This is a genomic window from Pseudorhodoferax sp. Leaf265 (genome assembly GCF_001422365.1).
In the GTDB taxonomy this organism is placed as follows: domain Bacteria; phylum Pseudomonadota; class Gammaproteobacteria; order Burkholderiales; family Burkholderiaceae_C; genus Pseudorhodoferax.
Window position 1 is genome coordinate 1 of the sequence record NZ_LMMT01000018.1, and the last position, 53,416, is coordinate 53,416.

General features: G+C 69.3%; 59 protein-coding genes, 1 tRNA gene and 1 pseudogene (1 of these 61 cut by a window edge). 29 read left to right on the plus strand and 32 right to left on the minus strand.

Annotated elements, in window-relative coordinates; translation table 11 throughout:
• Window positions 1-361: 361 nt before the first annotated feature.
• Window positions 362-514, plus strand: a pseudogene (locus tag ASF45_RS36515) (twin-arginine translocation pathway signal protein); the annotation flags it as partial.
• A gap of 568 nt (window positions 515-1,082) precedes the next feature.
• Here the strand turns inward: ASF45_RS36515 and ASF45_RS16975 are convergent.
• The 4 genes from ASF45_RS16975 to ASF45_RS16990 are packed head-to-tail and all read right to left on the minus strand — an operon-like array spanning window position 1,083 to window position 4,177.
• Window positions 1,083-1,997 (minus strand): LysR family transcriptional regulator, encoded by a 915-nt coding sequence (locus ASF45_RS16975; protein ID WP_056665007.1) that lies wholly within the window; start codon window positions 1,995-1,997, stop codon window positions 1,083-1,085.
• A 15-nt stretch (window positions 1,998-2,012) separates the two neighbouring features.
• On the minus strand, window positions 2,013-2,333 hold the full coding sequence (locus tag ASF45_RS16980) for a heavy metal-binding domain-containing protein (RefSeq protein ID WP_056665011.1): 321 nt from the start codon (window positions 2,331-2,333) through the stop codon (window positions 2,013-2,015).
• Between the two features lie 12 nt (window positions 2,334-2,345).
• Window positions 2,346-3,164, minus strand: coding sequence for an amidohydrolase (locus ASF45_RS16985; protein ID WP_056665014.1), 819 nt, complete (start codon window positions 3,162-3,164; stop codon window positions 2,346-2,348).
• The gene (locus ASF45_RS16990) at window positions 3,161-4,177 is read right to left on the minus strand and encodes an aldo/keto reductase (RefSeq protein WP_056665017.1); all 1,017 of its coding nucleotides are present in this window, start codon (window positions 4,175-4,177) and stop codon (window positions 3,161-3,163) included. Before ASF45_RS16990 ends, ASF45_RS16985 begins: the two co-directional genes overlap by 4 nt.
• 113 nt (window positions 4,178-4,290) lie before the next feature.
• Here ASF45_RS16990 and ASF45_RS16995 point away from each other — a divergent pair, with 113 nt between their 5' ends.
• The 7 genes from ASF45_RS16995 to ASF45_RS17025 all read left to right on the plus strand — a co-directional run bounded on the left by ASF45_RS16995 (window position 4,291) and on the right by ASF45_RS17025 (window position 10,590).
• Window positions 4,291-4,713, plus strand: a complete 423-nt coding sequence (locus ASF45_RS16995) for an RbsD/FucU family protein (protein WP_056665020.1) — start codon at window positions 4,291-4,293, stop codon at window positions 4,711-4,713.
• Complete coding sequence (locus tag ASF45_RS17000) at window positions 4,710-5,435, plus strand: GntR family transcriptional regulator (protein ID WP_235580946.1); 726 nt, start codon at window positions 4,710-4,712, stop codon at window positions 5,433-5,435. Before ASF45_RS16995 ends, ASF45_RS17000 begins: the two co-directional genes overlap by 4 nt.
• Window positions 5,435-6,349, plus strand: coding sequence for a dihydrodipicolinate synthase family protein (locus ASF45_RS17005; protein WP_056665023.1), 915 nt, complete (start codon window positions 5,435-5,437; stop codon window positions 6,347-6,349). Before ASF45_RS17000 ends, ASF45_RS17005 begins: the two co-directional genes overlap by 1 nt.
• Before the next feature lie 21 nt (window positions 6,350-6,370).
• The gene (locus ASF45_RS17010; RefSeq protein WP_056665025.1) at window positions 6,371-7,690 is read left to right on the plus strand and encodes a sugar ABC transporter substrate-binding protein; all 1,320 of its coding nucleotides are present in this window, start codon (window positions 6,371-6,373) and stop codon (window positions 7,688-7,690) included.
• Window positions 7,690-8,556, plus strand: a complete 867-nt coding sequence (locus ASF45_RS17015; RefSeq protein WP_056665028.1) for a carbohydrate ABC transporter permease — start codon at window positions 7,690-7,692, stop codon at window positions 8,554-8,556. The genes ASF45_RS17010 and ASF45_RS17015 overlap by 1 nt, the downstream gene beginning before the upstream one ends.
• Complete coding sequence (locus tag ASF45_RS17020) at window positions 8,546-9,361, plus strand: carbohydrate ABC transporter permease (RefSeq protein ID WP_056665031.1); 816 nt, start codon at window positions 8,546-8,548, stop codon at window positions 9,359-9,361. The genes ASF45_RS17015 and ASF45_RS17020 overlap by 11 nt, the downstream gene beginning before the upstream one ends.
• A gap of 170 nt (window positions 9,362-9,531) precedes the next feature.
• Window positions 9,532-10,590: an ABC transporter ATP-binding protein gene (locus tag ASF45_RS17025; protein WP_056665034.1), complete on the plus strand. Its 1,059-nt coding sequence runs from the start codon at window positions 9,532-9,534 to the stop codon at window positions 10,588-10,590.
• 1 nt (window position 10,591) lies between these two features.
• On the opposite strand, the gene ASF45_RS17030 is transcribed toward ASF45_RS17025, so the two are convergent.
• Complete coding sequence (locus ASF45_RS17030) at window positions 10,592-10,849, minus strand: DUF2798 domain-containing protein (protein WP_056665036.1); 258 nt, start codon at window positions 10,847-10,849, stop codon at window positions 10,592-10,594.
• A 149-nt stretch (window positions 10,850-10,998) separates the two neighbouring features.
• Between ASF45_RS17030 and ASF45_RS17035 the strand changes: the two genes are divergently transcribed.
• A complete protein-coding gene (locus ASF45_RS17035) occupies window positions 10,999-11,940 on the plus strand; it encodes a LysR family transcriptional regulator (protein ID WP_056665039.1) in 942 nt (313 codons plus the stop codon).
• Between the two features lie 42 nt (window positions 11,941-11,982).
• On the opposite strand, the gene ASF45_RS17040 is transcribed toward ASF45_RS17035, so the two are convergent.
• On the minus strand, window positions 11,983-12,198 hold the full coding sequence (locus ASF45_RS17040; RefSeq protein ID WP_235580947.1) for a hypothetical protein: 216 nt from the start codon (window positions 12,196-12,198) through the stop codon (window positions 11,983-11,985).
• 217 nt (window positions 12,199-12,415) lie between these two features.
• On the opposite strand from ASF45_RS17040, the gene ASF45_RS17045 reads away from it, so the two are divergent.
• The gene (locus ASF45_RS17045) at window positions 12,416-13,468 is read left to right on the plus strand and encodes a PHB depolymerase family esterase (protein ID WP_063887706.1); all 1,053 of its coding nucleotides are present in this window, start codon (window positions 12,416-12,418) and stop codon (window positions 13,466-13,468) included.
• 10 nt (window positions 13,469-13,478) lie between these two features.
• Here the strand turns inward: ASF45_RS17045 and ASF45_RS17050 are convergent, their stop codons facing one another.
• The 7 genes from ASF45_RS17050 to ASF45_RS17080 form a co-directional block, all read right to left on the minus strand.
• On the minus strand, window positions 13,479-13,856 hold the full coding sequence (locus tag ASF45_RS17050) for a response regulator (protein ID WP_056665042.1): 378 nt from the start codon (window positions 13,854-13,856) through the stop codon (window positions 13,479-13,481).
• An 88-nt stretch (window positions 13,857-13,944) separates the two neighbouring features.
• The gene (locus ASF45_RS17055) at window positions 13,945-15,474 is read right to left on the minus strand and encodes a PAS domain-containing sensor histidine kinase (RefSeq protein WP_056665046.1); all 1,530 of its coding nucleotides are present in this window, start codon (window positions 15,472-15,474) and stop codon (window positions 13,945-13,947) included.
• A 126-nt stretch (window positions 15,475-15,600) separates the two neighbouring features.
• Window positions 15,601-16,545, minus strand: coding sequence for a glyoxylate/hydroxypyruvate reductase A (locus ASF45_RS17060; protein WP_056665049.1), 945 nt, complete (start codon window positions 16,543-16,545; stop codon window positions 15,601-15,603).
• 2 nt (window positions 16,546-16,547) lie between these two features.
• The gene (locus tag ASF45_RS17065; RefSeq protein WP_056665052.1) at window positions 16,548-17,021 is read right to left on the minus strand and encodes a type II 3-dehydroquinate dehydratase; all 474 of its coding nucleotides are present in this window, start codon (window positions 17,019-17,021) and stop codon (window positions 16,548-16,550) included.
• 8 nt (window positions 17,022-17,029) lie between these two features.
• The gene (locus ASF45_RS17070; protein WP_056665056.1) at window positions 17,030-17,644 is read right to left on the minus strand and encodes a glutathione S-transferase; all 615 of its coding nucleotides are present in this window, start codon (window positions 17,642-17,644) and stop codon (window positions 17,030-17,032) included.
• 2 nt (window positions 17,645-17,646) lie between these two features.
• Window positions 17,647-18,657 (minus strand): NAD(P)H-quinone oxidoreductase, encoded by a 1,011-nt coding sequence (locus ASF45_RS17075; RefSeq protein ID WP_235580948.1) that lies wholly within the window; start codon window positions 18,655-18,657, stop codon window positions 17,647-17,649.
• A complete protein-coding gene (locus tag ASF45_RS17080; RefSeq protein ID WP_056665226.1) occupies window positions 18,654-19,784 on the minus strand; it encodes an ABC transporter ATP-binding protein in 1,131 nt (376 codons plus the stop codon). Before ASF45_RS17080 ends, ASF45_RS17075 begins: the two co-directional genes overlap by 4 nt.
• Before the next feature lie 265 nt (window positions 19,785-20,049).
• On the opposite strand from ASF45_RS17080, the gene ASF45_RS17085 reads away from it, so the two are divergent.
• Window positions 20,050-21,300, plus strand: a complete 1,251-nt coding sequence (locus ASF45_RS17085) for an NAD(P)/FAD-dependent oxidoreductase (RefSeq protein ID WP_056665059.1) — start codon at window positions 20,050-20,052, stop codon at window positions 21,298-21,300.
• Between the two features lie 81 nt (window positions 21,301-21,381).
• Window positions 21,382-22,524, plus strand: a complete 1,143-nt coding sequence (locus ASF45_RS17090) for an alpha-hydroxy acid oxidase (protein ID WP_056665062.1) — start codon at window positions 21,382-21,384, stop codon at window positions 22,522-22,524.
• Here the strand turns inward: ASF45_RS17090 and argE are convergent, their stop codons facing one another.
• The 4 genes from argE to ASF45_RS17110 form a co-directional block, all read right to left on the minus strand.
• On the minus strand, window positions 22,525-23,697 hold the full coding sequence (gene argE, locus ASF45_RS17095) for an acetylornithine deacetylase (protein ID WP_056665065.1): 1,173 nt from the start codon (window positions 23,695-23,697) through the stop codon (window positions 22,525-22,527).
• Window positions 23,694-24,668: a LysR substrate-binding domain-containing protein gene (locus ASF45_RS17100; RefSeq protein WP_056665068.1), complete on the minus strand. Its 975-nt coding sequence runs from the start codon at window positions 24,666-24,668 to the stop codon at window positions 23,694-23,696. Before ASF45_RS17100 ends, argE begins: the two co-directional genes overlap by 4 nt.
• A gap of 65 nt (window positions 24,669-24,733) precedes the next feature.
• On the minus strand, window positions 24,734-25,405 hold the full coding sequence (locus tag ASF45_RS17105) for a DUF1028 domain-containing protein (RefSeq protein ID WP_056665072.1): 672 nt from the start codon (window positions 25,403-25,405) through the stop codon (window positions 24,734-24,736).
• Window positions 25,406-25,410: 5 nt separating this feature from the next.
• Complete coding sequence (locus ASF45_RS17110; RefSeq protein WP_056665074.1) at window positions 25,411-25,824, minus strand: RidA family protein; 414 nt, start codon at window positions 25,822-25,824, stop codon at window positions 25,411-25,413.
• 283 nt (window positions 25,825-26,107) lie between these two features.
• Here ASF45_RS17110 and ASF45_RS17115 point away from each other — a divergent pair, with 283 nt between their 5' ends.
• From ASF45_RS17115 to ASF45_RS17135, 5 genes are read left to right on the plus strand one after another with little or no spacing between them, the layout of a single operon-like run.
• A complete protein-coding gene (locus ASF45_RS17115) occupies window positions 26,108-27,136 on the plus strand; it encodes a PotD/PotF family extracellular solute-binding protein (protein ID WP_056665077.1) in 1,029 nt (342 codons plus the stop codon).
• A 43-nt stretch (window positions 27,137-27,179) separates the two neighbouring features.
• Entirely contained in the window at window positions 27,180-28,028 is an 849-nt protein-coding gene (locus tag ASF45_RS17120) for an ABC transporter permease (protein ID WP_056665080.1), read from the plus strand.
• Window positions 28,029-28,032: 4 nt separating this feature from the next.
• Window positions 28,033-28,851, plus strand: coding sequence for an ABC transporter permease (locus ASF45_RS17125; protein ID WP_056665083.1), 819 nt, complete (start codon window positions 28,033-28,035; stop codon window positions 28,849-28,851).
• Between the two features lie 24 nt (window positions 28,852-28,875).
• Window positions 28,876-29,661, plus strand: a complete 786-nt coding sequence (locus ASF45_RS17130; protein WP_056665086.1) for an Asp/Glu racemase — start codon at window positions 28,876-28,878, stop codon at window positions 29,659-29,661.
• Between the two features lie 37 nt (window positions 29,662-29,698).
• Entirely contained in the window at window positions 29,699-30,484 is a 786-nt protein-coding gene (locus ASF45_RS17135; RefSeq protein ID WP_056665088.1) for a transporter substrate-binding domain-containing protein, read from the plus strand.
• Window positions 30,485-30,499: 15 nt separating this feature from the next.
• Here the strand turns inward: ASF45_RS17135 and ASF45_RS17140 are convergent, their stop codons facing one another.
• The 3 genes from ASF45_RS17140 to ASF45_RS17150 all read right to left on the minus strand — a co-directional run bounded on the left by ASF45_RS17140 (window position 30,500) and on the right by ASF45_RS17150 (window position 33,074).
• On the minus strand, window positions 30,500-30,916 hold the full coding sequence (locus tag ASF45_RS17140) for a hypothetical protein (RefSeq protein WP_056665091.1): 417 nt from the start codon (window positions 30,914-30,916) through the stop codon (window positions 30,500-30,502).
• A 4-nt stretch (window positions 30,917-30,920) separates the two neighbouring features.
• Window positions 30,921-31,937 carry a 1-aminocyclopropane-1-carboxylate deaminase gene (locus ASF45_RS17145; protein ID WP_056665094.1) on the minus strand — a complete coding sequence of 339 codons (1,017 nt, stop codon included), beginning with the start codon at window positions 31,935-31,937 and terminating at the stop codon, window positions 30,921-30,923.
• 174 nt (window positions 31,938-32,111) lie between these two features.
• A complete protein-coding gene (locus tag ASF45_RS17150; RefSeq protein WP_056665097.1) occupies window positions 32,112-33,074 on the minus strand; it encodes a LysR family transcriptional regulator in 963 nt (320 codons plus the stop codon).
• 143 nt (window positions 33,075-33,217) lie between these two features.
• On the opposite strand from ASF45_RS17150, the gene ASF45_RS17155 reads away from it, so the two are divergent.
• The 3 genes from ASF45_RS17155 (at window position 33,218) to ASF45_RS17165 (ending at window position 36,301) form a co-directional block, all read left to right on the plus strand.
• Complete coding sequence (locus ASF45_RS17155) at window positions 33,218-34,642, plus strand: M20 family metallopeptidase (RefSeq protein WP_056665100.1); 1,425 nt, start codon at window positions 33,218-33,220, stop codon at window positions 34,640-34,642.
• Window positions 34,639-35,151, plus strand: a complete 513-nt coding sequence (locus ASF45_RS17160; RefSeq protein ID WP_056665103.1) for an Lrp/AsnC family transcriptional regulator — start codon at window positions 34,639-34,641, stop codon at window positions 35,149-35,151. Before ASF45_RS17155 ends, ASF45_RS17160 begins: the two co-directional genes overlap by 4 nt.
• 175 nt (window positions 35,152-35,326) lie before the next feature.
• Window positions 35,327-36,301 (plus strand): tripartite tricarboxylate transporter substrate binding protein, encoded by a 975-nt coding sequence (locus ASF45_RS17165; RefSeq protein WP_056665106.1) that lies wholly within the window; start codon window positions 35,327-35,329, stop codon window positions 36,299-36,301.
• A gap of 193 nt (window positions 36,302-36,494) precedes the next feature.
• Here ASF45_RS17165 and ASF45_RS17170 read toward each other — a convergent pair whose 3' ends face one another.
• Entirely contained in the window at window positions 36,495-36,806 is a 312-nt protein-coding gene (locus ASF45_RS17170; RefSeq protein ID WP_056665109.1) for a DUF4148 domain-containing protein, read from the minus strand.
• Between the two features lie 304 nt (window positions 36,807-37,110).
• Between ASF45_RS17170 and ASF45_RS17175 the strand changes: the two genes are divergently transcribed.
• Entirely contained in the window at window positions 37,111-37,569 is a 459-nt protein-coding gene (locus ASF45_RS17175; protein WP_056665228.1) for a hypothetical protein, read from the plus strand.
• Between the two features lie 52 nt (window positions 37,570-37,621).
• On the opposite strand, the gene ASF45_RS17180 is transcribed toward ASF45_RS17175, so the two are convergent.
• The 4 genes from ASF45_RS17180 to ASF45_RS17195 form a co-directional block, all read right to left on the minus strand.
• Entirely contained in the window at window positions 37,622-37,846 is a 225-nt protein-coding gene (locus ASF45_RS17180) for a DUF3606 domain-containing protein (RefSeq protein WP_056665112.1), read from the minus strand.
• 11 nt (window positions 37,847-37,857) lie between these two features.
• Window positions 37,858-38,091 (minus strand): hypothetical protein, encoded by a 234-nt coding sequence (locus ASF45_RS17185; protein WP_056665114.1) that lies wholly within the window; start codon window positions 38,089-38,091, stop codon window positions 37,858-37,860.
• Between the two features lie 123 nt (window positions 38,092-38,214).
• Window positions 38,215-38,616, minus strand: a complete 402-nt coding sequence (locus tag ASF45_RS17190) for a hypothetical protein (RefSeq protein ID WP_056665117.1) — start codon at window positions 38,614-38,616, stop codon at window positions 38,215-38,217.
• 431 nt (window positions 38,617-39,047) lie between these two features.
• A tRNA-Ala gene (locus ASF45_RS17195) sits at window positions 39,048-39,123 on the minus strand.
• Between the two features lie 62 nt (window positions 39,124-39,185).
• Between ASF45_RS17195 and ASF45_RS17200 the strand changes: the two genes are divergently transcribed.
• Complete coding sequence (locus tag ASF45_RS17200) at window positions 39,186-39,404, plus strand: SlyX family protein (RefSeq protein ID WP_056665119.1); 219 nt, start codon at window positions 39,186-39,188, stop codon at window positions 39,402-39,404.
• Here the strand turns inward: ASF45_RS17200 and ASF45_RS17205 are convergent.
• Window positions 39,398-40,330: a LysR family transcriptional regulator gene (locus ASF45_RS17205; protein ID WP_056665120.1), complete on the minus strand. Its 933-nt coding sequence runs from the start codon at window positions 40,328-40,330 to the stop codon at window positions 39,398-39,400. The two genes, ASF45_RS17200 and ASF45_RS17205, sit on opposite strands and share 7 nt — an antisense overlap.
• 90 nt (window positions 40,331-40,420) lie before the next feature.
• Here ASF45_RS17205 and ASF45_RS17210 point away from each other — a divergent pair, with 90 nt between their 5' ends.
• A complete protein-coding gene (locus ASF45_RS17210; RefSeq protein WP_056665123.1) occupies window positions 40,421-41,770 on the plus strand; it encodes an aspartate aminotransferase family protein in 1,350 nt (449 codons plus the stop codon).
• Between the two features lie 50 nt (window positions 41,771-41,820).
• Here ASF45_RS17210 and metW read toward each other — a convergent pair whose 3' ends face one another.
• The 4 genes from metW to ASF45_RS17230 all read right to left on the minus strand — a co-directional run bounded on the left by metW (window position 41,821) and on the right by ASF45_RS17230 (window position 45,330).
• Entirely contained in the window at window positions 41,821-42,405 is a 585-nt protein-coding gene (metW, locus tag ASF45_RS17215) for a methionine biosynthesis protein MetW (protein WP_056665125.1), read from the minus strand.
• Window positions 42,402-43,535, minus strand: a complete 1,134-nt coding sequence (locus ASF45_RS17220; RefSeq protein ID WP_056665128.1) for a homoserine O-acetyltransferase — start codon at window positions 43,533-43,535, stop codon at window positions 42,402-42,404. The genes metW and ASF45_RS17220 overlap by 4 nt, the downstream gene beginning before the upstream one ends.
• A gap of 183 nt (window positions 43,536-43,718) precedes the next feature.
• On the minus strand, window positions 43,719-44,546 hold the full coding sequence (locus ASF45_RS17225; protein WP_056665230.1) for an SDR family oxidoreductase: 828 nt from the start codon (window positions 44,544-44,546) through the stop codon (window positions 43,719-43,721).
• Window positions 44,547-44,580: 34 nt separating this feature from the next.
• The gene (locus ASF45_RS17230; protein WP_082551078.1) at window positions 44,581-45,330 is read right to left on the minus strand and encodes a GntR family transcriptional regulator; all 750 of its coding nucleotides are present in this window, start codon (window positions 45,328-45,330) and stop codon (window positions 44,581-44,583) included.
• 281 nt (window positions 45,331-45,611) lie between these two features.
• On the opposite strand from ASF45_RS17230, the gene ASF45_RS17235 reads away from it, so the two are divergent.
• The 6 genes from ASF45_RS17235 (at window position 45,612) to ASF45_RS17260 (ending at window position 51,868) form a co-directional block, all read left to right on the plus strand.
• Window positions 45,612-46,769, plus strand: a complete 1,158-nt coding sequence (locus tag ASF45_RS17235) for a pyridoxal phosphate-dependent aminotransferase (protein ID WP_056665131.1) — start codon at window positions 45,612-45,614, stop codon at window positions 46,767-46,769.
• A gap of 10 nt (window positions 46,770-46,779) precedes the next feature.
• Window positions 46,780-47,661 (plus strand): alpha/beta fold hydrolase, encoded by an 882-nt coding sequence (locus ASF45_RS17240; RefSeq protein WP_056665135.1) that lies wholly within the window; start codon window positions 46,780-46,782, stop codon window positions 47,659-47,661.
• Window positions 47,661-48,902: a M20 family metallo-hydrolase gene (locus tag ASF45_RS17245; protein ID WP_056665138.1), complete on the plus strand. Its 1,242-nt coding sequence runs from the start codon at window positions 47,661-47,663 to the stop codon at window positions 48,900-48,902. Before ASF45_RS17240 ends, ASF45_RS17245 begins: the two co-directional genes overlap by 1 nt.
• Window positions 48,895-49,674: a class II aldolase/adducin family protein gene (locus tag ASF45_RS17250; protein WP_056665142.1), complete on the plus strand. Its 780-nt coding sequence runs from the start codon at window positions 48,895-48,897 to the stop codon at window positions 49,672-49,674. Before ASF45_RS17245 ends, ASF45_RS17250 begins: the two co-directional genes overlap by 8 nt.
• 53 nt (window positions 49,675-49,727) lie before the next feature.
• Entirely contained in the window at window positions 49,728-50,741 is a 1,014-nt protein-coding gene (locus tag ASF45_RS17255; RefSeq protein ID WP_056665144.1) for an ABC transporter substrate-binding protein, read from the plus strand.
• A gap of 194 nt (window positions 50,742-50,935) precedes the next feature.
• Window positions 50,936-51,868, plus strand: a complete 933-nt coding sequence (locus ASF45_RS17260; RefSeq protein ID WP_056665147.1) for a cupin domain-containing protein — start codon at window positions 50,936-50,938, stop codon at window positions 51,866-51,868.
• A 40-nt stretch (window positions 51,869-51,908) separates the two neighbouring features.
• On the opposite strand, the gene ASF45_RS17265 is transcribed toward ASF45_RS17260, so the two are convergent.
• Together ASF45_RS17265 and ASF45_RS17270 are read right to left on the minus strand one after the other, a co-directional pair.
• Window positions 51,909-53,195 carry an LLM class flavin-dependent oxidoreductase gene (locus ASF45_RS17265; RefSeq protein ID WP_235580949.1) on the minus strand — a complete coding sequence of 429 codons (1,287 nt, stop codon included), beginning with the start codon at window positions 53,193-53,195 and terminating at the stop codon, window positions 51,909-51,911.
• Between the two features lie 11 nt (window positions 53,196-53,206).
• On the minus strand, window positions 53,207-53,416 hold the end of the coding sequence (locus ASF45_RS17270; RefSeq protein WP_056665154.1) for an ABC transporter permease. The gene runs 531 nt beyond the window's last position; the window shows 210 of its 741 coding nt (coding positions 532-741); its start codon lies off the right edge, out of view — the gene reads right to left on this strand; it ends in the stop codon at window positions 53,207-53,209.

Consider the following 53,416-nt stretch of genomic DNA (forward strand, 5'->3'; position numbering starts at 1 on the left):
CCTCTACTGACTCCGTATGCCTAGTCATATGCACTGTCCTGTTCCTATCTCCAAAGATAAGCGACAGGACGGGGCCGGGGAATCAGGGGGCTATCTCACTGGGGCCTGCAGTGGCGGCGCTGTTCGTACAACCGCAAGCTCCCTCGTCCCTAGGCCGGCGTGCCGCACTGTGCGGCACGCCGCGCGACGTTCATCCGGCAATTCGAAGGAGCGTTCGGTCGCTCGGCGAGCGATCTGCTGATCGAGATCCGCATGACAATTGGGGAACACAAGCTCAGCGCCACGCGGGCGTCGACAGCCGAGATTGGCGAGTCGTTGCCAGCGTGCGCGCCAGCAGGTTCACCGCGTTGTCGGCCACATACACTCGTACCGGCTGCGCGGTGCGGCCGAAGAGCCCATCAGCGCCGGCAGCAAAGGGAACACAACGCTGGGCATGCCGGTCGAGCACCCCACCATTCCCTCGTTGCTGCCCGACGCGGGCCACAGCAACGCGCTAGTCGGCAAATGGCAGCTCCGCTAGGTTCTGCAGCCGGAAGACCTGATCACCGTCTTTGGTGCCGCTCGCTGCTTGCCAAGGAATCAACTGGCGACTGCTTTGGGGACCAGCCAAGAGCCGTGACCGTCGCTTCGGGGCGCAAAGCGGTAATGGCCGAGAAGCGCAGCGGCCATGATCCACCCACCACAGGACATCAAAACATCGGCTGCAAGCGGACTGCCTTGCCGCGCAGAAGAATCTGCGCCGCCTTCTCGACAACTCTCCAGCCAGAGATTCCCCGTGCGCGGCTGACTGCTCCCTCTGCCCGCGCTTGCAGCCCGCCGCTTTCGTCATTTCTTCTTGTTCCCTTGGTCGTAGTGCCACTTGATGGAGAAGAACATGCACGTGCCGAAGACCAGCACCTTGAATGCAATGAAAGCGATGGGGACCCAATCCATGATGCTGCGTCGTTCCTGGTGATGTTTTGTCTGCTGCAGAACATTGCCAGCCTCCCGCAGCCGGCACCCGACGCAGTCCGCTGGAAAAACTACGGATCAGATGGCCTCGTGCGCCGGAGCCAGGCAACACGCGCGCACCACCCACCGCCTCACCGCAGCGACGACTTCAACATCCGGCACACCGCCAGCAGCGCCAGCAGGTTCGGATCGCGCTCGCGCGAGCGCAGGAAGTTCAACGCAATGGTCTGCCGCACGCGAAAGCGCGACTGCAGCGGCACCAGCCGCACATTGGCCGGCAGCACGCTGCGCACGCGCCCGGGCAGCAGCGTGCAGCCCACGCGCCCGTCCACGAGGTTCATGAGCGAGTAGATGTCGCCCGTGTGCATGGCGATCTGCGGCGCGAAGCCGGCGATGCGGAAGGCCTCGACGAAGCTGTCGTGCGTGGCGAAGCCGGCGCCCAGGCTCACGAAGCGCTCCTCCACGCAAGCGCCCAGGTCGACCTCGTCCATCGCAGCGTAGGCCGACTGCGCGGGCGCGGCGAAGAAGGTCTCGTCCTCGAACAGCGGCTCGGACTCCACGTCGGCCGCGCCGGCCGGCACGGCCATCAGCGCGGCGTCGATGGCGCCCTCGCGCAGCTTGGCCAGCAGGTCGGCGTTGGAGCCCAGCATGAGCTCGGTCTGCACCTCGGGCTTGCGCTGCTTCATGCCCAGCACCAGGGCCGGCACGGCGCGGCTGGTCAGCGAGTACATGGAGCCCATGCGCAGGCGGTCGGCCGCATAGCCGGCGATCTCGCGCGTGGCACGCACGCCGTCGGCCAGCAGCCGGTCCATGTCGCGCGCCATCTCGGCCAGGCGCTGGGCCGCGGCGGTGGGCACCAGGTTGCGGCCCTCCTGGCGGAACAGCATGCAGCGCAACGCCTCCTCCAGCGCGTGCAACGCGCGGTGCACGCTGACGGCGCTGGTCTGCAGCCGCTCGGCCGCGCGCGCGAGGCTGCCGGTTTCCATGAAGGCCAGCAGCACCTGCAGCTGGCGCAGCGTGATGGCCTCGTCGTCGAAGGCGGGCATGGGCGCGCGGGCGCCCTACTCGACGACCACGGCCGTGCCGCTGGCCGAGACCATCAGCATGCCGTTGTCGCGGCCCAGCACCTCGTAGTCCAGGTCCACGCCGACGACGGCGTTGGCGCCGGCTTCCTGCGCACGCTCCTGCAGTTCGCGCATGGCGATGTCGCGGGCGCGCTGCAGCTCGCGCTCGTAGGTGGCCGAGCGGCCGCCGACCAGGTCGCGGATGCCGGCGAACATGTCCTTGAAGACATTGGCGCCGAGGATGGCCTCGCCTGCGACCACGCCGCAGTAGCGGGTGATGCGCTTGCCTTCGATGGAGGGGGTGGTGGTGATCAGCATGCGGGGTTCCTTTCAGAGGCCGTAGGCCAGCCGCGCCGTGGCGTCGAACACGGCGGCCTGGTCGGGTGGCGCAACCCATTGCCGCGCCGCGGCCAGCCACGCATCGTAGCGGCCCGCCAGTTCCAGCACGGGCCAGTCGCTGCCCCACAGGCAGCGCTGCGGGCCGAAGCACTGCAGCAGCCAGCGCGCGTGGCGCTCCAGCACATCGACCGGCGCGCCCGTGGTGGCCTCGGTCCACAGGCCGGAGAGCTTGCAGAAGGCGGCCGTCTCGTCCGCGAGCGCCTGCAGGCCTTCCGTCCAGGCCGCCCAGCCCGCGGCGTCACCGGGGATGGCCGGCTTGGCGCCATGGTCGATCACGATGCGCAGGTCCGGGTGGCGCTCGGCCAGGCGCAGGATGCGCGGCAGGTGCCGCGGCTGCACCAACGCGTCGAACACCAGGCCGCAGCGCGCCATGGCGGCCAGCGCGGGGCGCAAGCCGCCTTGCAGGATCCAGTCCGGATCGGCGATGTCCTGCAGCATGGGGCGCAGGCCCTTGAGCTTAGGCCGGCGCGCCAGCGTCTCGATGCGCGCGGGCGCGTCGCCGGCCAGCAGGTCGACCCAGCCGACCACGCCCAGCACCGCGGGCACCTGCTCTGCCTCCTGCAGAAGAAACGCGGTCTCGGCCTCGGTCGGCGCGGCCTGCACGAGCACGCCGCCCTGCACGCCACAGGGCGCGCTCACGGCGCGCCAGTCGGCCAAACCCACGTCGCGGTGGATGGGGCCGAGCGCCGGCGTGAGCCAGCCGTAGTCGGCGCGGTCCAGCCGCCAGATGTGGAAATGCGCGTCGATCATGGCGTAGGAGCGTCGTGCGGCAGCAGGCCCTGGGTGCGCAGCGCCTGCCAGAACGCAGCCGGGATCGGCTGGGCCAGCATGGCGCGGCTGTCCTGCCACTGGGCCAGGTCCTGCGCGCCGGCCACGACGATGTCCACGGCCGGATGCGCCAGCGGGAACTGCAGCGCCGCCGCCCGCAACGGCACGCCATGGTCGGCGCAGGTGCGTTCGATGGCGGCCGTGCGCTCGATCCAGGCCTGCGGCGCGCGCGCGTAGTTGAAGCGCGGCTCGGCCCCGCCCAGCACGCCCGTGGCCAGGATGCCGGAGTTGAATGCGCCGCCCAGCGCGATGCGCACGCCGCGCTGCACGCACAGCGGCAGCAGGGCCGGCAGTGCGCTGTGGTCGAGCAGGCTGTAACGGCCGGCCAGCAGCAGGCAGTCGATGTCGGCACCGGCCAGCACGTCCAGGCAGACCTGCACGTCGTTGACGCCCAGGCCGATGGCACCGACCAGTCCCTCGCGCTGCAGTGCGCGCAGCGTGGGCAGGGTCTCGCCCAGCACCTGGGCCAGCACCCGCGGGTAGGCCGCGCCATGCGTGGCGGCGTCGCAGTCGTGCACGTAGGCCACGTCCAGCCGCGCCAGGCCCAGGCGCTGCAGGCTGTCCTCCACGCTGCGGCGCGTGCCGGCGGCCGAATAGTCCCAGCGCTGCGTGAACGGCAGCACGTCCACGTAGCCGTTCTGGTCGCGCGCGGCCTGGGCCTCCGGACGCAGCAGGCGGCCGACCTTGCTGGACAGCACGAAGCGCTCGCGCGGCAGCCCACGCAGCGCCTGGCCGAAGCGCTGCTCCGACAGCCCGTTGCCGTAGTGCGGCGCGGTGTCGAAGCTGCGGCAGCCGTGGTCCAGCGCCGCGGCCAGCACGGCCTGGGCCTCGGCCGGCGGCACGGCGCGGAACAGGTTGCCCAGCGGCGCACCGCCCAGGCCCAGGCGCAGGCCGTCGTTGCAGGCGGGAAAGCGCGTCACAGGCGCAAGCGGCATCGGACAGTCTCCTCAAGGAAAAATGTCGCTGACCCTATGACTAACATGTCAGTCCGTCAACAGGGCATCTGCCGATGGGACAAAGCCGGCCCGCTGGGCACCATGCGCGGCCCATGCTCAAGAACCTGTCCCCCCTGCTCTCGCCCGACCTGCTGCACGCGCTGGCGTCCATGGGCCATGGCGACGAGATCGTGCTGGCCGACGCCTTCTTCCCGGCCGCCACGCACGCGCAGCGGCTGATCCGCCTGCCCGGGGTGTCTGCCGACGCGGTGCTCGATGCCGTGCTCTCGCTGCTGCCGCTGGACAACTTCGTGCAGCAGCCGGCCTGCACCATGCAGGTGGTCGGCCGGGCCGACGAGGTGCCGCCGGCCGTCGCGCAGTTCACCGAGGTGCTGGCCCGGCATGGCGAGGCCGCGCCCGGCGCGCTGGAGCGCTACGCCTTCTACGAGCGCGCGGCCAAGGCCTTCGCCGTCGTCGCGACCGGCGACACGCGCACCTACGCCAACATCCTTCTGAAGAAGGGCGTCCTCCAGTGACGAAGCCGCGCCGCCTGGCGGTGGTCGCCCCCGAGCCGACCAGCCAGCGCGCGCGCGCCTACCAGGGCTTCACGCAGCAGATCCTGGCCGGCGGCATCAAGCCGGGCCAGTTCGTCTCGCAGCGCGAACTCATGACGCTGCTGGACATGCCGCTGGGCGCCGTGCGCGAGATGATCCCGCGCCTGGAGGCGGCCGGCCTGGTCAAGACCGTGCCGCAGCGCGGCCTGCAGATCGCGCATGTGGACCTCAAGCTCGTGCGCAACGCCTTCCAGCTGCGCGCCATGATCGAGCGCGAGGCGGTGCGCCATTTCGTGGCCGTGGTGTCCGATGCGGAACTGGCGGCCATTGCAGCCGCACACGAAGCCGTGCTGGCCCGTGCCCGGGCCGGCCAGGCCGACGGTGCGCTGCTGGACGACGCCCAGGCCGTGGACTGGGGCCTGCACGACCGCATGGTGGACGCCCTGGGCAATGAAATCCTGTCCGAGATCTACCGCGTCAACAGCCTGCGCATCCGCTTGATCCGGCTCGAACAGGCCGTGCTCACGCCGGCCGGCCTGGTCCCCGCGATGCAGGAACACCTGCAGTTCATCGCGGCGCTGCAGCAGCGCGATGCCGACACCGCCTGGCGCCTGCTGGAGGCCCACCTCGACAGCGCCCGCGTCCGCGCGCTGGCCGGCCCCGGTGCCGCCGCGCTCCCGCCATTCGAGAGGAGACATTCCTGATGGAGCACGCACTCACCGGCCTGTGGCCGGCCCTGGCCACGGCCTTCACGGCCAGCGGCGCCGTCGACACCGGCCGCACGCTGGCGCAGGCACGCCGCATGCTGGCCGCCGGCAGCGACGGCATCACGCTGTTCGGCACCACGGGCGAGGGCCCGGCCCTGACCGTGGCCGAGCGCCAGGCGCTGCTCGAAGCCGTTCTGGCCGATGGCGCGCGGCCCGAGCAAGTCATCGTCTGCACCACGGCCTGCGCGCTCGGCGACGCCGTCACGCTGGGCCGCCATGCCCTCGCGCTGGGCTGCACGCGCCAGCTGTACATGCCGGCCTTCTACTTCAACCACCCGCGCGACGCGGGCGTGGTGGATGCCGTGACGCAGATGGTGCGTGGCATCGGCAGCGACGCGCTGCGCGTGCTGCTGTACCAGTTCCCCTCGCTCAGCAACGTGGGCTTCAGCCATGCCGCCATCGCCACGCTGGCCGACGCACACCCGGGCGTGGTGGTCGGCATCAAGGACAGCACGGGCGACCGCGCACACGCGCTCGCGCTGGTGAAGGCATTCCCGCGGCTGGGCACGCTGGTCGGCGCCGAGCCCGATGTCGCACCGGTCATGCTGGCCGGCGGTGCCGGCTCCGTCAACGGCCTGGCCAACCTGGCCCCGCACCTGATGCGCCGCGTGGTGTCGCGGCCAGGCGAGGTCTCAGCGGCGGACCGCACGCTCATGCAAGGCCTGCTCGCTCTGCTCAGCGTGCGCCCGGACATGCCCTTCGTCAGCGCCTACAAGACCGCGCTGGCCGAGCAGCTGGGGGACGACGACTGGCTGCATGTGCGCGCCCCGCTCTCGCCGCTCGATGCGGCCGAGGCCCAGGCCGTGCGCGCGGCCTACCGCGCGCTGGGCCAGGATTTCGCGACCCTGTAGACACACCAACGGAGACAAGCCATGACCCATCCCGCCTTCAAGCGCCGTGAACTGCTGCAGGCCGCCGCCGGCGCCACCGCCATCGGCGCGCTGCCCCCCCTCTTCGCCCAGGGCAACTTCGACTGGAAGCGCCACGCCGGCACCAGCATCGAGGTGCACCTGATCAAGAGCCCGCGCGGCGAGCTGCTGCAGCGCCACCAGAAGGAGTTCGAGGACCTCACGGGCATCAAGGTCGGCGCCGAGCAGATGCCCGAGCAGCAGTCGCGCCAGAAGACGGTGATCGAGTTCAACTCGGGCCGCACCAGCTTCGACGTGGTGCACCTGTCCTACCACGTGCAAAAGCGCCAGTTCGCCAAGGGCAAGTGGATGGAAGACCTGCGCCCGCTGTTCGCCAGCGCCGCGCCGCCGGACTTCGACCAGAAGGACTACTCCACGGGCGGCATGTTCTACGCCACGCAGAGCGACGGCCGCATCGACAGCCTGCCGCTGAACCTGGACCCCTGGATCCTGTACTACAACAAGGAGCTGTTCGCGGCCAAGGGCGTGGCCTACCCCAAGAGCTACCCCGAGATCCTGGAGGCCGCCAAGAAGCTGCACGACCCCGCCAACGGCATCGCGGGTTTCGTCGGCCGGGGCCTGAAGAATGCCAACGTGCCGCTGTGGACCGGCTTCTTCCTGGGTTGGGGGGGCCAGTTCTTCGACGCCAGTGGCAAGCTCGCGACGGAGACGCCCGAGGCCATCGCCTCGGCCACGCTGTACCGCGACCTGCTCAAGACCACGGGTCCCGCCGGCATCGCGGGCTACAACTGGAACGAATCGCAGAGCCTCTTCCTGCAGGGCAAGGCCGCGATGTGGATCGACGGCTCGGGCTTCGCACCGCCGCTGGAAGACGCCACCAAGTCCAAGGTGGTCGGCAAGGTCGGCTACGGCGTGATGCCGCCCGGCCCCAAGGCCCAGGTCTCGGCCACCTTCGGTGACGGCATCGGCGTTTCCTCGTTCTCCAAGAAGAAGGAGGCCGCCTTCCTGTACATCGTCTGGGCCACCAACAAGGCCATGCAGGCGCGCATGCTGGCCACGGGCTCGGGCGCGCCGGTGCGGCTGTCGGCCTATGGCGACAAGGATGCGATCGCCAACCTCAAGGTGCCGGCCGCCTGGCTCACGGCGGTGGCCGAGTCGCTGCGCATCGCCAAGCCGGGCCTGCCCATCATCGAGCCCGTGACCGAGTTCCGCGATGTGTACGGCATCGCGCTCAACAACATGCTGACCGGTGCCGACGTGGCGGCCGAACTCAAGAAGGCCACGGCCGAGTTCGCCCCCGTGCTGGCCAAGTCGGAGAGCTGATGCGCAAGCGCGTCTCGCCCTTCCTGTGGTTCGTGCTGCCGGCCGTGCTGGTGGTTCTGGCCGTGATCGTCTTCCCGTGGATGTTCACGCTGTGGATGAGCCTGTTCGACTGGAAGATCGGCTCCAAGGCGCAGTTCGTGGGCCTGGCGAACTACCTGGAGCTGGCGACCAACACGCGCTTTCTCACGTCCATCCTGCACACGCTGGTGTTCACGGCGCTGGCGGTCATGGCGCCGCTGGTGCTGGGCACGGCGGCCGCGCTGGTGTTCCACCAGAAGTTCGCGGGCCGCGGCTTCTGGCGCGGCGCCTTCGTGCTGCCCATGATGGCCACGCCGGTGGCCATTGCGCTGGTCTGGGTCATGATGTTCCACCCGCAGCAGGGCGTGCTGAACTACCTGCTGTCGCTGGTCGGCATCCCGCCCAGCGAGTGGGTCTACTCGCCGATGCTGGCGATTCCCTGCCTGGTGCTGGTCGACATCTGGCAGTGGACGCCGCTGGTGATGCTGATCGTGCTGGGCGGCCTGGCCTCGCTGCCGGCCGACCCGTTCGAGGCCGCGCACATGGAGGGCGCGACGCGCTGGCAGACACTGCGCTACGTGACGTTGCCACTGCTCATGCCCTTCATCATGGTGGCCGCCGTGGTGCGCCTGATCGACGCGCTCAAGACCTTCGACACCATCTACGTGATCACGCAGGGCGGGCCCGGCACCTCGTCGGAAACCATCAACCTGTACCTGTACCTGCAGGCGTTTTCGTTCTACCAGATCGGCAAGGCGTCGGCGGTCGTGGTGGTGTTCTTCGTGTTGGTTGTAGCGCTCAGCCTCCTGCTGTTCTGGCTCAAGGAACGGTCCCGCTATGACGCGTAAGCTCATCGACAAGGCGCTGCTGGCGCTCTGCGTGTTCCTGCTGGTCTCGCCCGCCATCGGCTTCTTCCTGTGGATGCTGTCGCTGGCGTTCAAGAACGAGGTCGACAACCTGGCCTACCCGCCGGTGTTCATCCCGAGCCCGCCGACGCTGGACAATTTCCGCAAGGTGTTCGACAGCGGGCCGTTCTTCCAGTACTTCCTCAACAGCATCACGGTCTCGGGCCTGGCCACGCTGGTGGCGCTGTTGATCGGCGTGCCGGCCGGCTACGGGATCGCGCGGCTCAAGGCCAGGAAGCTCTTGCTGACCATCCTGATCGCGCGCATGACGCCGGCCATCAGCTTCCTGATTCCGCTGTTCACGCTGTTCCAGGCGCTGGGCCTCACGGGCACGCTGGCGCCCGTGGTGATCACGCACCTCGTGATCACGGTGCCCATCATGGTCTACATCGTCGCGGGCTACTTCGAGACCCTGCCGCTGGAGCTGGACGAGGCCGCGCTCATGGACGGCTGCTCGCCCTGGCAGCGCTTTCGCCACATCGCGCTGCCGCTGGCGCGGCCCGGCATCACGGTCGCGGCCATCCTGGCCTTCATCTTCTCGTGGAACAACTTCATCTTCGGCGCCGTGCTGGCCGGGCGCGAGACCCGCACGCTGCCGGTGGCCATCTACAACGTGCTGACCTTCGAGCAGATCGCCTGGGGGCCGCTGGCGGCCGCGGCGCTGCTGGTCACGCTGCCGGTGCTGGTCCTCACGCTGGTGATTCAGAAAGAAATCGTCGGCGGCCTCACGGCCGGCAGTGTGAAGTAGAGGCGTCATGTACATCGTCAACGGAGATCTGATGAACCACGATTCCGAAGGCCGCGGAGCAGGCCATGCCAGGGCACCCGCGGAACTGGCTCTGCCAGGCCGCTGGGTGCGCCCCCCTTCGCGCAGCGGAAGGGGGGAGCGGCGAAGCCGCCTGGGGGGATGGCACTGATATGGCATCGGTCACCCTGTCGGGCATCACCAAATCCTTCGCGGAGACGAAGGTCATCAAGGGCGTGGACATCGCGATTGGCGACGGCGAATTCGCGGTCTTCGTCGGCCCCAGCGGCTGCGGCAAGTCCACGCTGCTGCGCATGATCGCGGGGCTGGACGCGCCCACCACGGGCGAGATCCGCATCGGCGACACCGTGGTCAACGAGCTGCCGCCCAAGCAGCGCGAGGTCTCCATGGTGTTCCAGACCTACGCGCTGTACCCGCACATGACGGTGCGCGAAAACATGGGCTTCGGCCTCATGATCGCCGGCACCGCGGTGGACGCCATCACGTCGAAGGTGGCCGGCGCCGCGCGCATGCTGGGGCTGGACGCGCTGCTCGACCGCCTGCCCAAGCAGCTCTCGGGCGGCCAGCGCCAGCGCGTGGCCATGGGCCGCGCCATGGTGCGCGACCCCAAGGTCTTCCTGTTCGACGAGCCGTTGTCCAACCTGGACGCCAAGCTGCGCGTGCAGATGCGCACCGAGATCCGCGCGCTGCACCAGCGCCTGAAGACCACCTCGGTCTACGTCACGCACGACCAGGTCGAGGCCATGACCATGGCCGACCGCATCGTGGTGCTGCGCGATGGGCTGGTCGAGCAGGTCGGCACGCCCGTGGAGCTGTACGACCGGCCCGGCAACGCCTTCGTGGCGACCTTCATCGGCTCGCCGTCCATGAACTTGCTGCCGGCCACGGTGCAGGGCGCAAGCGCCGGCACGCTGGGCGGCGCGGTGCCGCTGCCCGCGTCGGCGCAGAACCTCGAAGGCCGCAAGGTGTTGCTGGGCCTGCGGCCCGAACACCTCCAGGTGCAGACAGTCGGCACACCCGGCATCGCCTGCGAGGTCAAGGTCGTCGAGTTCAGCGGCGCCGACACGCTGCTGGCCTGCGAGTCGCACGGCCAGGCCGTGCAGGCCCTGGTGCACGACCGCTTGCTGGTCAAGCCCGGCGACGCGATCAGCCTGGGTATCGCGCCCGAACTCGTGCACCTGTTCGACGCCGGCACACAGCAGCGCCTGTAGATCAGGCGTGCACGGTCCAGCCGACCAGGCGCAGGACCACGGGCCGCACCAGCATCACGCTGGCGAAGGCCGCCGGCATCGCCAGCGCATAGGACGCCAGCACGCGGTCGAGGAAGCGCGCGTCGACACCACCGTTGGCGGCGACGATCACCATGCTCATGAGGAAGGCCATGATGCAGGCCATGTAGAACGCGAACGCCACGGGCGCCATGCGCTTGGGAAGTTTCCAGGTGCGGGGAGAAGCAGTTTGCGAAAGCATGGTGTCTTGAAAGCGATGAAAAGGAATCGGAAAGCGAACGCGCGGACCGCACTCTAGGGCCGCGCAACGCTGCGCGGTAGACCCGGATCGCCTGCTGCAGTCGATGTCTAAACTATCGAATCAGCATCCTCACCTACAGGCTTTTTTCCATGCTCCAGCTGCGCGGCATCGAAACCTTCCTCAAGGCCGTCGACGGCGGCAGCATCGCGGCGGCCGCGCGCCAGCTGGGGATCACGCCCGCGGCCGCGAGCCAGAACATCGCACGGCTCGAGCAGGCGCTGGGCACGCGGCTGCTCACGCGCACGACGCGTTCGCTCGCGCTGACCAATGCGGGCGAGCTCTACCGCGCCCGCGTGGCGCCCGTGCTCGCACAGCTGGAGATGGCCGAATCCGACATCGCCGACCTGGAGGGCCAGCCGCAGGGGCGGCTGCGCATCTCCTGCGCGACCGCCTTCGGCCGCAGCATGCTGGCGCCGCTGCTACCGCGCTTCATGGCGGCCCATCCGCGCGTGACGACCGAGTTGCTCATCGTCGACCGGCAGGTCGACGCACTCAAGGAAGACGTGGACATCAGCATCCGCTACAGCCATGCGCTGGAGCCCGGCATGGTGGTGCGCCGCATCGCGGCCGTGCCCATGGTGTTCTGCGCCGCGCCGTCCTACCTGGAGCGGCGCGGGCGACCGGCCACGCCCGAGGACCTGGCGCAGCACGACTGCCTGCTCTACCGCATGGAGGTCGACGGCAAGGTCATGCCCTGGCCCTACCTGCGCGAGGGCACGCGCGTGGTGCCGGAACTGCGCGCCGCGGCCGTGGCCAACGACGTCGACACGCTGGCCATGCTGGCCATGCACGGGGCGGGCATCACGCGGCTGGGCTGGTTCATCGCCAGGCCGCTGATCGCCCAAGGCCGGCTGGAGCCGCTGTTCACGCAGAGCACGCGCAGCCGCAAGGCCCCGCGCATCGACCCCGAGCCGCTGGAATTCTTCCTGTGCTACCGCGACCGCCAGCACGTGCCCGCCAAGGTGCGCGTGTTCGCCGAGTACCTGGCCGAGGCGCTGCGCGCGCACCCGGACCTGCGCATGCCCGCGTGATCCGGACAGGCCGGGCCCCGCAGGCCACGGGGTGGCGTGGGCTCAGCGTCCCTTGCTGCCCTGGCGGCTGCGCACCTGGTTGCCCGACCCGATCTGCGACGCGCGGTCGTTGCGGCTGGCCGGCGAGCGCTGCGATTGGTGGACCTGGGTGGCGCCGCCGGGCGTAGGCTGGTTGCGGTCGTTGGCGACCTTGCCGTGGGCCTGCGCCTGCGGCTCGCCGTCCATGTCGCTGCGGGTGGACGAGGGCTGCTTGGACATGGCGACTCCTGGGTGTCGTGGAACAAGTCACCATGCTCGGCCCCCCCAGCGTGCGGGCGGTGTAGGCGCAGGCCGATTCGGGCGCCGGCCGGTGCCTGGCGCGGCGGCCTGCGCCGGCCACGGGCGGGCGCCGCGGGCCCCGGACACGCGACACTGGCACACTGGCTGCAAGGCGTGTGTGGCTACCCGCCCTTCCACGGCCGCCATCACACACTCCATGCTCCGACGCAAGACCCTGAAGACCCTCACGCGGCTGTTCACCAGCAGCCTGGCACCGCTGATGCCGCCCAAGCCGCGGCGCAGCAAGGCGGTGTTGGTGAAGACCACCAAGCCCGCCAAGGCCCGCACCGTGCGCACGCCGGCCCAGGCCGCACCGACGGCCAAAGCCGCGGCCAAGCCCTCGGCCGGGCGCTGGCTGGTGGGCGTGGCCGTGGCGCCGGTGGGCAAGCGGCGCTACCGGCTGTTCCTGCCGGCGGGCCGCAAGCCGGGCCAGCGCATCCCGGTGGTGGTGATGCTCCACGGCTGCGACCAGAATGCCGCTCGCTTTGCCGACAGCACGCGCATGCACCTGCTCGCCGCGCGCGCCGGCTTCGCCGTGCTCTATCCCGAGCAGGACCGTTTGGCCAATCCCAATGGTTGCTGGAACTGGTATGAGACGCGCACGCAGCGGGCCTTTGCCGAGGCGGCGCTGATCCTGCAGGCGGTCGACCAGGTCTGCACGCTGTACGGTGGCGACCGCACGCGCGTGGCCATCGCCGGCCTGTCGGCCGGGGCCGGCATGGCAGCGCTGGTCGCGGCCCGCTACCCGGAGCGCTTCCAGGCCGTGGCCATGCACTCGGGCGTGCCGCCGGGCGTGGCGGACAGCACCGCCTCGGCCCTGCGCGCGATGGCCGGCCATGGCGCGGCCGACGCCCTGGCCGCAACGCCCGAGGACATGCTGGCGCGCTGGCCCGCCCTGCTCGTGATCCAGGGCGGGCGCGACCGCGTGGTGGCCCCGCGCAACGGCGAAGCGGCTGCCTCGGCATGGGCCCAGGCAGCGCAGGCGCTGCCGTGCACCACGCGCGCGGTGCAACGCGGCAAACGCCATGCCATGCACATCACCGACTACCGCGTGCGCCAGCACACCGTGGCCTCGCTGGTGGAGATACCGGCCCTGGGCCACGCCTGGAGCGGCGGAACGGCCGCGCAGTCCTACGGCGATCCACAGGGGCCGGACGCCTCGCGGCTGGTCTGGGCATTCGCGCAGCGCCAGTTCGCGCGCCGGCGCTGAACGGGCGTCCTCAGCTTTCGCAGAATTCGAGGAAGGCGTCGAGTTCGGTGGATTTGTCGAACACGGCGTCGGCACCGAGTGCCAGGCACTGGGCGCGGATGTCGACATCGGCGTAGTTGGTCAGCACCACGGCACGCTGGCGGCCGTTGCGCGCACGGCAGGCCTCCAGCACGCCGAGGCCCGAGCCCTCGCGCAGGAACAGGTCGATCACGGCCAGTTGCCAGCCGTCGGGATGCGCGCGCAGCCACTCGGCGGCATCGCCTTCCGATTCGGCCCAGGCCACGACGCGCATGTCCACGAGTTCTTCCAGCGCGACGATGAGGTTGTCGCGGATCAGAGCGTTGTCTTCCACCAGAAAGACCACCAGGGGAGCATCAGCACGGTCCATGCGTCGGATACTGCACGGCATCGCGCGCCGCTGGCAGCGCGCATGGTCGCGGCCACGCGTAGGACGCCGCCGGGCGCTGGCGCCGCCGTCAGCGCGGTGCCACGGCTTGGGCGATGGCCTGCGCCAGCGCTGCCTGGTCGAAGGGCTTGGCCAGCCGCACGGCCGAGAACGGCAGGCTGGGCGGCAACTCCGCGTAGCCGGTGGCCAGCACCACGGGCAGCTGCGGCCGCGCCTGCAGGGCGGCGGCGATCAGCTGCGCGCCGGTCATGCGCGGCATCACGTGGTCGGTCACCAGCAGGTCGATCGCCGGGTTCCCGTCCAGCAGGCGCAAGGCCTCGTCGCCCGAGCCGGCCTGCAGCACCGTGTGGCCCAGCTCCTCCAACAGGGCCGCGGTGTTGGTCAGCACCAGCACGTCGTCGTCCACGGCCAGCACGCGCAGCGGGCGGGTGCTGGCCAGCGTGGCGCCATCGCGGGCGGGCCCGTCCACCGGTTCGTCTCCCGCGGCAGCCGGCAGCCACAGCGTGGCCGTGGTGCCCTCGCCCGGCTGGCTTTGCAGCATGAAGCGCCCACCCGACTGGGCGGCCAGGCCGTGCACCATGGCCAGTCCCAGGCCCGTGCCCTTGCCCGCGCCCTTGGTCGTGAAAAAGGGCTCGGTCGCCCGCGCCAGCGTGGCCGCGTCCATGCCGCTGCCGCTGTCGGCCGCCACCAGGCGCACATAGCGCCCGGGCGCGAGGTGGCCGTCCACGGCCACCGTTTCTTCTTGCGCCTGCAGCAGCAGGCGGCCGCCGTCGGGCATGGCGTCGCGCGCGTTCACGGCCAGGTTCAGCAGCGCCAGCTCGAGCTGGTTGGCGTCCACGCGCACCGGGCACAGCGCCAGCGGAAACTCGGTCTGCAACTGCACCATGCTGCCCAGGCTGCGCGCCAGCAGGTCTGCCATGCCGCCAACCAACGCCGGCAGGTGCACCACGGTGGGCTTGAGGTCCTGGCGGCGCGCGAAGGCCAGCATGCGCTGCGTCAGCGCCGCGCCGCGCCGCGCGCCGCTGAGCGCGTTGTCCAGCAGCTGCGCGAGCTTGGGGTCGTCGGGCAGCCGGCGCTTGGCCAGGCTCAGGCTGGACATCACCACCATGAGCAGGTTGTTGAAGTCGTGCGCCACGCCGCCCGTGAGCTGGCCGATGGCGTCGAGCTTCTGCGACTGGAACAAGGCCTCGCGCGCCTGCTCCAGTGCCTGCTGGGCGGCACGGCGCTCGGTCAGGTCGCGCGTGACCTTGGCATAACCGATGATGGAACCGTCCTCGCCGCGGATCGGATCGATGACCACCAAGGCCCAGAAGCAACTGCCGTCGCGGCGCACGCGCCAGCCTTCGGCTTCGAAGCGGCCCTGCGTGGCGGCCGTCATGAGGGCCCGCGCCGGCAGGCCGGCGGCGCGGTCGGCCTCGGTGTAGAAATTGGAGAAGCTGCGTCCCAGGATCTGCGCTGGCGTGTAGCCCTTCAGGCGCTGCGCACCGGCGTTCCAGCTGACCACCCGGCCCTCGGGATCGAGCATGTAGATCGCGTAGTCGGTGACGGCCTCGACGAGCAACCGGTAGCGCATCTCCTCGTCAAGCTGGGCCAACTGCATTGGTGGGGGCGCTGGAGAAGTCATCGGGCAGAATGTCCCGCGCCACTATAGCCACGCCCAGGCGGGAACCGCCGCCAGGCGCAGCCGAATGCGGCGTTGTCTGACAGGCCGGTGTGCCCGCCCCTCTCAGTACCCGCGCGATCGGTCGATGCGGTTGTCCGGCGGCTCGCCGGCCGCGACGCGCAGGATGTTGGCCGCGATCTGCCGGGCCGACGAGGACGGGATGGCGACCGAGGCCAGGTGCGGCGTGATCAGCACATGGGGCATGCCCCACAACGGATCGGCGGCCGGCAGGGGTTCGCGTTCGAAGACGTCCAGCGTCGCACTGCCGATGTGGCCGCTCTGCAGCAGTGCCGTCAGCGCGGCCTGGTCGACCAGCGCGCCCCGGGCGACATTCACGAACGCGGCGCCGGGCCGCAGGCGCTCCAGGCGCGTGCGGTCGAACAGGTTCTGCGTCTGCGGCGTGAGCGGCAGCATCAGGACCACGATGTCGGCCTGGCCGAGCACCGCATCCAGCGTTTCCATGCCCGAGAAGCAGGCCACGCCCTCGATCTGGCGCGGGCTGCGCGACCAGCCCAGCGTCCTGAATCCCTGGCGCTGCAGTTCGTGGGCGGCCGTGGCGCCGAGCTGGCCCAGGCCCAGCACCGCGACCGTGGTCTCGTCGGGCGCGCGCGGGTGGCGATAGGCCCATGCGCCGCGCCGCTGCGCCTGCTCGAAGTACGGGATGTCGCGCGCATGCCGCAGCACGGCGAACAGCACGTAGCCGGCCATCATGCGCGACATCTGCGGATCGGTGATCCGGGTGATGGGAACGTCGGGGGGCAGGTCCTTGCGCGCGACCAGCGCATCGACGCCCGCCCCCAGGTTGACGATGAGCCGCAGGTTCGGCATCTGCCGGAAGAAGCCCTCGGGTGGCTTCCAGGCCATCGCGTAGTGCACGTCCTGCAGCCGTTCGACGGCGCTGGAATGCACCACCTCCAGGTCCGGGAGCTGCGCCTGCAGCGCATGCTTCCAGGTGTCGAAGTCGTCGAAATCGCTGTAGAAGACCAGGGTGCCCAGGCTTGTCCCCATCCTCAGCCGCCCGGTCGGCTCTTGCGCACCAGGCGCGCCACGGCTTCGATGGCGAATTCGTAGCCATCGCCACCCAGGCCTGCGATCACGCCGTCGGCCGCCTTGGAGATGAAGGAGTGGTGGCGGAAGGGCTCGCGCTTCCAGATGTTGCTCATGTGGGCCTCGATGATCTTGCCCGGGAAGGCCAGCAGCGCGTCGAGGATGGCGATGGAGGTGTAGGTGAGCCCGGCGGCGTTGATGACGATGCCGTCGGCCACGCCGCGTGCCTCCTGCAGCCAGTCGATCAACTGGCCTTCGTGGTTGGACTGCAGGAAGCGCAGCTGCACGCCGAGTGCAGCGGCCTTCTGCTCGCAGCGCGATTGCAGCTGCGGGAAGCTGTCGCTGCCGTAGGTCTTGTTGGCGTCCAGGCCGTAGAGGTTGGCGTTGGGGCCGTTCAGGAACCAGACCGTGAGGGGGAGCGTGGCGGTGTCGGGCATGGGTGCTCTCAAGCGTCGTGGGGAAGGGTGGCCTGCATGGCGGGCAGTTGCGCGAAGCCGGCATGCCAGCGCGCCGCGGCGGGGTGGCTGCTGCGCCAGTCCAGCTCGGGGAAGCGGAAGTCCAGGTAGCCCAGGCCGCAGCCGATGGCGATCTCGCCGATCGTCGGGGCTGCCGTGGCCAGTTCCGGCGCGGCAGCGTCGATGGCCTGCAGGCAGGCCGCGACCTTGGTCAGCAGCGCCTCGCGCCAGACCGGCCACTGCACCTCGGCAGGCCGCGCCGTCAGCTCGTAGCGCGCCAGCAGCGCGGCATCGAGCAGGCCGTCGCCCAGGGCCTGGCGTGTCAGCGCCGTCCAGCGCGCGGGGCCGGCGGCCGGGAAGATGCCGGCGCCGCCCAGGCTGTCGATGTACTCGCAGATCACGCGGCTGTCGTAGAGCGACTGGCCGTCGTCCAGGATCAGCGTGGGCACCTTGGCCAGCGGGTTGTGCGCTGCGATGCGGCCATCGCGGCGCACCGGGTGGGCGGCACTGTCCAGCCACTGGATGCGTGCGGCCTGGCCGCTCAGGTGGGCGCAGACCATGACCTTGCGCACGAAGGGCGAGGTGGGGGCATAGAGCAGCTGCATGGTCAAGGCACCAGGACGAGTTTTCCGAACACCTGGCCGCTTTCCAGCAGCCTGTGGGCCTGCGCGGCCTGCGCCAGCGGCAGGCTGGCGTGCAGGCGCGGCGCGATGCGCCCGCTGCCGACCAGCGGCAGCACATGGCGCGCCAGCGCCTGCGCCATGCGGGCCTTCTCGGCGTGGGTCTGCGGGCGCATGGTGGACGCGTGCAGGCTCAGCTGGCGCTGCATCAGCGTCAGCAGTTCCACCGTGACGGCCGAACCCTGCAGGAAGGACAGGCTCACATGCCGGCCGCCGAAGGCCATGGCCTGCAGGTTGCGGCGCACGTAGTCGCCGCCCACGATGTCCAGCACCACGTCCACGCCGCAGCCCCCGGTGAAGTCCAGGCAGGCCTGGACGAAGTCCGTGGTGGGCCAGCAGACCGCCAGGTCGGCACCCAGGGCCCGCAACGCGGCGCAACGGGCCGCGTCGCTGGCGGTCGCGATGACGGTACAGCCGGCCGCGTGCGCCATCTGCACCGCCAGCGTGCCGATGCCGCCGGCCGCGCCGTGGATGAGCACGGTCTCGCCCATGGCCAGGCGGCCCAGCTCGAACAGGTTGTGCCAGACCGTGAACAGCCCCTCGGGCAGGGCCGCGGCCTCGGCGTCGGACAGCCGGGCCGGCACCGCGAACGTGTGCGCGGCCGGGGCCACGCACCAGGGCGCGTAGCCGCCGCCCGGCACCAGCGCCATGCGCCGCTGGCCCCGCAGCGCGGGATCGGTGCCCGTGCCGCAGGCGACGACCTCGCCGCAGACCTCCAGGCCCAGCACGTCGGTGGCGCCGGGCGCGGGCTTGGCGATGCCCTGGCGCTGCATGATGTCGGGCCGGTTGATGCCGGCGGCCAGCACGCGCAGCAGCAGCTCGCCGGCGCCGGGAACGGGCACCGGGCGCTCGGCCAGCGCCAGCACGCCGGCGTCGCCGGGTTCGCGGGCGACGATGGCCTGCATGGTGGATGGCAGCACGTCGGCCATGGCGTTCATGGCCGTGGACTGAAGACGCTCACGCCTTCGTGGGCCAGTGCCAGGCCGGCCACCGAACCCACCGGCCACTGCTGCATGGCCGCCAGGCCCGGGCTGCGCACGGTGAGGATCTGGCGCGCGGTCATCGGCAGGTCCACATCGACGAAGGTGTTGATGTGGTCGCCCTGGAACACGTGGTGGACCACGGTGCCGCTCAGCACCGATGCGGGGTGCAGGTTCTCCATGCGCAGGTGCTCGGGCCGCACGTAGACGTCCAGCCGCTCGCCCTCGTGCGAGGCGTCCACCAGCCGGTCCTGCGACAGGCGGATCAGGCCCGAGCCCAGGCGCAGCTGCACATCGCCCGCGCTCTGGCCGTGGTAGTGGGCCGGCAAGATGTTCACGTCGCCCAGGAAGGACGCGACGAAGGGGTCCTGCGGGTTCTGGTAGAGCTCGGCCGGTGGCGCGATCTGGCGGATCACGCCGCCCGACATCACCGCGATGCGGTCGGACATGGCCAGCGCCTCGCCCTGGTCGTGCGTGACGAACACCGTGGTCAGGCCCAGGCGGCGCTGGATCTCGCGGATCTCCACCTGCATGGAGCCGCGCAGGCTCTTGTCCAGGGCCGAGAAGGGCTCGTCGAGCAGCAGCACCTTGGGCTGGATCACGAGCGCGCGGGCCAGCGCCACGCGTTGCTGCTGGCCGCCCGAGAGTTCGCGCGGCTTGCGGTGGCCCAGGCCGTCGAGCTTGACCATGGCCATGGCGTCGCGCACACGCCGGGCCGCCTCGTCCTGGGGCACGCCCTGCATGCGCAGGCCATAACCGATGTTGCGCTCCACCGTCATGTGCGGGAACAGCGCGTAGTTCTGGAACACCAGGCCGATCTGGCGCTTGTGCGGCGGCTCGCTGGTCACGGGCCGGCCGTCGATGAAGACCTCGCCGCGGTCGGCCTCGGCGAAGCCGGCGATCAGGTTCAGCAGCGTGGTCTTGCCGCAGCCGGACGGGCCCAGCAGGGTCAGGAATTCACCGCGCCGGATCTTCAGCGAGACCTCGTGCAGCACGGTCTGGTCGCGGTACTTCTTGACCACGCCTTCGAGGCTGACGGCCGTGTCGGCCGCGGCCGGGCCGGGCTCGGATGGGACTGGATGCATGCCGGGCACGATAAGCCAATCGGCCGCTTGCGGGCCTTTGCAGAAATTGAGGCCGCCCCTCGGAAAAAACGAAACAGACGCCTTCTCCCCAGGCCGCGGTGCACCCCCGGATGCAGGCGGCGCCGCTTCGCTTTTTCCTAAGCCTTGCGTCTGAAAAACGTGGTTCTCAAACGCAGCCCGCTTCATCAGACTCGGCCCCCATCGGTGTCTGGCGCCGGCTCGCCCGGCCGAAGCCACCAGCGTCGATGCTTCTGAGGAATACCAAATGTCAGTGGAGAAAATCAATACCCTGGTGGTCGGCGCAGGCCAGGCCGGCATCGCGATGAGCGAGCACCTGGCCGCCATGGGTGTGCCGCACCTCGTGCTGGAGCGCAAGCGCATCGCGGAGCGCTGGCGCTCGGAGCGCTGGGATTCGCTGGTGGCCAACGGCCCGGCCTGGCACGACCGTTTTCCGGGCCTGAAGTTCGAGGGCGTGTCGCCCGAGGCCTTTCCGCCCAAGGAGCGCATGGCCCAGTACTTCGAGGACTATGCGGCCATGCTCAAGGCACCCGTGCGCACCGGCGTGGAGGTGTTGCAGGTCGAGCGCCACAGCGGCCGCCCGGGTTTCAAGGTGAGCACCTCCGAAGGCGTGATCGAGGCCATGAACGTAGTGGCCGCCACCGGCCCGTTCCAGGTGCCGTCCTATCCCGCCATCGTGCCGGCCGACGCGCCCGTCGCGCAGCTGCATTCCTCGGCCTACAAGAACCCCGGCCAGCTGGCCGACGGCGCGGTGCTGGTCGTGGGCGCCGGCGCCTCGGGCTCGCAGATCGCCGAGGAGCTGCGCCAGGCCGGCCGCAAGGTCTACCTGTCGGTCGGAGAACACTACCGCCCGCCGCGCTCCTACCGTGGCCGCGACTACTGCTGGTGGCTGGGCGCGCTCGGTCTGTGGGACGAGGTGCGCATCAAGCCCAAGAAGAAGCACGTCGCCTTCGCCGTGAGCGGCTACGAGGGCGGCCGGACGGTGGACTTCCGGCGCCTGGCGCATGCCGGCATCGAACTGGTGGGCCTGACCCAGTCGTACGAGAACGGCGTGATGCGTTTCGCAGAAGGTTTGGCGAAGAACGTGGCCGAGGGCGACCAGGCCTACTTCGACGTGCTGCGCGACGCCGATGCCTACATCGCCGAGAACGGCCTGCCGCTACCGCCCGAGCCCGAGGCCTGGGAGCTGCTGGCCGACCCGCCCTGCCTGACCGAGCCCATCCTGAGCCTGGACCTGCAACAGGCCGGCATCACCACGGTGCTGTGGGCCACGGGCTTCCAGTTCGACTTCAGCTGGCTCAAGGTCAATGCCTTCCACGAGAACGGCGAGCCGTACCACAAGCGCGGCATCTCGGCGGAAAGCGGCATCTACTTCCTGGGGCTGCCGAACCTCGTGAACCGCGCCTCGTCGTTCATCTACGGCGTCTGGCACGACGCCAAGTACATCGCCGACCACATTCTTCTGCAGCAGGGCTATCTGTCCTACGAGAAGAGCTGATCGCGCCGCAGGCGTGCGGCAGGGGCCGCCGGATCGCGACGATCCGGCGGCCCTTTTCATTTTTTTCAGGAGAGCGAGCCCATGCCCGAGATCACCTGCATCGAGGACCTGCGCGTCCTGGCCAGGAAGCGCGTGCCGCGCATGTTCTACGACTACGTGGACACCGGTTCGTGGACCGAATACACCTACCGCAAGAACGAGGCAGACCTGCGCAGCATCGAGTTCCGCCAGCGCGTGGCCGTCGACATCACCGAGCGGAGCACCGCCAGCACCATGGTGGGCCAGCCGGTGCGCATGCCGGTGGCCATCGCACCGACCGGACTCACGGGCATGCAGCATGCCGACGGCGAGATCCTGGCCGCGCGCGCGGCACAGCGCTTCGGCATCCCGTTCACGCTGTCGACCATGAGCATCTGCCCGATCGAGGCCGTGGCCGAGGCCACGGGGCGCCACCCGTTCTGGTTCCAGCTCTACGTGCTGCGCGACCGCAGCTTCGTCGAAGGCCTGATCGACCGGGCGCGCGCCGCCGGTTGCTCGGCCCTCGTCGTGACCATGGACCTGCAGGTCTTCGGCCAACGCCACAAGGACAAGAAGAACGGCCTGTCCACGCCACCCAGGCCGACGCTGCGCAACCTCGTCGACCTGGCCGGCAAGCCACGCTGGTGCTGGAACATGCTGGGCACGCGGCACCGGCACTTCGGCAACATCGTCGGCCACGCCAAGGGCGTGGAGAACATCGGCTCGCTGGTGGAGTGGACGCGCGAGCAGTTCGACCCGCGACTGTCGTGGCAGGACGTGGAATGGATCAAGCAACGCTGGGGCGGCAAGCTCATCGTCAAGGGCATCCAGGAGCCCGAGGACGCGCGGCTGGCCGTGGCCGCCGGTGCCGACGCCATCGTGGTCTCCAACCACGGCGGACGCCAGCTGGACGGCGCCTCCTCGTCCATCGCCATGCTGCCGCACATCGTCGAGGCCGTCGGCGCGCAGGTGGAGGTGCACATGGACGGCGGCATCCGCTCGGGCCAGGACGTGCTCAAGGCCATCGCGCTCGGCGCGCGCGGCACCTACATCGGCCGCGCCATGCTGTACGGCCTGGGTGCGCTGGGCGAGGCCGGTGTCGCCAAGGCGCTGGAGATCCTCCACACCGAACTCGATCTGTCGATGGCCTTCTGCGGCCGCACCGACATCCGCGCCGTGGACCGCAGCATCCTGCGGCTCGGTTGATCAGCGGCAGAGGTGGTCGACGAGGCCGGCCAGCATGCGGTCGCAGGCCTGCAGCTGCGACAGCTCGACATACTCGTCGGCCTTGTGCGCCACCGTGATGCTGCCGGGGCCGCAGACCAGCACGGTCGTCTGCTGCCAGCTCTGCTGGAACAGGCCGCCCTCGCTGCCGTAGTCGACCCGGGTGGTGGGCGTGCCGGCGGGCAGCAGCGCGCGCAGCAGGCCGACGGCCGGCGCGTCCTCCGGCGTGGCCAGGCTGGGGTAGCTGTTGCGCAGCGTGACCTCGGGCAGCGGCGCGTCGGCATGCTGGGCCTCGCGCTGCACGCGCGCGGCCAGGCGCTGCAGGATGCGCTCGAGGATCTGCGCGGGCTGGTCCTGCGCGACGTTGCGGATCTCGAAGCTGAGCTCGCATTCGCTGGGCACGATGTTCAGCGCGCGTCCGCCCGCGATGGTGCCCACGTGCACGGTGGAGTACGGCACGCCGTAGCCTTCCTCGCGCGGGCCGGTCGCGGCCAGTTCGCGCTGCACCTCGCGCGCCGAGGCCACGAGGTCGCTGGCCATGTGGATGGCGTTGACGAACTGCGGCGCCAGGCCCGAATGGCCGGCCTGGCCGCAGCAGACCGCGCGGTAGGCGGCCTTGCCCTTGTGGCCGGTGCCGATGCGCATCAGCGTGGGCTCGCCGACGATGCACAGCGTGGGCGCGGGCAGATGGCCTTCGAGCCGGCGCAGCAGGTGGCGCACGCCGACGCAGCCGATCTCCTCGTCGAAGGACAGTGCCAGCTGCAGCGGGCGTTGCAGAGGCCGGCCGGCCGCCGCCACCATCGCCATGACCGCGCAGGCGACGAAGCCCTTCATGTCGGCCGTGCCGCGCCCGTAGATGCGGCCGTCCCGGTGCGTGGCCTCGAAGGGTGGCGAGGTCCAGGGCTGGCCTTCCACGGGCACCACGTCGGTGTGGCCGGACAGCAGCACGCCCGGCACGCCCTCGGGGCCGACCGAGGCGAACAGGTTGGTGCGGCGCGGGTCCTCGGGATCCGGCGCGCGCGTGGAGGCGATGCCGGCTGCGGCCAGGATGTCCTGCACCGTGGCGATGAGCCCGTCGTTGGGCTGCAGCGAGACCGAGGGAAAGGCGATCAACGTCTCCAACAGGGCGACGCTGGCAGAGGCGGCAGGGGTCATGGCTGTTGCGCCGCTGGCGCTACCAGATGGGGGTCGAAGAAGCTGGCCGCGCTCATGCCCGGGATGTACTGGTCGGAGATGTAGGCGCGGCAGCGGTCCATGAAGGCCTGGGTCAGCCGGGACTGCTTCACGGGCTTGTACGTCGCCAGCCCCAGCAGCATGGGCCGGTGCTTGCCGGCCAGGCGCAGGCGCACCAGGCGCTTGCCGTCCAGCGACAGGTTGGACTTGGGCCGCACGTTGAACAGCGCATAGCCGATGCCGTTGGCCGCCATGGAGCGCACCACCTCTTCCGAGCGCGAGCGCGCCACGATGTTGGGCGTCACGCCGGCGCTGGCGAACAGCGAGGTGAAGTAGTCCCGGCTCATGGGCAGGTCCAGCAGCACGAAGGGTTGCGGCGCGAGTTCCTCGAAGGTGACGGCCTTCTGCTGCGCCAGCGGATGCAGCTCGCTCACGAGCACGTAGGGCGGCAGCGTGGCCAGGCTCTCGAAGGCGATGTCGTCGTCCAGCCGCAGGTCGTAGGTCAGGGCCAGGTCGATCTCGAGCGCACGCAGCTTGTGCATGAGGACTTCCTGGTCGCCCTCCACCATCTGCATCTCGACCTTCTCGAACGCGCGCGCGAAGCCGAAGATGACCTCCGGCGCGATCATGGCCGTCAGCGACTGGAAGCTGCCCACGCGCAGCGCGCCCTGCATCACGTCGCCGGAGTCCGACGCGATCTCGTACAGGCGCGAGGAGCGTTCGAGCACGTCCTGGCACTGGTTCAACACCAGGGTGCCGATGGCCGTCAGCCCCAGCCCCTTGGAGGGATGGCGCACGAACAGCTGCACGCTGAGTTCGCTCTCGATGTGGGCGATGGCCGCGGAGATCGAGGGCGACGAGATGTGGATCTGCGCGGAGGCCGCGGCGATGCTGCCGTGCTTGGCCGTCGCGACGAAGTACTCCATCTGGCGCAGGGAAACGCGGTTGAGCATGTCGGTACAGAAGGGCGCGTCGGGGCGGCGCGGGATGGCAACGGGCCAGTGTAGCGACGCGCTTCTCAGAGGTCTCCCGGCACGCCAAAGCTGGGCGCGGCGCGCGGGTCCAGCGCACGCGTGATGTAGGCCGGCATCTGCGGCTCGTAGAGCTTCCAGGTGGCGTACAGCGCCTGCACCGGGTCGGCCTCGACCCAGTCCAGCCGCAGGTCGACGACGGGCCAGCTCTGTGCGCCATAGACCAGCAGGCCGGCCGAATGCACGGGCCCTTCCTCGCCACCGGCCGCCTGGCCGGCCAGCATGGCCTGCATCAGGCGCTCGGCCAGCCCACCCCCGGCCTGCTCGAACGCGACGAGCATGGCCGCCGGCACCTCGTGGCTGCGCAGCATGTTGCCGGCGCAGGCCGCATGCGTGCCGACCGCGCTTGCCAGCGTGCCCAGCGCGTTGGCCCCCGTGAACACCACCGGCGGGTGGTGCGCGTCGATCGCCATGAGCTGGCGGTAGTCGATGAAGGGGCGCTGCCGCAGCGCGGCCACGGCCTGCTCGGGCGTCTTGCCGGCGGCCATCAGATCGAGCAGCAGCGGGCCCAGTTCGGGATCGGTGATGTTCTGGCTGGCGGCCGCGCCCACGCCCTGGCGGCCGCGCACGCAGCGCGCCGCCACGGCGGGCGAGGACGAGGCCACGGCCGCACCGAACTGCCCGGTGGCGGGGCAGCGCGCAACGATGGAGAAGGTCATGGCGCTCAATCAGGAATGACGGCCGTTGCGTCGATCTCCACCAGCCACTCGGGCCTGGCCAGGGCCGAGACCACGATGCCGGTGGACACCGGGAACACGCCCTTGAGCCAGCGGCCGACCACGAGGTAGACGGCTTCGCGGTAGCGCGGGTCGATGAGGTAGATGGTGATCTTGCAGATGTCCTGCAGCTCGCCGCCGGCTTCCTTGAGCAGCATGGCGATGTTGGCCATGGCCTGCTCGGCCTGCCCGGCCACATCGCCGATGCACACGCTCTCGGAGGTGTCCAGGTTCTGGCCGATCTGCCCGCGCAGGAACACGGTGCTGCCCCGCGCGACGACGGCCTGGCAGAGGTCGTTGTCCAGCTTCTGCTCGGGGTAGGTGAGCTTGGTGTTGAACGGGCGGATGCGGGTGTGCTTCATGGTCGGCTGCAGGGCTGGTGACGGAAGACGCCGATGGCGTCGAAAACGGCATGGTCATCGCTGCCTGCCCTTGGCGCCATTTGTTTTTTCCGGCCGCCCGTTTAGGAATTTCCGAGCGGTGTGCGCGCCGCCCCCTCGGAAAATTTGAGGCACCTCTACGTAAAAGGCGACTTGGCCGAGCGCGCCGGCATTCCCATGATCCGGTCCGTGATGCGGGGACCGCTGCGGTCCCCAGGCATTCCAGTACCGGCAGATGTTCAACTTTTTCGATTGAGGTCAATCCATGATTCGCAAGCTTCTGACTCTGTGTGCGCTCTCGGCCACGCTGGGTGGCACCACCGCCTGGGCACAGGACAACGCGCTCGTGGTGAGCACCTGGGGCGGCAGCTTCCGCGACCTCATCGACGAGAACATCGGCAAGGAGTTCACCCGCCAGACCGGCGTGCCTGTGAAGTACGTGACGGGCGGCACCATCGACCGCCTGAACAAGGCCAAGCTGGCCTCCAAGCCCGAGAGCGACATCACCTTCACGACCTCGCACGTCGGCTGGCTCTACGTGAGCAGCAACCTGTTCGAGCAGATCGACACGGCCAAGATCCCGAACTACGCCCACCTGGTGGAGCGCGCCAAGATCAGCCCGTTCCACATCGGCAGCTGGGCCTACGTCTACTCCATCGGCTACCGCCCGGACCTGGTGCCCGCGAGCATCAAGCTGGAGAGCTGGAACGACCTGTGGAACCCGGCGCTCAAGGGCAAGCTCAGCGCGCCCGACTTCGACCCCAGCCACATCATCGCGGTGTCGGCCATGCTGTCGGGCGGCGATGCCGCGAGCTGGGAGAAGGGCCAGGACAAGCTCAAGGCGCTCAAGCCCAACTTCAAGGCCTTCTACACCAACGACGCCAACGCGCAGCAGCTGATCGCCACGGGCGAGACGCCGGTGGAGGTGATCCTGTCGATGAACGCGTACCACATGGCCAGCCAGGGCGTGCCGATCAAGGTCGTGATGCCCAAGGAAGGCGCCGTGCTGGGCGTGGACACCATGGCCATCATGAAGGGCACGACCAAGGCCGACCTGGCCTACAAGTTCCTGAACATCGCGCTGTCGGCCGACGTGCAGTCCAGGATCGTCGCCTCCAAGAAGGCCAGCCCGGTCGTCAGCAATGCCAAGGTGTCGGCCGAGGACGCCAAGCTGCCCGGCGTGTTCACGACCAAGGAGCAGTGGGACACGCAGACCATCGTGATCGACAACAAGCTGCGTGCCGAGAAGACCGCCGAATGGCGCAAGTGGTTCACCGAAAACATCATGAACTGATCTCCCCACGAGATCGAGCAACTGGGTTTCGAGAAGGGTGGGCATGCGTTCCGATCTACGCGCCTGGCTGGTGTCTCCGGCCGTCATCGTTGCGGTGTGCATCGCCGTGTCCCTGCTGGCCGTGCTGCAGTTCAGCTTCCGGGCCTTCGTGCCGGGTTCGCTGGACGTGGGCGGCTTCACGCTGGAGAACTTCAGCGGGCTGACCAAGTCGATCTACCTCACCGCGTTCGCCAACACCTTGCTGTTGAGCGTGGAGACGACGGTGTTCTCGCTGCTGGTGGCCTACCCGCTGGCCTATGCGCTGGTGCGCGTGCGCCACCGGGCGCTCAAGTCCTTCATCCTGGTGGTGTCCATCACGCCGCTGTTCCTGGGCGAGATCGTGCGCACCTACTCGTGGATCGCGGTGCTCGGCAGCAATGGCTTCATCAACGGTCTGCTGCGCCAGCTCGGTGTGATCGAGTGGCCGCTCGAACTCATGTTCACGCACCTGGGCGTGCTGGTGGCACTCGTGCACGTGACCATTCCGGTGGTGGTGCTGATGCTGGCCACGGCCATCTCGCACATCGACCGCGACTACGAGAAGGCCGCGCAAAGCCTGGGCGCGGGCCCTGTCAAGACCTTCCTGACGGTCACGTTGCCGCTGTCCATGCCCGGCATCCTGGCCAGCATCACCACCGCCTTCGCCTGGACCTTCAGCGCCTTCGCCACGCCGCAGATGATCGGCGGCGGCCGCGTGCCGACCGTGTCCACGCTGGTCTACCAGCTCGGCTTCTCGTCGATGAACTTCCCGCTGGCCGCGAGCCTGAGCGTGGTCGGCCTGCTGCTGACCGCCGCCGCGCTGCTGGCGCTGGCGCAGCTGACCAAACGGCTGAAGACCATCGGCGGCCACTGACACCATGAAGATCCAAAGCGCCCTGCCCTTGCCGCTGCGCATCGCCGGCCCCGTGCTGATCGCCATGCTGCTGGCCTTCGTGCTGCTGCCGGTGGTGGTGGTCACCATCGCCGCCTTCAACGAGAAGGCCATCCTCACGTTCCCGCCCGAGTCGTACTCGCTCAAATGGTTCACGCGGGTGTTCAGCTACCCGGACTTCCAGCACGGCTTCCAGGCCAGCCTGGTCATCACCGGCTGGTCGTCGTTCCTGGCACTGGTGATCGGCACGGGCCTGTCGATCGCCGTGAAGCGGCTGGAGTTCAAGGGCAAGGAGACGCTGCTGGCCATCCTGCATTCACCGCTGGTCGTGCCGCACTTCACGCTGGGGCTGGGGTTGCTGATCCTGGTGTCGCAGGCCTCGGTGCAGCGCGGCTACGGCATCGCCATCCTGTGCCATGTGATGCTGGTGCTGCCCTTCGTGATGCGCAGCGTCTACGTGTCGATGGAGAACCTGGACGAACGTCTGGAGCAGGCCGCGGCCAGCCTGGGCGCCTCGCCGCGCAAGGTGCTGCTGACCGTGACGGTGCCGCTGCTGGCGCCCGGGCTGTTCGGCGGCTGGCTGTTCGCGGCCATCATGTCGTTCAGCGAGTTCACGGCCTCGCTGTTCGTGACCACGCAGGACACGCAGACGCTGCCGGTGGCCATGTACAACTACGTGCGCGAGTTCGCCGACCCGACGCTGGCGGCGCTGTCGGTGGTCTACATCGCGGTGACGGCCAGCGTGCTGGCCTTCGCGAACTACTTCCTGGGCCTCGGGAAGATCCTCAACATCGAGGAGCACTGAGCTGCCTTCGACCTGTCGAAACCTATGCACCCCCACACTCCTGTCCAACCGGTCTTCCGCTACGACGGCTCAGGCCACCTCTGCAAGCTCGGCCTGATCTACATCGCCTCCAGCATCGTGATGGATGCCGAGTGGTCGGCGATGGCCGCGCCGGGTGTCTCCGTGCACACGACACGGATCAAGCTGCCCAAGGTCACGGTGGAGGGCATCGAGGAGATGATGAACTCCCCGGAGCTGGCCCAGTCGGCCCGGTTGGTCGGCTCCGCACCGATCGACCTGATGTGCTTCGGGGGAACGAGCGCATCGTTCCTGCATGGCACGGCCTACGACCACGCCCTCATCGCGAAGATGCAGCAGTGGGTGCCCGGCGTGCGCGTCAACACCGCGTCCACCGCGACGCTGGCGGCCTTGAAGGAGGTGCGGGCGGGCAAGGTGGCACTGGCTTCGCCCTATGTGGATGCCGTCCATGCCAAGGCCATCCGCTTCCTGGAAGAGAACGGCCACCAGGTCGTCAAGCATGCCAACCTGCGCATCGACGAGGACCGCGCGCTGGCGGAGGTACCGCTCGAGAAGGTCTACGACCTGGTGCGCGCGGTGGACCATCCCGAGGCCAGCGCCATCTTCATCAGCTGCACCAACTTTCGCTCGGTCGGGGCGATCGAGGCGCTCGAACAGGCGTTGGGCAAGCCGGTGATCTCGGCCGTGCAGGCCTCGTTCTGGCACTGCCTGGAGACGCTGCAGGTCGCCGGCGCGCGTCCAGGCTATGGCCAGCTGTTCGCCAAGCGGCTGGCCGACTGTTCCGGCCTCTGAACATCCCCCGTTTTCCCCACTGCACCGGAGTTCCGCCATGCCCCTTCTTCGCCGCACCATCGTCTGCGCCGCATGCGTTTTGACCAGCATGGGCGCGCTCGCCCAGAACGCGCTGGATGACATCGTCAAGGCCGGCGTGATCCGCGCCGCGGTGCCGACCGACTATCCGCCCTACGGTTTTGTCGGCGTCGACATGAAGCCCCAGGGCCTGGACGTGGACATGGCCAACTACATCGCCGCCAAGCTGGGCGTGCGCGCCGAGCTGGTGCCGGTGACCAGCACCAACCGCGTGCCCTACCTGCAGACCCGCAAGGTCGACATCGTGGTCTCCACGCTGGCGCGCAATGCGGAGCGCGAAAAGGTCGTGGACTTCACGAGCGCCGCGTACTCGCCCTTCGTCAGCGGCATCTACGCGCCCAAGTCCGTCACGATCAAGAGCTTTGCCGACCTCGACGGCAAGTCGGTGGCCGTGACGCGCGGCACGATCGAGGACCAGGAGCTGACCAAGGTCGCGCCCCAGGGCACCACGCTGATGCGTTTCGAGGACCATGCAGCGACCATCGCCGCGCTGGGCTCCGGCCAGGTTCCGGCGGTCGGCAGCAGCCAGCCGGCGGTGTCCAGGCTCATGCAGACGCAGCCGCAGCTCGGGCTCGAGTACAAGCTCCTGCTGAGCCAGAGCCCGAACTTCATCGGGATCCCGAAGGGCGAGGAGAAGCTGCGCACCAGGATCAACGACATCGTGACCGAGGCCCGCAAGTCCGGCGAAGCGGACCGTCTCTCCAACAAGTGGCTCGGCCGCCCGACCGGCGACATTCCGCTCTGAAAGGCCGGTGGCCGCTCAGTCCACCGCCAGCGTGAGCCAGCGCCCTGTACCGGACTGCGCCAGCTGCCAGGCCGCCAGCGCAATGGCTGCGGGCTGCAGCGCCTCCTCGCCCCACAGCCCCAGGTAGGCGCGGCCCGCGGGCACGAACGCACGCAGCGATTCGGCCTGCGCGCGACCGCCCTCGGTGATGCACAGCACCGGGCCGGGCACGCGGGCGATCCAGCATTCCAGCGGGCTGTCCACGCGCTGGCGCAGGCCACGCCGCCAGTGGGTCTCGCAGGCCACGCTGGCCTCCAGCTGCGCCGCGCCTTCGTCCAGGTCGCGCAGCACCACGGCAAGCCCGTGTTCGCGCTCGAAGGCTGCGGCAGCCGACTGCGCGGCGGCCAGCACGCCGCGCGTGCAAACCCATTGCATGGCGGGCGGGCGCCGCATGGCTTCAGCCGTTGCGGAAGAGGTAGCTGTAGGCGCTCAGCGCCGGCACGCCGCCGAGGTGGGCGTACAGCACGCGCGAGCCGGATGGGAACTCGCGCTGGCGCACCATCTCGATCATGCCGTGCATGGACTTGCCCTCGTACACCGGGTCGGTCAGCATGCCTTCCTGGCGCGCGCACAGGCGGATGGCTTCCAGCGTGCCTTCGCTGGGCAGGCCGTACTCCGGGCCGCCGAAGCGCGTGTCGAGCACGATGTCCTTGGCGGTGATGTCGCGGCCCAGTTCCACGAGGTTGGCGGTGTTCTTGGCGATGCGCAGAACCTGGTCGAAAGTCTGCTGCGGCTTGGCCGAGGCGTCGATGCCGATCACGCGGTCGGCCCGGCCGTCGGCCGCGAAGCCCACCACCATGCCGGCCTGCGTGCTGCCCGTGACCGAGCAGACCACGATGTAGTCGAACTTGAAACCCAGCTCTGCCTCCTGCTGGCGCACCTCTTCGGCGAAGCCGACGAAGCCCAGGCCGCCCCTGGGATGCTCGGAGCAGCCGGCCGGGATCGGGAAGGGCTTGCCGCCGGCGCGGCGCACGCTGTCCATGGCCTCTTCCCAGCTCTTGCGGATGCCGATGTCGAAGCCCGAGGCGTCCAGCCGCACGTCCGCGCCCATGATGCGCGACAGCTCGATGTTGCCCACGCGGTCGTACACGGCGTCGGCGTAGTTGACCCAGTTCTCCTGGACCAGCACGCATTGCATGCCCAGGTGCGCGGCCACGGCGGCGACCTGGCGCGTCTGGTTGGACTGGATGCCGCCGATGGACACCAGCGTGTCGTAGCCGCCCTCGATCGCCTCGGGGATCAGGTACTCGAGCTTGCGCGTCTTGTTGCCGCCGAAGGCCAGGCCGCTGTTGCAGTCCTCGCGCTTGGCGTAGAGCTGCACCTCGCCGCCCAGGTGGGCGCTCAGGCGCTTGAGCGGCTGGATGGGAGTGGGGCCGAAGGTCAGCGGATGGCGGGGAAACTTCTGCAGGTTCATGGAGGCTCCTGGTGGGCGGGGTGGTCGATGGCCCAAAGCATAGGAGGCATGCCACGAAACAGGGTTGCAAAATCAGGAGGTATCAGACCACTCGAATTTCTGTTATTCGCAATGATTCAACGCATGTGTGCGTACTTTCTTTCATGTACGCAACAAAATTCCATCTCAAGAATGTCAGCCCTTGGCACCCCTGCCGTTGCCCGCCAACCGGCCGCTGCCGCGCGGCGCGGCCAGCTGCGCGATCAGGAAATCGCGGAACACGCGCACGAGCTCGGGATGCGTGCGCTCGGGCCGCATCTGCACCTCGATGTCGCGCCCGCTCAGCGTGCGGTCGCGGATCGGCACGGCGCTGAGGCCCTCCTCGGCCAACAGGCCGCGCACCGAGATTTCGCTGGCCAGCGTGACCGCATCGCGCAGCCGCACGAAGCGCAGCAGCGCGCCGACGTAGTTGCTCGTGAACACCGTGTCCACCGAGACGCGCTGCTTGATGCAGGCGATGTCGAACAGCTGGCGCAGCGTGGTGTCGGTGCCCGGCAGTGCCATCGGGTGACCCTGCAGCTGCGCCAGCGTCACCTGCTTGAGCTGGGCGAGCGGGTGGCCCGTGCGCATCACGGCCATGCCGGGGGCAGGCTGGCGGTGCGCGACCTTCACGTCGGTGTAGCCCACGCGGCTGTAGCTGAACACGACGCCGATGTCGCAGGCCGCCTGGCGCACGCGCTGCGTGACCTCGGCCGGCGCCACCACGCCCAGGTGCACGGAGACACCACGGTGCCGGGCCAGGAACTCGTCGATCAGCGTGGGCAGGAACTGCAGCGCGAAGCCCTCCGAACTCGCGATGCGCACATGGCCGCTGCCCAGGCCCTGCAGCGCCTGCATGCTGGCAACGATGCGCTCGGCGTCGGCCCCGGACTTGCGCGCATGCTCGGCCAGCAGTTCGCCGGCCGGGCTCAGCGTCATGCCGCGCGGGCGGCGCTCGAACAGGGCCAGGCCCAGCGCCTCTTCGAGCCCCGCGATCTGCCGGCTCACGGCCGAGCCGGCCACGTTGACGCGCAAGGCGGCCTCGCTGATCGAACCGCAGCGCACCACCTCGAGAAAGTAGCGCAGGGCGGTGCTCTGGAGTCGGTGCGACAAGGCCATGGCGGGGTCCCGGGAAGGTGTCGGTTTGCCATTTTGGCAAACCGAGCATCTGAATTTTCTGCTTCTCGCAAGCCAGCGTGCTGCCTACCATGCGCTCGTCCAAGCCCACCACGCCACCAACGACAAACTCAGGAGACACCCGAATGCGCAGAGAACAAGCCCTCGCCGCCGCGGCCGACCACTTCGACCAGGGGCACTTCCTGGCCACCCTGTCGCGCCGCGTGGCGCAGCGCACCGAGAGCCAGAACCCCGAGGGTGGGCCGGTGCTGCGCGCCTACCTGGCCGAGGACATCACGCCGGAGCTGCAGGCCATGGGGTTCCGCTGCTGCATCCTCGACAACCCCGTGACCGGCGGCGGCCCCTTCCTGATCGCCGAGCGCACCGAGCCCGGCGCCAGCTTCGGCGTGCTGACCTACGGCCATGCCGACGTGGTGCGCGGCCAGGACGCGCAATGGCGCGCGGGCCTGGCGCCCTGGCGCGTGACGGTGGAGGGCGATCGCTGGTACGGCCGCGGCAGCGCCGACAACAAGGGCCAGCACAGCATCAACCTCGCGGCGCTGGCGCTGGTGCTGCAGGCGCGCGGCGGCCGGCTGGGCTACGACCTCAAGCTCGTGCTGGAGACGGGGGAGGAGATCGGCTCGCCGGGCCTGCGCGCGTTCTGCGCGCTGCACCGCGAGGCGTTGGCCGCCGACCTGTTCATCGCGTCGGACGGGCCGCGCGTGGCAGCGCCGCGGCCCACGCTGTTCCTGGGCTCGCGCGGCTTCTTCAACTTCCGCCTGCGCGTGCGGCTGCGGCCGGGCGGCCACCACTCGGGCAATTGGGGCGGCCTGCTGCGCAACGCCGGCACGCGGCTGGCCCATGCCATCGCCAGCCTGGTCGATGCGCGCGGCCGCGTGCTGGTGCCCCGCCTGCTGCCCGATGCGCTGCCGGCCAATGTGCGCGAGGCGCTGTCGACCATCGAAGTCGGCGGCGGGCCGGCGGACCCGGCCATCGACCCCGACTGGGGCGAGCCCGGCCTGACGCCGACCGAGCGCGTCTACGGCTGGAACACCATCGAGGTGCTGGCCTTCCAGACCGGCAACCCCGAGGCCCCGGTGGGCGCGATCCCGGGCGAGGCCTTCGCGCTGTGCCAGATCCGCTTCGTGGTCGGCACCGACAGCGCGCACTTCATCGAACACCTGCGCGCGCACCTGGACCAGCAGGGCTTGGCCGATGTGGAAGTGACGCCCGACGGCGAGGCCATGGCTGCCACGCGGCTGGACCCCGACGACCCCTGGGTGCACTGGGCGCTGGACTCCATGCGCCGCAGCACCGGCAAGGCGCCGGCGCTGCTGCCCAACTTCGGCGGCTCGCTGCCCAACGACGTGTTCGCCGAGCTGCTGGGCCTGCCCACGCTGTGGGTGCCGCACTCCTACCCGGCCTGCAGCCAGCATGCGCCCGACGAGCACCTGCTGGGCAGCGTGGCGCGCGAAGGGCTGCAGACCATGACCGGCCTGTTCTGGGACTTGGCCGAGCAGGGCCCGGCCATCGCAGAGCGGCGGCGCGCGGCCGCAGGTGCACCGGCATGAAGGCCGAGCGCTCGCGCAGCCGCAGCACGGCAGAGGCCGACGCATTGCCGGCCGGGCTCGACCGCATCGACCGCGCCATCCTGCGCGCGCTGCAGCGCGACGCCTCGGTCTCCAACGTGGCGCTGGCGGCCAAGGTCAACCTCAGCGCGCCGGCCTGCCTGCGCCGCGTCGAGCGGCTCAAGGCCGAAGGCTTCATCAAGGGCATCGTGGCCCTGCTGGACCCGCGGCCGCTCAACGCCGGCATGCTGGTCATCATCGGCGTGGTGCTGGACCGCTCCACGCCCGAGTCCTTCACCGACTTCGAGAAGGCCGCGCAAAAGGTCTCCGGCTGCCTGGAATGCCATGTGGTGACGGGCGAGTTCGACTACATGATGATGCTGCGCACCAAGGACAACGACAGCTTCAACCGCCTGCACGCCGAGCAGCTGCTGTACCTGCCGGGCGTGCGCCAGGTGCGCACGTTCATGGTGCTCAAGCAGGTGCTGTCGACCACGCAGCTACCGATCTGAGCGGCCCGGCCATGCACTGCCGCGCCCAGCCCCCGCCGCCCTTCTAGCCGCGCGCCCGACCTGGGCCGCACTCCGTCTCCGCCCTGTTCGCCGACCCGCGTGGCCGGCGCTGGATGCCTGCGTCCTGCGCCAACGCCCTTGCCCATTTTTCAACCCCCGCCCCCAAGGAGAAAGCATGAAAAACCTCGTCGCAAGCATCGCCAGGGTCGCCCTGGCCACGGCCTTCGCGGCCCCCGTCCTGGGCTGGGCCCAGGCCTGGCCGGCCAGGCCGATCCAGCTCGTGATCCCGTTCCCGCCGGGTGGTGCCGTGGACGTGGTGGGCCGGCTCGTGGCCAAGAGCCTGGGCGAGCGCCTGGGCCAGCCCGTGGTGGCCGACAACCGTGCCGGCGCCGGCACGGTGGTGGGGGCTGTAGTGGCCGCCAACGCCGCGCCCGACGGCTACACGCTGCTGATCAGCTCGGGCTCGACCTTCACGATCAACCCGGCACTGAACCAGAAGCTGCCCTACGACGCGATCAAGAGCTTCGAGCCGCTGGGCATGACGGCGCGCGTGCCGTTGATCCTGCTGGCCCATCCCTCGGTGCCGGCCAAGGACTTCGGCCAGTTGCTGGGTGCCGTGCGCGCCGCGCCGGACAAGTTCGTCTACGGCAGCTTCGGCAACGGCACGACGGGCCACTTTGCCGGCGAGATGCTGTGGGAGCGTGCCGGCGTCAAGCTCACCCACATCCCCTACAAGGGCAGCGCGCCGGCCATGGCCGACCTGATTGGCGGGCAGATCCCCCTGAGCGTGGACACCGTGGCCGCGGCGCTGCCGCAGCTCAGGGCCGGCAAGGTCAAGGCCATCGCGGTGCTGGGCGAGAGCCGCGCGCCGCAGCTGCCCCAGGTGCCGACCATTGCCGAGAGCGGCTACCCCGGCTTCGCAGCGGACTCCTGGCTGGCCGTGGTGGCGCCGCGCGGGCTGCCGGCCGGGGTGCGCAGCGCGCTGCACAAGGCGATTGCCGAGACCGCGGCCGCGGCCGACCTGCAGAAGGGATTGGTGAACAGTGGCCTGCAGCCGGCCTACGAGCCAGGCGAGGCGGTGGCAGCGCGCATCGAGGAGGAGCTGCCGCGCATGCGCGCGACGGTGTTGCGGGCGGGCATGCAGAACTGAGCAGCTTGCACGACCCGGCGCGGAAAGTGACCCGGTGGAGCTTTGCGTTATGAAGCACCATCCGGCGACTGAACGTCGCCCTGCCGAAATTCGCGCGACCTTGTCGGCAGTCGGGTCCCGTGCGCAGCGCGCAAGAGCATTCTGAAACGACAAAGCCGCCCGAAGGCGGCTCGTTGAGCGGGGTGCTGGTGACTCAGACTTCGCCGCCAGGCAGTTGACCATGGCGCACGGCGTAGACAGCTTCGGCGCGCACGGCTTCGCGGCTCAGCGTGCTCTTGGCGGTGGCCACGGCGCCAACGTCGGCACCTTCACCCAATTCAGGCATGGTGCCGTTGCGCTCGGCCTGCAGGACTTCGGCGCGCACGGCTTCGCGGGTCAGCCCGCTCACGGTGGTGGAGACCTGGGGCACGTAGCCGACCTCACCGCCAACGAAGTCAGCGGCGAAGCTGGGAGCAGCGGCGAAACCGGCAGCTGCGATCAGGGCGGAAGCGACGAACTTGTTCATGGTGAATTCCTTTCGGTGATGGATGCGACTTGCTCAATCGGCGCGACAAGACACCGTGTCTGCCGCGTCTCGATGAGGCGTTTGTTGTGCGTCTCATCGATGGCTCCATTGTCGAAGTCGCGCCCCGAAAGAAAAACCGGGCACCGGGCAAAGGATCGTTTCCGCGATCAGAACAATCGTGCGGCGGACTCCTACGCGCCGGCTACGGCGACGGAAAAAGACGACGTTGGCAGTGGTGCGAATCCCGCACGTCCGAGACGATGAGCAACGTAGCTTGTCGGTCTTCAACCGACAGGAGACCTTCATGGAAGAACGGAGCAAGACTGGCACGGCCGCTGTCATGGGCAGCGTCGCTGGCGGGGTGGCCGGCGGGGCGGCGGCAGGCGCGGCTGTCGGCGGGATGACCGGTCCGGTCGGTGCTGCTCTCGGTGCGGCAGTCGGTGCGGTCGTCGGTGCAGTGGCCGGCAAGTCGATCAAGATCGATCCGGTTGCCGAGGACACCTACTGGCGCGACAACCGCAGCACCCGCACCGATGCAGCCGGGGCCCACGACGACCAGTACGGCGCCAGGGCGCACCGGAAGTACCCGGACCGGACCTTCGACGCGCTCGAGCCGGAACTTGGCAGCGGTTGGGCCAGCTCGCGCACGGGCTCGTCGCTGGACTGGGACAAGGCCCGCCATGCCTCCCGCGAAGCCGGGCAGCGGCTGAGCGACAGGGCCGAGCGCGCCGTACCCGGCGAATCGGACAGCGACGGGGAGTAGCACCCAACAGAAAACGGGCCGTGGGGCCCGTTCTCCCTGGTGGACGGCCGAATCACTCAGCGGCTTCCACGCGGTCGTCGTTGGTCGTGCTCCGGCTGCCCTTCAGATGCAACTCCACATCGCCAGCCAAGTCGCCGACCTTTCCGACGGCCTCGCGGATCTGGTCCTGGCTGACGTTCAGGCGTTCGGCCCAGGTGCGCAGCGCTTCATCCGAGTTGGAGTCGATACGGTCGGCGCCAGTTGCGTTGGGTGCAAGGTTGATGTCTTCGTTGCCCATCGTTCAGTGCCTCACTTCGACTTGCTGCCGCTGGATGGTTGGTTCGGGTTGTCGCCCTGGGTCATGCCGGGCGGGTGGCCTTTCTGGCCTTGCTGGCCCGACTGCTTACCGGCATCCTGCTGCTGTTGGCCCTGAGGCTTGCCGCCCTGACCTTGTTGGCCGGCCTGGTTCGGCTGCGACTGGTTGTGCTGGGCCGACTTGTCTTGGTTGGTGCCGCTGGTTGACTGGTTGGGTTGGTTCGCCATTTGCGTCTCCTGTGTGCTGAGCGACATGCTCAGTGTCCAAGGTACGCCGATCAAAATGACGCTGGGTCCTCGAGGGGCCCGCTCCGGCGTAGGAAGACGCGCTGTGGAGCCCCTCGATGGCGATCAGCCCTTCATGCGCTTGATTTCGACCTTCGCTGCTTCATGCTGCGCCTTTGCCTGCTGTTCGCACGCGTCCTTGGCGTTGCCGTTCATGTCGTCGCACTTCTCCTTCGCGACTTCATAGCTCATTTCGGCCTTCGCTTCCGCGACCTTCTTGGCGTTGCCGTTGGACGGCTTGTAGTTCTGCTCCAGCTCCGCCTTGGCTACGTTCTCCATGCCCTTGGCTTCCTTCTCGCACACGTCCTTGGCGTTGTCCTTCAAGGTGTCGCACTTGGCCTTGGCCACCTTGTAGTCCGCCGAGATCTTCTCCTTGGCGACGTTGTATTCGTCCTTGGTCATCGCGTTTGCGCCCGTCGCGGCGAAGACGCTGCCAGCCAGGGCGATCCAGAGAAGATGCTTTTTCATGATGTGTCCTTCGGAAGTTTGACGTTGCGGTGTAGTCGGTCTGCCGAGCGCTGTGTGTGTTGTGGCGTCCGGTGAAGCGACTGTCCGGCACCCGCTTTCCCACGGCGGTAGGACGCCGCCCCATGGTCCGATAGGCTGCCCTGTGATCTGCGCGTGGTCGGAATCGACCGGCCGTCCTGCAAGCCATCTTCGCGGTCGCTCGCGTGGTCGGGCCAGTGGCAGGCACAGGTGCCTCGTGCCCGGCGGCCCATTGGTGGGCCAGCCGTCGGGTGGGGAAGGTGCGCGACAGGACAGGATGCCCTGCCCGGCGAATCTTGGCTTGGAAGCTGGTACGGCCGGCGCTGTCCGTCCGCTTGCTGATGCTTGCCGTCTGTGGGTCCCACAGTTGTCCCGCCAGAGGCGAGACGGGTGCCACAGGGCGCTCGATTCGGTGGTGGAGAGGATGAGGATCGAACTCACGACCTCCGCATTGCGAACGCGGCGCTCTCCCAACTGAGCTACCCCCCCACGGCGGCCGGATTCTAGTACCGACGCGTGACAACGTGCAGCCATGGTGTCCAATCCCGGCCATGGATGCCCAAGACCCCCTATCGCGGCGGCTCGACGCGCTGGAACTCAAGGCCTGCGAGGCCGAAGACCTGTTGGACGAGCTGAACCTGACCGTGTACCGCCAGCAGCAGCAGATCGATGCACTGGCGCGCCAGCTCGAAGCGCTGCGGCTGCAACAGCCCGACCCAAGCGCCGCCGGCGCCCGCAACCTGCGCGACGAGTTGCCGCCGCACTACTGACCGCGCGCATGGGCGGCGTTCAGGCAATCCTGGAACAGCAGCGCCGCCCGCGACGGCTGGGGTGAGCGCCGCAGCAGGCTCACGAACTGGCAGGCGTAGGAGAAGCGCTCGGGCGCCACGGCCTGCATGAGGCCCTTGGCGACGAAGCCGGCCGCGTAGTGGTCGGGCAGGAAACCCAGGAAGCAGCCCGACAGCACCAGCGTGGCGATGGCCTCCTGGTCGTAGCCGCTGGCCCGGCGCACCAGCCGTTCCTGGTGGCTCAGCTCCATGTTGGGCGAGTGGTAGCCCAGGCCGGCGAACGGGTACTGGCGCAGCCGCGCCCAGCTGAGGCTGGTGTGCGCCGCGCCGAACAGCGCATGCGCGCGGCCGCAGTACAGCAGCATGGTCTCGCCGAAGAGCTCGGTGTAGCGCAGGCTGCGCGAGGTCCGGTGCGCGGGGATGATGCCCAGCGCGAAGCGGCCGTCGATCACGCCGCGTTCGATCTCGTTGATGGAGGCCACGTGCAGGCTGGGCTGCACCTCGGGCGCCTGGGCGCGGAACAGCGCGATGGCCTCGGCGATGCGGGCCTGCGGGTTGGTGGCGGTCTTGTCGAACACGGCCAGTTCCAGCGCGCCGCCCATGCGGCCGTGGATGTCGTCGATGCCGCTGCGGAACACGTCCACCGAGGCCAGCAGGCGCTGGGTCTCGTCGTAGACGCGCTGGCCTTCCTCGGTCAGCGCGAAGCCGGCCCGGCCGCGCCGGCACAGCACCAGGCCCAATCGCGTCTCCAGGTCCTTGATGTGGCGGCTGATGGTGGAGGTGCCGATGTTGAGCTCCAGTTCGGCCGCCGTCATGCCGCCGCACTGCACCACGCTGCGGAACACCTTGAGCAGACGCAGGTCCATGTCGTCGAGCTGGCCCAGCACGGCACGGTTCTTCACTTTCATGAATCGTCAACTGAAGTTTGATACATCAACATTGTCCAAGAGATGGCGGTGCCGAACAATGCGGCTTTTCCAACCATTCCTGGAGCCGCCATGACCGTGCTGTCCGCGCCGCAGACCCAAGCCCCCCACACCGACGCCGCCTGGCTGGACGCGCACTGGATGCCGTTCACCGGCAACCGCAACTTCAAGGCCGATCCGCGCATGGTCGTGGGCGCCAAGGGCGCCTACTTCACCGATGGCGACGGCCGCAAGATCTTCGACGGCCTGTCGGGCCTGTGGTGCACGGGCCTGGGCCATGGCCGGGCCGAGATCAACGAGGCCGTGGCGCGCCAGATCGCCACGCTGGACTACGCGCCGGCCTTCCAGTTCGGCCACCCGGGCTCGTTCGCGCTGGCCAACAAGATCAAGGAACTGACGCCCGCAGGGCTGGACTACGTGTTCTTCGCGGGCTCGGGCTCGGAAGCCGCCGACACCTCGCTCAAGATGGCGCGCGCCTACTGGCGCACCAAGGGCCAGGCCGGCAAGACGCGCCTGATCGGCCGCGAGAAGGGCTACCACGGCGTGAACTTCGGCGGCATCTCGGTCGGCGGCATGGTCGGCAACCGCAAGGCCTTCGGCCAGACCATCGAGGCCGACCACCTGCCGCACACGCAGCTGGCCGCCAACGCCTTCACGCGCGGCATCCCGGAGACCGGCGCCGAGCTGGCCGACCGTCTGCTGGACATCATCGCGCTGCACGACGCCTCGACCATCGCGGCCGTGATCGTCGAGCCGTTCTCGGGCTCGGCCGGCGTGGTGGTGCCGCCCAAGGGCTACCTGCAGCGCCTGCGCGACATCTGCACGGCCAACAACATCCTGCTGGTCTTCGACGAGGTCATCACCGGTTTCGGCCGCTGCGGCGCGATGACGGGTGCCGAGTTCTTCGGCGTCACGCCGGACATCATGAACATCGCCAAGCAGGTGACCAACGGCACGCAGCCGCTGGGCGCCGTGGTCGCCAGCAAGGAGATCTACGACACGTTCATGGCGGCCGGCGGCCCCGAGTACATGGTGGAGTTCCCGCACGGCTACACCTACTCGGCGCATCCGGTGGCCTGCGCCGCCGGCCTGGCCGCGCTGGAACTGCTGCAGGCCGAGGACGGCGTGGGCCGCGTGAAGGCGCTGGCACCGCACTTCGAGCAGGCCGTGCACAGCCTCAAGGGCGCCAAGCATGTGCTGGACATCCGCAACATCGGCCTGGCTGCGGGCCTGACGATCGCACCGGCGCCGGGCGAGCCGGCCAAGCGGCCTTACGAGATCGCCATGGCGATGTGGAAGAAGGGCTTCTACGTGCGCTACGGCGGCGACACCATCCAGCTGGCACCTCCCTTCATCAGCGAGAAGGCCGAGATCGACCGGCTGGTGAACGCGCTGTCGGACGCGCTGGGCGAAGTGGCCTGAGCGGTCCGCACAACAGCGGGAAGGGCCTTCGGGCCCTTTTTTTTTGGGGCTCAACCGCGCTCGAAGTGGAACAGCGCGGTGGACGCGCGCGCGTTCGGGAACGCGCGGATCTCCAGGCCCGCCTGCAGACCGAAGGCGTCCAGGATCCTGAGGCCGTTCTTGCGCGCCAGCACCCCGAAGTCCTTGAAGGTGCCGACACGGATGTTGGGCGTGTCGTACCACTGGTAGGGCAGGCGGCGCGTGACGGGCATGCGCCCGCGCAGCACCGACAGCCGGTTCGGCCAGTGGGCGAAGTTGGGGAAGGCCACGATGCCGCGCCGGCCCACGCGCGCGGTCTCGCGCAGCATGGTCTCGGCGTTGCGCAGGTGCTGCAGCGTGTCGATCTGCAGCACCACGTCGAAGCTGGCGTCGTCGAACATCGCCAGGCCTTCTTCGAGGTTGAGCTGGATCACGTCGACGCCGCGCTGCACGCAGGCGAGCACGTTGGCGTCGGCGATCTCGATGCCGTAGCCCGTGCAGCCGCGCGTGGCCCGCAGGTGCGCCAGCAGCGCGCCGTCGCCGCAGCCCAGGTCGAGCACGCGCGCACCCTGCGGCACGAGCCGTGCGATGGTCTCCATGGTCGACTGGTCGCTCATGCCGTGGCTCCTTCGCTGGCGATGCGCGCGAAGTAGGCGCGCACCACGTTCAGGTAGCGCGCGTCGTCGAGCAGGAAGGCGTCGTGCCCATGGGGCGCATCGATCTCCGCGTAGCTGACGGCGCGCTTGTTGTCGAGCAGGGCCTGCACGATCTCGCGGCTGCGCGCCGGGGCGAAGCGCCAGTCGGTCGTGAAGCTCACGAGCAGGAATTTGGCCTGGGTCTGCGCCAGGGCCTGCTGCAGGCTGCCGCCGTGGGCCCGCGCGGGATCGAAGTAGTCGAGCGCGCGCGTGATCAGCAGGTAGGTGTTGGCGTCGAAGTACTCGCTGAACTTGTCGCCCTGGTAGCGCAGGTAGCTCTCGATCTGGAACTCGACGTCCTGGGTGCTGTACTTCAGGTCGATGCCCTCGCGCAACTGGCGCCCGAACTTCTCGTTCATGACGTCGTCGCTGAGGTAGGTGATGTGCCCGATCATGCGGGCGATGCGCAGCCCGCGCTTGGGCACCACGCCCTGGGCATAGAAATGGCCGCCGTGGAAATCGGGGTCGGTCACGATGGCGCGGCGCGCCACCTCGTTGAAGGCTATGTTCTCGGCGTTGAGGTTGGGCGCGCTGGCCACCACCACGGCATGGCGCACGCGCTCGGGGTAGCGCAGGCTCCAGCACAGGGCCTGCATGCCGCCCAGGCTGCCGCCCATCACGGCGGCCAGCTGGCGGATGCCCAGCGCGTCGAGCAGCCGGGCCTGGGCATCGACCCAGTCTTCCACCGTGACGACCGGGAAATCGGCGCCGTAGACGCGGCCCGTGTCCGGGTTCACGTGCATGGGGCCGGTGGAGCCGAAGCACGAGCCCAGGTTGTTCACGCCGATCACGAAGAAGCGGTCGGTGTCCACCGGCTTGCCGGGGCCGATCATGTTGTCCCACCAGCCCTCGGACCGGGGCTGGCCTTCGTAGACCCCCGCGACATGGTGCGAGGCGTTGAGCGCGTGGCAGATCAGCACGGCGTTGCTCTTGTCCGCGTTGAGCCGGCCGTAGGTCTCGTAGCTGAGCGCGTAGTCGCGGATGGCCGCGCCGCTCTGCAGCGGCAGCGGCTGGCTGAACGGCATGGATTGGGGATGCGCGATGAGTGGCATGGACGCAAAAACAAAAAACCCGGCTCGCTGAACAACGAAGCCGGGTTGGGGGCGTCCGTGTTTAGCTGCATTTCGGAACTCGGGGGTTCCGGCGCCCGCAATCTGGAACAAATCGGCGCAGGGCGGCCAGTATAGGCCAAGCCGGCGCGGCCTCCCCAGACCGCCGCCGGCACGCAGAAACGGCTACTTCTGCTGTGCTGCCGCCAGTTCCATGGCCTTCTTGCTGGTCTTGATGATGGAGCCGCGTGCCGCGATGCCGCCGTCGATGGTCACGATGGTGCCGGTGATGTAGGCCGCGTGCTTGGAGGCCAGGAACAGCATGAGTTCGGCCACTTCCTGGGCCTCGGCCGGGCGGCCGCCCGGGTACTGCAGGAACAACTCTTCCCAGCGGCCTTCGTCGCCCAGGTTGTCGAGCGCGCGGCGCTTCATGAGCTTGACCATGCGGTCGGTGGCCACCGGGCCGGGATTCACGCCGACGACGCGGATGCCGTCGTCCAGGCTCACGCCGCCCAGCGCCTTGGTGAAGGCCATCACGGCCGCGTTGCCGGTGGAGCCGGCGATGTAGTTGGCGTCCCAGTTCTCGCCCGAGTTGCCGATGTCGTTGACGATCACGCCGTGGCCACGACGCTTCATGCGTGCGTAGACCAGTTGCGTGAGTTCCATGTAGCCCAGCACCTTGAGCGCGAAGCCGCGGCGCACCACGTCGAAGTCCAGCGACTCGATCGGGCCGGAGGGAATGTCGCCCGCGTTGTTGACGAGGATGTCGATGTCGCCCACGGCTTCGTCCAGCTGGCGCATGGCGCCCGGTGCGGCCAGGTCCATGGGGTGGATCGTCACGCGCACATCGTGCGCGGCCATGATGGCCTCGCGTGCCGCGGCCAGGGCCTCCCCGTCGCGCGCGGCCAGGTGCAGGTGGCAGCCGGCGGCGGCGAAGCTGTGCGCGGCGGCCAGCCCGATGCCCTTGGAGGCGCCCGTGATGAGTGCGGTCTGTCCGCTGAGGTCAAGAGTGATCATGAGGTGAGGGAGAACGAAAGGAACGGGCGGCTCACAGGCCGGGAAGGTGCGTGGAAATCGCCGCGATCAGGTCGACCATGTCGTCCTGCAGCAGCGTCACGTGGTCGACGGCCGCGGCGAACGCGGCCTCGGGATCGTTGCGGTCGAGCGCGTCCAGGATGGCCTGGTGCTCGCCGATGGTGGCGGCCATGCGGCCGGGCTGGAAGGTCACATGCCGGCGGTACACCCCCACGCGCTTGCGCAGGCGGTGCGTCTGCTCGGACAGATAGCTGGTGTTGGAGGCGTCGTACAGCGCCTCGTGGAATTCGCGGTTGACCTCGTAAAAGCTTTCGTGGTCGCCGATTTCCAGCAACTCCACCAGGCGCTTGTGGATGGCGACCAGGTTGGCGCGCTGCGCCGGCGTGGCGCGGCGCGCCGCGTACTTGGCGCACAGGCCTTCGCTGACGGCCATCATCTGGAACATCTCGATCAGCACGGGCACCGAGATCGTCGCCACGCAGACGCCCTGGTGGCCGCGCATGTCGACCAGGCCGTTGCCGGCCAGCGACTTGAGCGCCTCGCGCAGCGGCGTGCGCGAGACCTGGAAGCGCTCGACGAGTTCGGCCTCGTCCAGCCGCGTGCCGGGCTTGAGCGCGCCGCTGACGATCAGGCCCTCCAGCGTTTCCTGCAGTTCGTCGGCCAGCGTGACGGACTTGTCCCGGGCGCGTTCGCGCGGCGTCGATGCCGGGGCCTTGCGCGCCTTGCCGCGGCGTGTCTTGTCGTTGGTGTCTACGGTCGTCATGTCGTTCTTGGACGGGGGTGGACGGTGGCGGTGGCACCCGCTGCACCGCGGTGGCCATCGACATATACGGTTCCGCAAAAGCAGTATCCATGCCACGGGAAGCGCAGCGCGACGGCCGCATTGCCGCGCCCTTCCTGGCGCGCTCTTGGTGCACCTCCCGGCAAAAATACAAGAACGCCGTTTTTGGATGCACCGAATGCCTGCGCTGTGCACCCAAAAAGGGTGCAGGAGCGAAAACACGGCGGCAAATGCATGGCATGGCATCTGCTTTGCACTCGCCGATGACCGCCAACACCACCACCACCCCGCGCCCCTTCGAACTGCGCAACGCGTACTTCGACCGGCTCTGCAACACCCCCGGCCTGATGTGGCTGGGCCAGAACACCAACCACTTCGACCCGCATCCCTCGGTGCTCGAGGCCGCCGTCGCCGCACTGCAGGACGGCAGTTACCACGCCTACGCGCCGCCCTGCGGCTTCGAGGAACTGCGCCAGCTCATCGCCCTGGACGTGGGCGTGCCGGGCATGTCAGCCTTCGTGACCGACGGCGCCGTGGAAGCGCTCTACAACGTGTGCAGCAACATCTGCGCGCCGGACACCGATTTCGTCACCACCGACCCGAGCTGGGCCTGGCCCATGCACTTCGCGCGCAAGGCCGGCGCGCGCGTGGTGGAACTGCCGATCTACGAGGCGGCGCAGGGCTACAAGCTCACGCCCGAGCAACTGCGCGCGGCCGTGACCGACCAGACCCGCGTGATCTACCTCGTGGACCCGAACAACCCGCTCGGCACCTGCCACACGGCGGCCGAGATCGAGGCCTTCTGCGACATCGCGCGCTCGGTCGGCGCCTACTTCATCCACGACGCCACGTATTCGCAGTTCGCCGAGGGCTTCAGCCCCGCGCTGCGCTATTACCCCGAGAAGGCGATCCTGACCTACAGCTTCTCCAAGTGGCTGGGCCTGGCCGGCATGCGCCTGGGCGCGGTGGTCGCCAACCCGGACATCATCGAGCTGCTGGCCACGGCGCCGCCGAACAACCTGGGCAGCAACGTGGTGTCGCAGCGCGCCGCCATCGCCGGCCTCAGGAGCAAGGCCGCGTGGTTCCCCGGCGTGCTGGCCCGGCTGCGCGCCAACCAGAAGGCCGTGTACGAGGCGGTGCAGCGCATCCCGGGCCTGCACATCCCGGTCTACCCGTCCAACGCCAACCTGCTCGTGATCGAGACCGTGGACGCCGGCATCCGCCCCGAGGCGCTGGTCGAGGCCTACCAGCAGGAGGGCGTGATGATCCGCCAGGGCACCTACCACACCAAGCGCTTCGGCGACCGCTTCGTCAAGGTCAGCCTGAGCGTGCCCGAAGCCTGGGCCGCGCGCTTCTGCGAGCTGCTGCCGGCCATGGTCGAGAAGGCCCGCCGCATGCCCGTCTCCACCGCCCTGTTCTGAGGTTCGCGCCATGCCCATGATCACCACCCGCGACGGCACGCGCCTGCATGTCGAAGAAGCCGGCTCCGGCACGCCCATCGTGTTCGTGCACGAGTTCGGCGGCGACCACCGCAGCTGGGAACCGCAGATGCGCTACTTCACGCGGCGCTACCGCTGCATCACTTACGGCGCGCGCGGCTATCCGCCCTCGGACGTGCCCACCGATGTGGAGCGCTACTCGCAGGCGATCGCCACCGACGACATCGCCGACGTGATGACGGCCCTGGGCATCGCGAAGGCGCACATCGTCGGCCTGTCGATGGGCGGCTTCGCCACGCTGCATTTCGGCCTGCGCTACCCCGAGCGCGCGCTGTCGCTGGTGGTGGCCGGCGCCGGCTACGGTGCCGAGAAGCAGTACGAGGACTACTTCCGCAACGTCTCGCTGGAGGTGGCGCGCAAGTTCGAGGAGCTGGGCGCGGTGGAGTTCGCCAAGATCTATTCGACGGCCGCCTCGCGCATCGTGTTCCAGGTGAAGGACCCGCGCGGCTGGCAGGAGTTTGCGACCCAGCTGTCCGAGCATTCGGCCGTGGGCTCGGCCCGCACGATGCAGGGCGTGCAGGCGCGCCGGCCCTCCATCTACGACCTGGAAGCCGAGCTGCGACAGATGCAGGTGCCCACGCTGGTCGTGGTCGGCGACGAGGACGACCACTGCCTGCAGCCCGGCCTGTTCCTCAAGCGCACCGTGCCCGCCAGCGGCCTGCTGGTGCTGCCCAAGACCGGCCACACGCTCAACATCGACGAGCCCGCGCTGTTCAACCAGTTCGTGGCCGACTTCCTGGCCACGGTGGAGCAGAACAAGTGGTTGCCGCGCGACCCGCGCTCGGTGCCTGCCGAGATCATGAAAACGTCGTGATGGCCGCACCGTCCTCCTTCGTCAGCGAGCAGCGGCTGTGGGACAGCCTGCAGGCCATGGCGCGCTTTGGCGCCACGGCCGCGGGCGGTGTGAACCGGCAGGCGCTTTCCCAGGAAGACAGCGCGGCCCAGACGGAGTTGGTGCGCTGGGGCCAGTCCATCGGCATGCTGGCCAGCCGCGATGCGGCGGGCAATCTGTTCCTGCGCCTGCCCGGCAGCGACGCGAGCGCCGCGCCCGTGCTGAGCGGCTCGCACCTGGACAGCCAGCCCACGGGCGGCAAGTTCGACGGCGTCTACGGTGTGCTGGCGGCCTTCGAGGCCGCGCGCGCCATCCGCGCGACCGGCGTGGCGCCGCGCCGATCCATCGACGTGGTGGCCTGGATGAACGAGGAGGGCTCGCGCTTCGCGCCCGGCATGATGGGCTCGGCCGTGTTCGCCGGCGACCGCCCGCTCGACACCATCCTGGCCGCGCAGGACGCTCAGGGCGTGCGCGTGGGCGAGGCCCTGGCGCTGCAGCAGGAACGGCTGGCCCACGTGCCGCTGCGCGCGCTGGGCGGTGCCGTGCACGCTTTCGTCGAGGCCCACATCGAACAGGGCCCGGTGCTCGAGCGCGAGGGCTTTCCGGTCGGCATCGTGAGCGGCATCCAGGGCAAGCACACCTTCCGCGTGGAGGTGATCGGCGAGGCCGCGCACGCCGGCACCTCGCAGCGCAGCGAACGCAAGGACGCGCTGCTGGCCGCCACCGGCATGGTGCAGGCGCTGGCCGCAGCCTTCCACGACTTTGATGACATCACCAAGTTCACGATCGGCCGCTTCGAGGTGTTGCCGAACGCGCCCTCGGTGGTGGCCGCCAAGGTGGTGTTCTCGATCGACCTGCGCCACCCCGACACGGCCCGGCTGCGCGCCATGAGCGCGCAGGTGGAGCACCTGTGCGCTGCCGCGCGCGGGCCCTGCGAGGTGCAGGTCCAGCGCCTGTCGGCCGCCGACTCGCTGGAGTTCCCCGAGGCGCTGCGCCAGCGCGCACGCGCGGTGGCCGACCGGCTCGCAACGCCTTGGCGCGACCTGCCCTCGGCCGCGGGCCACGACGCGCGCTACCTGCACGCGGTCACGCCCACGGCCATGCTGTTCGTGCCCTGCCATCTGGGCATCACCCACAACGAGGCCGAGTCGGCCACGCCCTCGGACCTGGCCGCCGGCACGCGCGTGCTGGCCGACCTCTTGCTAGAACTTGCGAATGACTAAGCCCGCCCACATCAGCGGCCCCGAGTGGCAGGCCCGCGTCGACCTCGCCGCCTGCTACCGCCTGGTCGCCCGGCTCGGCCTGGACGACATGATCTACAACCACATCTCGATGCGCGTTCCGGGCAGGCCGGGGGAGTTCCTGCTGAACCCCTACGGCCTGCTGTTCGAGGAGATCACGGCCTCCAGCCTGGTGCGCATCGACCTGCAGGGCCGCAAGCTGGAGGACACGCCCTACGAGGTCAACGCCGCGGCCTTCGTGATCCACGGCGCCATCCACGAGAGCCGGCACGACGCGCTGTGCGTGCTGCACACGCACTCGGACGCGAGCCTGGCGGTGTCGGCCCAGCCCGAGGGCCTGCTGCCGCTGTCGCAGTTCGCGATGCGCTTCTACCAGCGCCAGGCCTTCCACGGCTACGAGGGCGTGGCCATCGACCTGGACGAGCAGACGCGCCTGGTGCGCGACTTCGGCCAGCACCCGGTCATGCTGCTGCGCAACCACGGCCTGCTGACCGTGGGCCGCACGGTGGGCGAGGCCTTCATGCTGCTGTACTACTTCGAGCGCGCCGCGCGCATCCAGCTGCAGATGCAGGCCGCGGTGGCCGGCGGCGCCGGGCCCATCGTCGTGCCACCGCATCCCGTGTGCGAGCACGCCGCGCGCCAGTTCTGGGAGCAGCACGGCGACATCCTGATCGCCGGCGAGCGCGAGTGGCCCGGCCTCATGCGCAAGCTGCGGCGCGACACGCCGCCCGGCACGCCGGCCCACGACGACTGAGTTCCCCCTTTCCATCACCTTTCCCTCCTTTCTTTTTTCCGAGAGGCTCCCCCATGAAGACGCGTCATTTCCTCAGCACCGTGGCCGCCGCCGTCGCGCTGGCCGCCCTCGCACCCATCGCGCAGGCGCAGACCAAGGAGCCTGTGAAGGCCAGCCTGCGCCTGAAGTGGCTCACGCAGACCCAGTTCGCGGGCTTCTACTACGCCCAGGCCAAGGGCTACTACAAGGACGAGGGCATCGACCTCACGATCAACCCGGGCGGCCCCAACCTGCTGACCGAGAACCTGGTGGCCACGGGCGCCGACACCTTCGGCCTGTCCGGCGGTTCGGACAGCGTGCTGGCCGGCGTGGACAAGGGCCTGCCCATCGTCTCCATCGGCGTGGCGCACCAGATCACGCCCTTCGTGTTCGTGACCAAGGCCGACAGCCCGATCAAAACGCTCAAGGACTTCGAGGGCAAGAAGGTCACGACCTGGTTCACGGGCGCCAACTACGTGCTGTTCGGCATGCTGGGCCAGGCCGGCATCGACCGCGCCAAGGTGGACATCCAGCCGCAGCAGGTCAGCATGACGCCCTTCATCAACGGCGACACCGATGTGGCCACGGCCACGGTCTACAACGAGATGTGGGTCGTGAAGGACAAGCTCGGCGACAAGATCCGCAGCTTCCGCGCGGAAGACAGCGGCATCACCTTCCCGCGCGACACGCTGATCGTCTCCAAGGACACGGCGCAGAAGAACCCCGAACTCGTGAAGGCCTTCCTGCGCGCCTCGATCAAGGGCTGGCGCGAGGCCGCGGCCAATCCGAAGGAGGCCGTGGACATCGTCATGAAGGTGGCGCCCACGCTGAACCGCGCGCAGCAGGAGTCCATGCTGACCGAGGCCTACAAGCTCATGACGGCCGGCAAGGCCAAGACCGAGGGCCTGTTCAACATCGACCCGACCGCGCTCAAGAGCGCGCACGACTTCCTGCTGGCCAACAAGGTGCTGACCAAGCCCGTCGACATCTCGGTGGCCTTCGACGACAGCTTTCTGAAGTCTCTGACGGCCGAGCAGCGCAAGCCCTGACATGGACCACCCCCGTTTGGATTTCTCACTGCGTGTAGAAATCCCATCCCCCCTCCAGGGGGCGCCGCGAGCGGCCGGGCAGAGCCTGTTCCGCCGCGTCTGCTGGCATGGCCTGCTCCGCGGCCTTCGCAGCAGCGGCTTGCGTGCCAATTTCGTGCCCTGCGGTCGGTGCGCCAGCGCCGTGGAGGACTGACATGCCGGCGGCCATGCGCATGGCGGCCATGGGGCCGCAACGCCACCCCGCGCCGGCCGATGCGGCGCAGGCGCGCGCACGCTTCTTCAACTCGGCCAACGCCTTCAACATCCAGCTGCCGCCCGTGCCCTCGCACAGCTTCACGGCCGAGGCGCAGCGCGCCATGGACCCGAAGGCGCCGACCGGCTGGCAGCCCTGCGACCAGTCGCAGGCTCTGGGCGGCGGCACGCCCGCCACCACGCCGCTGATGCTGGCGCGCTATGCGCACATCGCACCGGGCGAGACGCTGGCCTCGCACTTCGTGGCCACGGGCGCGATCTGGTACGTGATCGCGGGCAGCGGGCGCACGCAGGAAGGCGACGCCGCGCTGCTGGCCTGGTCGGCCGGCGATGTGTTCCAGGTGCCCGGCACGCGCGCGCTGCACCACACCGCCGGCGCCGAGGGCGCGACGCTGTGGGTCGTGACCGACGAGCCGCTGCTGGCCGCCGGTGGCTTCGCGGCGCCCGCGACCGACGAGGGTGTGGTGCACTACCCGGCGGCCGAGATCCAGCGCCAGCTCGCGCTGGTCTACGCCGCCGAACCCGAGGCCGAGACCTCCGGCCGTGCGCTGATCTTCTCGTCCGAGCTGCTGGAGAGCACGCACAACATCCACCGCACGATGACGCTGTCGCTGAACACGCTGCCGCCCGGCGACAGCCAGGCCGCGCACCGGCACAACTCCGCGGCCATCACACTGATCGTGGATGGGGAGGATTGCCACTCCATGGTGGACGGCGAACGCATCGCCTGGGACCGCTGGACGACCATGGTCACGCCGCCCGGTGCACCGCATTCGCACCACAACGGCGGCAGCACGCGGCGGGCCCTGTTCCTGATCGTGCAGGACGGGCAGTTCTACTACCGCGCACGGACCATGGGCTTCGCGCCGGTCTGACACAACGCGACCGCCGTACAGCGGTCGCTCCTTTTCTGGTTCAGGCTGCCTGCAAGGTTGGCCGGCGCAGGCCCAGCAGCTCGCGCAGCGTGTCGCCCTCGTAGGCACGGCGGAACAAGCCGCGCTCCTGTAGCACCGGCACCACCAGGTCGACGAAGTCGTCGAAGCCTTCGTGGAAGTAGGGCGGCATCACGTTGAAGCCGTCGGCCGCGCCACCCTCGAACCACTGCTGCAAGGTGTCGGCGATGGTCTCGGGCGAGCCGCACAGCACCCAATGGCCGCGCGCGGCCGCCGTCAGGCTGTACAGGTCGCGCAGGCTCATCTGCTCGCGCCGCGCCTTGGACAGCAGCACGCGCGTGAACGCGTGGTAGGTGTCGGGCAGGGCGAGTTCGGGCACCGGGCCATCGAGGTCGTAGGTGGAGAAGTCGTGGCCGAAGCGCTCGGACAGCACCGCCAGCGCGCTGCCGCTGCCGATGTGCTCCTGCAGCGCGTTGAGCTTGTCGCGCGCCTCGCGGTCGGTGCGGCCCACGACCGGCATCACGCCAGGCAGCACCGTCACCTCGCTGGCCGTGCGGCCGAAGCGCGGCAGGCGGTCCTTGAGCGATGCGTAGGCGGCGCGTGCCTCGTCGAAGTCCTGCACCACGGAGAACACCACGTCGGCCGTGCGCGCGGCCAGGTCCAGGCCAGGCGCGGACCCGCCGGCCTGCAGCACCACCGGGCGGCCCTGCGGCGTGCGGCCGATGTTGAGCGGACCCTGCACCTTGAAGAAGGTGCCGTCGTGGTTCAACGCGCGCAGCTTGGCCGGGTCGATGTACAGGCCGCTGGCGCGGTCGGCCACGAGCGCGTCGTCGTCCCAGCCATCCCACAGCCCCTTGACCACGTCGACGAACTCGCCGGCCATCTCGTAGCGGCGCGCATGATCGGGGTGGACCTTGCCGAAGTTGGCGGCGGTGCCCGCATGCGAGGTGGTGACGGCGTTCCAGGCCGCGCGGCCGCCGCTGATGTGGTCCAGCGAGGCGAACATGCGCGCCACGGTGTACGGGTCGCTGTAGGTGGTGGAGACGGTTGCGCCCAGGCCGATGTGGCGCGTGGACATGGCCAGCGCCGACAGCATGGTCAGCGGCTCCAGCCGCAGCGTGTACGAGGGATGGGCCTTGGGGTCGGCGTACAGGTTGTCGCCCATGAAGATGAGGTCGAAGCAGCCGCGTTCCGCGGTCTGCCCGATCTTCTGGATGGCTGCGAAGTCCTGGAAGCTGTCGACCGCGCCCGGCATGCGCCAGCCGGCGGTGTGGCTGCCCGTTCCCAGCAGGAACAGGCCGAGATGCATGTGTCGTCGTGTCATTTCCAGAAAACCGTCCTGCGTTCGATGAAGCTCACGATGCCGAAGAAGAACAGGCTGGCGGCCGACGCCACGAAGACCGCGGCCCAGACCTGCACGAAGTCCACCTGCACCACGGCCTGGTAGATCAACAGGCCCAGGCCGGCCTGCGCGCCCAGCATCTCGGTGACCACGGCGATCAGCACGCTGCGCGCGGTGGCCACGCGCAG

Coding starts and splice junctions, on each gene's coding strand:
- ASF45_RS16975 (WP_056665007.1), bottom strand. CDS start 1,997: ATGCCCGCCTTCGACGACGAGGCCATCACGCTGCGCCAGCTGCAGGTG.
- ASF45_RS16980 (WP_056665011.1), bottom strand. CDS start 2,333: ATGCTGATCACCACCACCCCCTCCATCGAAGGCAAGCGCATCACCCGC.
- ASF45_RS16985 (WP_056665014.1), bottom strand. CDS start 3,164: ATGATCGACGCGCATTTCCACATCTGGCGGCTGGACCGCGCCGACTAC.
- ASF45_RS16990 (WP_056665017.1), bottom strand. CDS start 4,177: ATGCCGCTTGCGCCTGTGACGCGCTTTCCCGCCTGCAACGACGGCCTG.
- ASF45_RS16995 (WP_056665020.1), top strand. CDS start 4,291: ATGCTCAAGAACCTGTCCCCCCTGCTCTCGCCCGACCTGCTGCACGCG.
- ASF45_RS17005 (WP_056665023.1), top strand. CDS start 5,435: ATGGAGCACGCACTCACCGGCCTGTGGCCGGCCCTGGCCACGGCCTTC.
- ASF45_RS17010 (WP_056665025.1), top strand. CDS start 6,371: ATGACCCATCCCGCCTTCAAGCGCCGTGAACTGCTGCAGGCCGCCGCC.
- ASF45_RS17015 (WP_056665028.1), top strand. CDS start 7,690: ATGCGCAAGCGCGTCTCGCCCTTCCTGTGGTTCGTGCTGCCGGCCGTG.
- ASF45_RS17020 (WP_056665031.1), top strand. CDS start 8,546: ATGACGCGTAAGCTCATCGACAAGGCGCTGCTGGCGCTCTGCGTGTTC.
- ASF45_RS17025 (WP_056665034.1), top strand. CDS start 9,532: ATGGCATCGGTCACCCTGTCGGGCATCACCAAATCCTTCGCGGAGACG.
- ASF45_RS17030 (WP_056665036.1), bottom strand. CDS start 10,849: ATGCTTTCGCAAACTGCTTCTCCCCGCACCTGGAAACTTCCCAAGCGC.
- ASF45_RS17035 (WP_056665039.1), top strand. CDS start 10,999: ATGCTCCAGCTGCGCGGCATCGAAACCTTCCTCAAGGCCGTCGACGGC.
- ASF45_RS17040 (WP_235580947.1), bottom strand. CDS start 12,198: ATGTCCAAGCAGCCCTCGTCCACCCGCAGCGACATGGACGGCGAGCCG.
- ASF45_RS17045 (WP_063887706.1), top strand. CDS start 12,416: ATGCTCCGACGCAAGACCCTGAAGACCCTCACGCGGCTGTTCACCAGC.
- ASF45_RS17050 (WP_056665042.1), bottom strand. CDS start 13,856: ATGGACCGTGCTGATGCTCCCCTGGTGGTCTTTCTGGTGGAAGACAAC.
- ASF45_RS17055 (WP_056665046.1), bottom strand. CDS start 15,474: ATGCAGTTGGCCCAGCTTGACGAGGAGATGCGCTACCGGTTGCTCGTC.
- ASF45_RS17060 (WP_056665049.1), bottom strand. CDS start 16,545: ATGGGGACAAGCCTGGGCACCCTGGTCTTCTACAGCGATTTCGACGAC.
- ASF45_RS17065 (WP_056665052.1), bottom strand. CDS start 17,021: ATGCCCGACACCGCCACGCTCCCCCTCACGGTCTGGTTCCTGAACGGC.
- ASF45_RS17070 (WP_056665056.1), bottom strand. CDS start 17,644: ATGCAGCTGCTCTATGCCCCCACCTCGCCCTTCGTGCGCAAGGTCATG.
- ASF45_RS17075 (WP_235580948.1), bottom strand. CDS start 18,657: ATGAACGCCATGGCCGACGTGCTGCCATCCACCATGCAGGCCATCGTC.
- ASF45_RS17080 (WP_056665226.1), bottom strand. CDS start 19,784: ATGCATCCAGTCCCATCCGAGCCCGGCCCGGCCGCGGCCGACACGGCC.
- ASF45_RS17085 (WP_056665059.1), top strand. CDS start 20,050: ATGTCAGTGGAGAAAATCAATACCCTGGTGGTCGGCGCAGGCCAGGCC.
- ASF45_RS17090 (WP_056665062.1), top strand. CDS start 21,382: ATGCCCGAGATCACCTGCATCGAGGACCTGCGCGTCCTGGCCAGGAAG.
- argE (WP_056665065.1), bottom strand. CDS start 23,697: ATGACCCCTGCCGCCTCTGCCAGCGTCGCCCTGTTGGAGACGTTGATC.
- ASF45_RS17100 (WP_056665068.1), bottom strand. CDS start 24,668: ATGCTCAACCGCGTTTCCCTGCGCCAGATGGAGTACTTCGTCGCGACG.
- ASF45_RS17105 (WP_056665072.1), bottom strand. CDS start 25,405: ATGACCTTCTCCATCGTTGCGCGCTGCCCCGCCACCGGGCAGTTCGGT.
- ASF45_RS17110 (WP_056665074.1), bottom strand. CDS start 25,824: ATGAAGCACACCCGCATCCGCCCGTTCAACACCAAGCTCACCTACCCC.
- ASF45_RS17115 (WP_056665077.1), top strand. CDS start 26,108: ATGATTCGCAAGCTTCTGACTCTGTGTGCGCTCTCGGCCACGCTGGGT.
- ASF45_RS17120 (WP_056665080.1), top strand. CDS start 27,180: ATGCGTTCCGATCTACGCGCCTGGCTGGTGTCTCCGGCCGTCATCGTT.
- ASF45_RS17125 (WP_056665083.1), top strand. CDS start 28,033: ATGAAGATCCAAAGCGCCCTGCCCTTGCCGCTGCGCATCGCCGGCCCC.
- ASF45_RS17130 (WP_056665086.1), top strand. CDS start 28,876: ATGCACCCCCACACTCCTGTCCAACCGGTCTTCCGCTACGACGGCTCA.
- ASF45_RS17135 (WP_056665088.1), top strand. CDS start 29,699: ATGCCCCTTCTTCGCCGCACCATCGTCTGCGCCGCATGCGTTTTGACC.
- ASF45_RS17140 (WP_056665091.1), bottom strand. CDS start 30,916: ATGCGGCGCCCGCCCGCCATGCAATGGGTTTGCACGCGCGGCGTGCTG.
- ASF45_RS17145 (WP_056665094.1), bottom strand. CDS start 31,937: ATGAACCTGCAGAAGTTTCCCCGCCATCCGCTGACCTTCGGCCCCACT.
- ASF45_RS17150 (WP_056665097.1), bottom strand. CDS start 33,074: ATGGCCTTGTCGCACCGACTCCAGAGCACCGCCCTGCGCTACTTTCTC.
- ASF45_RS17155 (WP_056665100.1), top strand. CDS start 33,218: ATGCGCAGAGAACAAGCCCTCGCCGCCGCGGCCGACCACTTCGACCAG.
- ASF45_RS17160 (WP_056665103.1), top strand. CDS start 34,639: ATGAAGGCCGAGCGCTCGCGCAGCCGCAGCACGGCAGAGGCCGACGCA.
- ASF45_RS17165 (WP_056665106.1), top strand. CDS start 35,327: ATGAAAAACCTCGTCGCAAGCATCGCCAGGGTCGCCCTGGCCACGGCC.
- ASF45_RS17170 (WP_056665109.1), bottom strand. CDS start 36,806: ATGAACAAGTTCGTCGCTTCCGCCCTGATCGCAGCTGCCGGTTTCGCC.
- ASF45_RS17175 (WP_056665228.1), top strand. CDS start 37,111: ATGGAAGAACGGAGCAAGACTGGCACGGCCGCTGTCATGGGCAGCGTC.
- ASF45_RS17180 (WP_056665112.1), bottom strand. CDS start 37,846: ATGGGCAACGAAGACATCAACCTTGCACCCAACGCAACTGGCGCCGAC.
- ASF45_RS17185 (WP_056665114.1), bottom strand. CDS start 38,091: ATGGCGAACCAACCCAACCAGTCAACCAGCGGCACCAACCAAGACAAG.
- ASF45_RS17190 (WP_056665117.1), bottom strand. CDS start 38,616: ATGAAAAAGCATCTTCTCTGGATCGCCCTGGCTGGCAGCGTCTTCGCC.
- ASF45_RS17200 (WP_056665119.1), top strand. CDS start 39,186: ATGGATGCCCAAGACCCCCTATCGCGGCGGCTCGACGCGCTGGAACTC.
- ASF45_RS17205 (WP_056665120.1), bottom strand. CDS start 40,330: ATGAAAGTGAAGAACCGTGCCGTGCTGGGCCAGCTCGACGACATGGAC.
- ASF45_RS17210 (WP_056665123.1), top strand. CDS start 40,421: ATGACCGTGCTGTCCGCGCCGCAGACCCAAGCCCCCCACACCGACGCC.
- metW (WP_056665125.1), bottom strand. CDS start 42,405: ATGAGCGACCAGTCGACCATGGAGACCATCGCACGGCTCGTGCCGCAG.
- ASF45_RS17220 (WP_056665128.1), bottom strand. CDS start 43,535: ATGCCACTCATCGCGCATCCCCAATCCATGCCGTTCAGCCAGCCGCTG.
- ASF45_RS17230 (WP_082551078.1), bottom strand. CDS start 45,330: ATGACGACCGTAGACACCAACGACAAGACACGCCGCGGCAAGGCGCGC.
- ASF45_RS17235 (WP_056665131.1), top strand. CDS start 45,612: ATGACCGCCAACACCACCACCACCCCGCGCCCCTTCGAACTGCGCAAC.
- ASF45_RS17240 (WP_056665135.1), top strand. CDS start 46,780: ATGCCCATGATCACCACCCGCGACGGCACGCGCCTGCATGTCGAAGAA.
- ASF45_RS17245 (WP_056665138.1), top strand. CDS start 47,661: ATGGCCGCACCGTCCTCCTTCGTCAGCGAGCAGCGGCTGTGGGACAGC.
- ASF45_RS17250 (WP_056665142.1), top strand. CDS start 48,895: ATGACTAAGCCCGCCCACATCAGCGGCCCCGAGTGGCAGGCCCGCGTC.
- ASF45_RS17255 (WP_056665144.1), top strand. CDS start 49,728: ATGAAGACGCGTCATTTCCTCAGCACCGTGGCCGCCGCCGTCGCGCTG.
- ASF45_RS17260 (WP_056665147.1), top strand. CDS start 50,936: ATGCCGGCGGCCATGCGCATGGCGGCCATGGGGCCGCAACGCCACCCC.
- ASF45_RS17265 (WP_235580949.1), bottom strand. CDS start 53,195: ATGCATCTCGGCCTGTTCCTGCTGGGAACGGGCAGCCACACCGCCGGC.